This is a genomic window from Nonomuraea sp. NPDC048916, assembly GCF_040649575.1.
Lineage (GTDB): Bacteria > Actinomycetota > Actinomycetes > Streptosporangiales > Streptosporangiaceae > Nonomuraea.
Genome location: NZ_JBEZFS010000015.1, coordinates 113934 through 164860 on the forward strand (window position 1 = coordinate 113934; position 50927 = coordinate 164860).

54 protein-coding genes and 1 pseudogene are annotated in these 50927 nt (G+C 70.1%); 25 read left to right on the plus strand and 30 right to left on the minus strand.

Annotation, left to right across the window (positions count from 1 at the left end; all coding sequences use genetic code 11):
• The first annotated feature begins 315 nt into the window (after positions 1 to 315).
• Both AB0C16_RS18570 and AB0C16_RS18575 read left to right on the plus strand, forming a co-directional pair.
• The gene (locus AB0C16_RS18570; protein WP_357684351.1) at positions 316 to 2103 is read left to right on the plus strand and encodes a trypsin-like peptidase domain-containing protein; all 1788 of its coding nucleotides are present in this window, start codon (positions 316 to 318) and stop codon (positions 2101 to 2103) included.
• A 221-nt stretch (positions 2104 to 2324) separates the two neighbouring features.
• A complete protein-coding gene (locus AB0C16_RS18575) occupies positions 2325 to 2645 on the plus strand; it encodes a hypothetical protein (RefSeq protein ID WP_357684453.1) in 321 nt (106 codons plus the stop codon).
• On the opposite strand, the gene rplK is transcribed toward AB0C16_RS18575, so the two are convergent.
• Entirely contained in the window at positions 2585 to 3010 is a 426-nt protein-coding gene (gene rplK / locus AB0C16_RS18580) for a 50S ribosomal protein L11 (protein ID WP_357684353.1), read from the minus strand. The genes AB0C16_RS18575 and rplK overlap by 61 nt on opposite strands.
• A gap of 45 nt (positions 3011 to 3055) precedes the next feature.
• On the opposite strand from rplK, the gene AB0C16_RS18585 reads away from it, so the two are divergent.
• Positions 3056 to 3946 (plus strand): MerR family transcriptional regulator, encoded by an 891-nt coding sequence (locus tag AB0C16_RS18585; protein WP_357684354.1) that lies wholly within the window; start codon positions 3056 to 3058, stop codon positions 3944 to 3946.
• A 345-nt stretch (positions 3947 to 4291) separates the two neighbouring features.
• Here AB0C16_RS18585 and AB0C16_RS18590 read toward each other — a convergent pair whose 3' ends face one another.
• Both AB0C16_RS18590 and AB0C16_RS18595 read right to left on the minus strand, forming a co-directional pair.
• Entirely contained in the window at positions 4292 to 4693 is a 402-nt protein-coding gene (locus tag AB0C16_RS18590; RefSeq protein ID WP_357684356.1) for a hypothetical protein, read from the minus strand.
• A gap of 83 nt (positions 4694 to 4776) precedes the next feature.
• Complete coding sequence (locus tag AB0C16_RS18595) at positions 4777 to 4989, minus strand: DUF397 domain-containing protein (protein WP_357684455.1); 213 nt, start codon at positions 4987 to 4989, stop codon at positions 4777 to 4779.
• A 185-nt stretch (positions 4990 to 5174) separates the two neighbouring features.
• Here AB0C16_RS18595 and AB0C16_RS18600 point away from each other — a divergent pair, with 185 nt between their 5' ends.
• Entirely contained in the window at positions 5175 to 5438 is a 264-nt protein-coding gene (locus AB0C16_RS18600) for a winged helix-turn-helix domain-containing protein (protein WP_357684457.1), read from the plus strand.
• Positions 5439 to 5530: 92 nt separating this feature from the next.
• On the opposite strand, the gene AB0C16_RS18605 is transcribed toward AB0C16_RS18600, so the two are convergent.
• Together AB0C16_RS18605 and AB0C16_RS18610 are read right to left on the minus strand one after the other, a co-directional pair.
• Positions 5531 to 6190 (minus strand): HNH endonuclease family protein, encoded by a 660-nt coding sequence (locus AB0C16_RS18605; protein WP_357684358.1) that lies wholly within the window; start codon positions 6188 to 6190, stop codon positions 5531 to 5533.
• A gap of 145 nt (positions 6191 to 6335) precedes the next feature.
• Positions 6336 to 6407, minus strand: a pseudogene (locus AB0C16_RS18610) (hypothetical protein); the annotation flags it as partial.
• Positions 6408 to 6943: 536 nt separating this feature from the next.
• Between AB0C16_RS18610 and AB0C16_RS18615 the strand changes: the two are divergent.
• From AB0C16_RS18615 to AB0C16_RS18625, 3 genes are read left to right on the plus strand one after another with little or no spacing between them, the layout of a single operon-like run.
• Positions 6944 to 7393, plus strand: coding sequence for a replication initiator (locus AB0C16_RS18615; protein WP_357684459.1), 450 nt, complete (start codon positions 6944 to 6946; stop codon positions 7391 to 7393).
• Positions 7390 to 7566 (plus strand): helix-turn-helix domain-containing protein, encoded by a 177-nt coding sequence (locus AB0C16_RS18620; RefSeq protein WP_357684360.1) that lies wholly within the window; start codon positions 7390 to 7392, stop codon positions 7564 to 7566. The genes AB0C16_RS18615 and AB0C16_RS18620 overlap by 4 nt, the downstream gene beginning before the upstream one ends.
• Positions 7567 to 7569: 3 nt before the next feature.
• Positions 7570 to 8823, plus strand: a complete 1254-nt coding sequence (locus AB0C16_RS18625) for a site-specific integrase (protein WP_357684362.1) — start codon at positions 7570 to 7572, stop codon at positions 8821 to 8823.
• Here AB0C16_RS18625 and AB0C16_RS18630 read toward each other — a convergent pair.
• Together AB0C16_RS18630 and AB0C16_RS18635 are read right to left on the minus strand one after the other, a co-directional pair.
• Positions 8808 to 9431, minus strand: coding sequence for a DUF4240 domain-containing protein (locus AB0C16_RS18630; protein WP_357684364.1), 624 nt, complete (start codon positions 9429 to 9431; stop codon positions 8808 to 8810). The two genes, AB0C16_RS18625 and AB0C16_RS18630, sit on opposite strands and share 16 nt — an antisense overlap.
• 140 nt (positions 9432 to 9571) lie before the next feature.
• Positions 9572 to 10735, minus strand: a complete 1164-nt coding sequence (locus AB0C16_RS18635; protein ID WP_357684366.1) for an acyl-CoA dehydrogenase family protein — start codon at positions 10733 to 10735, stop codon at positions 9572 to 9574.
• A gap of 125 nt (positions 10736 to 10860) precedes the next feature.
• Here AB0C16_RS18635 and AB0C16_RS18640 point away from each other — a divergent pair, with 125 nt between their 5' ends.
• The gene (locus AB0C16_RS18640; protein WP_357684368.1) at positions 10861 to 12174 is read left to right on the plus strand and encodes a UDP-glucose/GDP-mannose dehydrogenase family protein; all 1314 of its coding nucleotides are present in this window, start codon (positions 10861 to 10863) and stop codon (positions 12172 to 12174) included.
• A gap of 104 nt (positions 12175 to 12278) precedes the next feature.
• Here AB0C16_RS18640 and purE read toward each other — a convergent pair whose 3' ends face one another.
• Together purE and AB0C16_RS18650 are read right to left on the minus strand one after the other, a co-directional pair.
• Complete coding sequence (gene purE, locus AB0C16_RS18645) at positions 12279 to 12758, minus strand: 5-(carboxyamino)imidazole ribonucleotide mutase (RefSeq protein ID WP_357684461.1); 480 nt, start codon at positions 12756 to 12758, stop codon at positions 12279 to 12281.
• 55 nt (positions 12759 to 12813) lie between these two features.
• On the minus strand, positions 12814 to 13998 hold the full coding sequence (locus tag AB0C16_RS18650; RefSeq protein ID WP_357684370.1) for a 5-(carboxyamino)imidazole ribonucleotide synthase: 1185 nt from the start codon (positions 13996 to 13998) through the stop codon (positions 12814 to 12816).
• Positions 13999 to 14141: 143 nt separating this feature from the next.
• Between AB0C16_RS18650 and AB0C16_RS18655 the strand changes: the two genes are divergently transcribed.
• Positions 14142 to 14624 (plus strand): GtrA family protein, encoded by a 483-nt coding sequence (locus AB0C16_RS18655; protein WP_357684372.1) that lies wholly within the window; start codon positions 14142 to 14144, stop codon positions 14622 to 14624.
• Here the strand turns inward: AB0C16_RS18655 and AB0C16_RS18660 are convergent.
• The 4 genes from AB0C16_RS18660 to AB0C16_RS18675 form a co-directional block, all read right to left on the minus strand.
• Positions 14608 to 15885 carry an ATP-binding protein gene (locus AB0C16_RS18660; protein WP_357684373.1) on the minus strand — a complete coding sequence of 426 codons (1278 nt, stop codon included), beginning with the start codon at positions 15883 to 15885 and terminating at the stop codon, positions 14608 to 14610. The genes AB0C16_RS18655 and AB0C16_RS18660 overlap by 17 nt on opposite strands.
• Positions 15886 to 15888: 3 nt before the next feature.
• Positions 15889 to 16557, minus strand: a complete 669-nt coding sequence (locus AB0C16_RS18665; protein ID WP_043620820.1) for a response regulator transcription factor — start codon at positions 16555 to 16557, stop codon at positions 15889 to 15891.
• 278 nt (positions 16558 to 16835) lie between these two features.
• On the minus strand, positions 16836 to 17357 hold the full coding sequence (locus AB0C16_RS18670) for a dihydrofolate reductase family protein (RefSeq protein ID WP_357684375.1): 522 nt from the start codon (positions 17355 to 17357) through the stop codon (positions 16836 to 16838).
• Positions 17358 to 17492: 135 nt separating this feature from the next.
• A complete protein-coding gene (locus AB0C16_RS18675) occupies positions 17493 to 18077 on the minus strand; it encodes an NAD(P)H-dependent oxidoreductase (protein ID WP_357684377.1) in 585 nt (194 codons plus the stop codon).
• Between the two features lie 60 nt (positions 18078 to 18137).
• Here AB0C16_RS18675 and AB0C16_RS18680 point away from each other — a divergent pair, with 60 nt between their 5' ends.
• The 3 genes from AB0C16_RS18680 to AB0C16_RS18690 are packed head-to-tail and all read left to right on the plus strand — an operon-like array spanning position 18138 to position 20337.
• Positions 18138 to 18707 (plus strand): AfsR/SARP family transcriptional regulator, encoded by a 570-nt coding sequence (locus tag AB0C16_RS18680; RefSeq protein ID WP_357684379.1) that lies wholly within the window; start codon positions 18138 to 18140, stop codon positions 18705 to 18707.
• Positions 18653 to 19144 carry a hypothetical protein gene (locus tag AB0C16_RS18685; RefSeq protein ID WP_357684381.1) on the plus strand — a complete coding sequence of 164 codons (492 nt, stop codon included), beginning with the start codon at positions 18653 to 18655 and terminating at the stop codon, positions 19142 to 19144. The genes AB0C16_RS18680 and AB0C16_RS18685 overlap by 55 nt, the downstream gene beginning before the upstream one ends.
• On the plus strand, positions 19033 to 20337 hold the full coding sequence (locus tag AB0C16_RS18690) for a hypothetical protein (protein WP_357684383.1): 1305 nt from the start codon (positions 19033 to 19035) through the stop codon (positions 20335 to 20337). Before AB0C16_RS18685 ends, AB0C16_RS18690 begins: the two co-directional genes overlap by 112 nt.
• Here AB0C16_RS18690 and bfr read toward each other — a convergent pair.
• The 7 genes from bfr to AB0C16_RS18725 all read right to left on the minus strand — a co-directional run bounded on the left by bfr (position 20334) and on the right by AB0C16_RS18725 (position 25238).
• Positions 20334 to 20819, minus strand: coding sequence for a bacterioferritin (gene bfr / locus AB0C16_RS18695; RefSeq protein ID WP_357684385.1), 486 nt, complete (start codon positions 20817 to 20819; stop codon positions 20334 to 20336). The genes AB0C16_RS18690 and bfr overlap by 4 nt on opposite strands.
• A 17-nt stretch (positions 20820 to 20836) precedes the next feature.
• Entirely contained in the window at positions 20837 to 21013 is a 177-nt protein-coding gene (locus tag AB0C16_RS18700; RefSeq protein WP_357684387.1) for a (2Fe-2S)-binding protein, read from the minus strand.
• Between the two features lie 118 nt (positions 21014 to 21131).
• Positions 21132 to 21752: an MBL fold metallo-hydrolase gene (locus tag AB0C16_RS18705; RefSeq protein WP_357684389.1), complete on the minus strand. Its 621-nt coding sequence runs from the start codon at positions 21750 to 21752 to the stop codon at positions 21132 to 21134.
• Positions 21753 to 22838: an S-(hydroxymethyl)mycothiol dehydrogenase gene (locus AB0C16_RS18710; protein ID WP_357684391.1), complete on the minus strand. Its 1086-nt coding sequence runs from the start codon at positions 22836 to 22838 to the stop codon at positions 21753 to 21755.
• 15 nt (positions 22839 to 22853) lie between these two features.
• Positions 22854 to 23837: an adenylate/guanylate cyclase domain-containing protein gene (locus AB0C16_RS18715; RefSeq protein ID WP_357684393.1), complete on the minus strand. Its 984-nt coding sequence runs from the start codon at positions 23835 to 23837 to the stop codon at positions 22854 to 22856.
• Between the two features lie 19 nt (positions 23838 to 23856).
• Complete coding sequence (locus tag AB0C16_RS18720) at positions 23857 to 24369, minus strand: PH domain-containing protein (protein WP_357684395.1); 513 nt, start codon at positions 24367 to 24369, stop codon at positions 23857 to 23859.
• Between the two features lie 32 nt (positions 24370 to 24401).
• On the minus strand, positions 24402 to 25238 hold the full coding sequence (locus AB0C16_RS18725; RefSeq protein ID WP_357684397.1) for a biotin--[acetyl-CoA-carboxylase] ligase: 837 nt from the start codon (positions 25236 to 25238) through the stop codon (positions 24402 to 24404).
• 118 nt (positions 25239 to 25356) lie between these two features.
• Here AB0C16_RS18725 and AB0C16_RS18730 point away from each other — a divergent pair, with 118 nt between their 5' ends.
• The 5 genes from AB0C16_RS18730 to AB0C16_RS18750 all read left to right on the plus strand — a co-directional run bounded on the left by AB0C16_RS18730 (position 25357) and on the right by AB0C16_RS18750 (position 32165).
• The gene (locus tag AB0C16_RS18730) at positions 25357 to 27558 is read left to right on the plus strand and encodes an FdhF/YdeP family oxidoreductase (RefSeq protein ID WP_357684399.1); all 2202 of its coding nucleotides are present in this window, start codon (positions 25357 to 25359) and stop codon (positions 27556 to 27558) included.
• Positions 27555 to 28409, plus strand: a complete 855-nt coding sequence (gene fdhD, locus AB0C16_RS18735) for a formate dehydrogenase accessory sulfurtransferase FdhD (RefSeq protein ID WP_357684401.1) — start codon at positions 27555 to 27557, stop codon at positions 28407 to 28409. The genes AB0C16_RS18730 and fdhD overlap by 4 nt, the downstream gene beginning before the upstream one ends.
• A gap of 85 nt (positions 28410 to 28494) precedes the next feature.
• Positions 28495 to 29613, plus strand: coding sequence for an epoxide hydrolase family protein (locus tag AB0C16_RS18740; protein ID WP_357684403.1), 1119 nt, complete (start codon positions 28495 to 28497; stop codon positions 29611 to 29613).
• A 785-nt stretch (positions 29614 to 30398) separates the two neighbouring features.
• Positions 30399 to 30860, plus strand: coding sequence for a DUF418 domain-containing protein (locus AB0C16_RS18745; RefSeq protein WP_357684463.1), 462 nt, complete (start codon positions 30399 to 30401; stop codon positions 30858 to 30860).
• Positions 30861 to 30971: 111 nt separating this feature from the next.
• The gene (locus tag AB0C16_RS18750) at positions 30972 to 32165 is read left to right on the plus strand and encodes an FAD-dependent monooxygenase (RefSeq protein ID WP_357684405.1); all 1194 of its coding nucleotides are present in this window, start codon (positions 30972 to 30974) and stop codon (positions 32163 to 32165) included.
• A gap of 102 nt (positions 32166 to 32267) precedes the next feature.
• On the opposite strand, the gene AB0C16_RS18755 is transcribed toward AB0C16_RS18750, so the two are convergent.
• A complete protein-coding gene (locus AB0C16_RS18755) occupies positions 32268 to 33080 on the minus strand; it encodes a hypothetical protein (RefSeq protein WP_357684407.1) in 813 nt (270 codons plus the stop codon).
• 10 nt (positions 33081 to 33090) lie between these two features.
• Positions 33091 to 33618: a MarR family winged helix-turn-helix transcriptional regulator gene (locus tag AB0C16_RS18760; RefSeq protein ID WP_357684409.1), complete on the minus strand. Its 528-nt coding sequence runs from the start codon at positions 33616 to 33618 to the stop codon at positions 33091 to 33093.
• Between the two features lie 58 nt (positions 33619 to 33676).
• Here AB0C16_RS18760 and AB0C16_RS18765 point away from each other — a divergent pair, with 58 nt between their 5' ends.
• Positions 33677 to 34453, plus strand: coding sequence for an alpha/beta hydrolase (locus AB0C16_RS18765; protein ID WP_357684411.1), 777 nt, complete (start codon positions 33677 to 33679; stop codon positions 34451 to 34453).
• A gap of 63 nt (positions 34454 to 34516) precedes the next feature.
• On the opposite strand, the gene AB0C16_RS18770 is transcribed toward AB0C16_RS18765, so the two are convergent.
• The 3 genes from AB0C16_RS18770 to AB0C16_RS18780 form a co-directional block, all read right to left on the minus strand.
• Positions 34517 to 37138 (minus strand): phosphoenolpyruvate carboxylase, encoded by a 2622-nt coding sequence (locus tag AB0C16_RS18770; RefSeq protein ID WP_357684413.1) that lies wholly within the window; start codon positions 37136 to 37138, stop codon positions 34517 to 34519.
• A 68-nt stretch (positions 37139 to 37206) separates the two neighbouring features.
• Positions 37207 to 38772, minus strand: coding sequence for a hypothetical protein (locus AB0C16_RS18775; RefSeq protein WP_357684415.1), 1566 nt, complete (start codon positions 38770 to 38772; stop codon positions 37207 to 37209).
• Positions 38769 to 39545, minus strand: a complete 777-nt coding sequence (locus AB0C16_RS18780) for an ABC transporter ATP-binding protein (protein ID WP_357684417.1) — start codon at positions 39543 to 39545, stop codon at positions 38769 to 38771. Before AB0C16_RS18780 ends, AB0C16_RS18775 begins: the two co-directional genes overlap by 4 nt.
• A gap of 36 nt (positions 39546 to 39581) precedes the next feature.
• Here AB0C16_RS18780 and AB0C16_RS18785 point away from each other — a divergent pair, with 36 nt between their 5' ends.
• The 6 genes from AB0C16_RS18785 (at position 39582) to AB0C16_RS18810 (ending at position 44989) form a co-directional block, all read left to right on the plus strand.
• On the plus strand, positions 39582 to 41168 hold the full coding sequence (locus tag AB0C16_RS18785) for an acyl-CoA carboxylase subunit beta (RefSeq protein WP_357684419.1): 1587 nt from the start codon (positions 39582 to 39584) through the stop codon (positions 41166 to 41168).
• On the plus strand, positions 41165 to 41365 hold the full coding sequence (locus AB0C16_RS18790; protein ID WP_357684421.1) for an acyl-CoA carboxylase subunit epsilon: 201 nt from the start codon (positions 41165 to 41167) through the stop codon (positions 41363 to 41365). The genes AB0C16_RS18785 and AB0C16_RS18790 overlap by 4 nt, the downstream gene beginning before the upstream one ends.
• A gap of 106 nt (positions 41366 to 41471) precedes the next feature.
• On the plus strand, positions 41472 to 42413 hold the full coding sequence (locus AB0C16_RS18795; RefSeq protein ID WP_357684423.1) for an NYN domain-containing protein: 942 nt from the start codon (positions 41472 to 41474) through the stop codon (positions 42411 to 42413).
• A 164-nt stretch (positions 42414 to 42577) separates the two neighbouring features.
• Positions 42578 to 44233, plus strand: a complete 1656-nt coding sequence (locus tag AB0C16_RS18800) for a DNA-3-methyladenine glycosylase 2 family protein (protein ID WP_357684425.1) — start codon at positions 42578 to 42580, stop codon at positions 44231 to 44233.
• Positions 44230 to 44742: a methylated-DNA--[protein]-cysteine S-methyltransferase gene (locus AB0C16_RS18805; protein WP_357684427.1), complete on the plus strand. Its 513-nt coding sequence runs from the start codon at positions 44230 to 44232 to the stop codon at positions 44740 to 44742. The genes AB0C16_RS18800 and AB0C16_RS18805 overlap by 4 nt, the downstream gene beginning before the upstream one ends.
• A gap of 22 nt (positions 44743 to 44764) precedes the next feature.
• Positions 44765 to 44989 (plus strand): hypothetical protein, encoded by a 225-nt coding sequence (locus tag AB0C16_RS18810; protein WP_357684429.1) that lies wholly within the window; start codon positions 44765 to 44767, stop codon positions 44987 to 44989.
• A 116-nt stretch (positions 44990 to 45105) separates the two neighbouring features.
• Here AB0C16_RS18810 and AB0C16_RS18815 read toward each other — a convergent pair whose 3' ends face one another.
• From AB0C16_RS18815 to AB0C16_RS18835, 5 genes are all read right to left on the minus strand, one after another.
• Positions 45106 to 46035, minus strand: coding sequence for a hypothetical protein (locus AB0C16_RS18815; protein ID WP_357684431.1), 930 nt, complete (start codon positions 46033 to 46035; stop codon positions 45106 to 45108).
• Positions 46032 to 46736, minus strand: coding sequence for a hypothetical protein (locus AB0C16_RS18820; protein ID WP_357684433.1), 705 nt, complete (start codon positions 46734 to 46736; stop codon positions 46032 to 46034). The genes AB0C16_RS18815 and AB0C16_RS18820 overlap by 4 nt, the downstream gene beginning before the upstream one ends.
• Complete coding sequence (locus AB0C16_RS18825; protein ID WP_357684435.1) at positions 46733 to 49504, minus strand: BTAD domain-containing putative transcriptional regulator; 2772 nt, start codon at positions 49502 to 49504, stop codon at positions 46733 to 46735. Before AB0C16_RS18825 ends, AB0C16_RS18820 begins: the two co-directional genes overlap by 4 nt.
• A 74-nt stretch (positions 49505 to 49578) precedes the next feature.
• Positions 49579 to 49971, minus strand: a complete 393-nt coding sequence (locus tag AB0C16_RS18830; RefSeq protein WP_357684437.1) for a pilus assembly protein TadG-related protein — start codon at positions 49969 to 49971, stop codon at positions 49579 to 49581.
• Positions 49972 to 50000: 29 nt separating this feature from the next.
• Entirely contained in the window at positions 50001 to 50504 is a 504-nt protein-coding gene (locus tag AB0C16_RS18835; protein WP_357684439.1) for a TadE family protein, read from the minus strand.
• Positions 50505 to 50618: 114 nt separating this feature from the next.
• Between AB0C16_RS18835 and AB0C16_RS18840 the strand changes: the two genes are divergently transcribed.
• On the plus strand, positions 50619 to 50927 hold a 309-nt coding region (locus AB0C16_RS18840), incomplete at its 3' end, for a transposase (RefSeq protein ID WP_357684441.1).

The following is a 50927-nucleotide window of genomic DNA, read 5'->3' on the forward strand; positions in this document are numbered from 1 at the left end:
AGTAGTACGACTCCCGCGCCCTCAAGGAATGGGCCAGTCGCCTCGGATCAGTACGTGCCGGCGCGCACACACCGGGAAGCAGACGAGCAGGCGTTGCTGGACGTGCGAACACCGCGTGTGGTGGCGCGGCCGCGCTACCCGGATTCGCACCGGCCGGAACAGACCGCCGGGGTCATCGGCGGCCACGACGGCACGTGGGTAACCTTCGGCGAAGAGCAGCCGCTACGCCGGTGGCGCCTGCCTGATATCAGCGGCTAGACATCGGGAAGTCGGTTCCAAGTCAGACACAAGAGCCGTCCCCCACCATTGCCGGCTGTGAGCGGAAATTTCAGGAAACGGTTTATCAAGATCGCCGCAACCGCGGCGGTCGTCATGGCGGTGGCGCTACCCGCGCCCCCGGCGGCGGCTGACGGCGCCCCCGATGAGCGGCCCGATGTGCCCGTCGGCACCTGGCTGGCCGCGCGGACCCAGCCGGCGGTCCAGCTGACCAGCCTCACGTACACCGCCACGGTCGCCGTGCCGACCAGCACGATCAACGACGCCGCGTTCAACCGGCTCGTCGAGCAGGCCACCGCCACCGTGCTGTCCGGCAAGATCTCCTCGGACGAGCGCAGCATCGCCAAGTGGATCTTCCAGCGGATCGCGGCCGACGTGGACACCTACGTCACCGCGACCACCCCCGAGCGTACGGTCGAGGCCGAGGTCGGCGGCCTGTGCACCGGCTGGTGGGTCACCCCCGACGGGTACATGGTCACCGGAGCGCACTGCGTCCAGGTCGGCGAGACCGAGCTCAGCCAGTTGTTCGCGCAGCAGGCGCTGGCCAAGTTCAACAAGCAGGACGCCAAGGAGATCATCAGCGGCCTGCGGGGCATCGAGGCCGACGAGGAGATCGTCAAGCTCGCGCAGCAGATCTACGTCACGTTCAACACCGGTCACATGAAGCTCCGCAACCTGCAGCAGAGCCTGTCGGTGATCCAGAGCCTGCCCGGCGGTGGCGTGGACAAGACCGCCAAGCCGGTCCCGGCGGAGCTGGTGTCGGTCGGCGAGAGCTACCCCGGCAAGGACTTCGCGCTGCTCAAGGTCAACGGCCAGCAGAACCTGCCGACCGTGCCGCTCGGCGACGACGCCGACGTGCGCACCGGAGACACGCTCTACATCAGCGGCTTCCCGGGCCTGGTCACCAACACGGCGTTCTTCAGCCTGGAGTCCCGGCTGGAACCGGCGTTGACCGAGGGCCCGTACAACGCCAAGCGCACCACGCAGACCGGCGTGCCGTACATCCAGACCCAGGCGCCCTCCTACCACGGCAACTCCGGCGGCCCGGTGTTCAGCAGGGACGGCAAGGTCATCGGCATGCTGATCGCCGGCACGGTGAGCGAGGGCGGCGAGGCCTCGGAGAGCGAGAGCTTCGTCCTGCCGGTGAGCATCATCAAGGAGAAGCTCGGCGAGAAGAACATCAAGCCCGCCCAGGCCGCCACGACGACCAGGTACAACGAGGCGCTCAACGACTTCTTCCGGCACTACTACGCGGACGCGCTGCCGAAGTTCCGCGAGGTCCAGGCGTTGTTCCCGAACCACCCGTACGTGGCCAAGCACATCAGCGACTCGCAGCAGGCGATCTCCGCGGGCAAGGACGAATCACCCAAGCCGATCCTGATGTGGGTGCTGATCGGGGCCGGCGTGCTGCTCGCCGTCGTGATCGTCGTGGTCGTGGTCATGCTCCTCCGCCGTCGCGGGCGTCGCCGCCCCGAGCCGCCCTTCGCCCCGCCCGGCGGCGGGTACGGCGCGGTGCCGCCGCATCCGTGGCAGCAGCTCCCGGCGGGGCAGGCCCAGCTTCCGCCTCCGGGGCAACCGGCGCACCCCGCGCAGGGGCCGTACGGGCAGGGAGGCTCGGATGGGTACGGCCCCGGCGGGTACGGCCCCAACGGGTACGGCGCCCCACCGTATGGATCGGCCCCGCACAACGGCCATGTCCCGTACGGAGCCGGCCCGCACTCACCCCCCTGGAACCCGCAGGGCCAGGCCCAGCCGCCCGGGTGGGACCAGACCCGCGCCGTCCGCTACGGCGAGTTCGCTCCCCCGCCGGAGGACAACTCCCGCTAGATCTCCGAACCCGGAACGGCAGACCACCGAACTCCTGACGCCACGCGAAAATCACGCGATCCCCGCGGAACCCTCCGCATCGAGATCGCGTGCTTTCGCACGCCTGCCCGGGAAGTGCTGGAAGGATGGTTGCCGTGACTCCGGCCGTGGAGCTTCGTCGTGCACTGGCGGATATCGCAGGTTCTCCCGTCGGAACGGGCACCGGCTACTCGACCTCGCTCATGTGCCATCGTCTGGGCGAGAGCTCCGTGACCTCGGTCGAGTACGACTCTGTGATCGCGGCTCGCGCGAAGACGGCCATCAGCCAGGCCGGGTACACGCCCACCCTTGTGAGGGGAGACGGGCTGAACGGATACAAGGCGAACGCCCCTTACGACCGGATCATCGCCACCTGCTCAGTTCGCATCATCCCTTACCCATGGCTGGAGCAAGGCCGTACAGAAGGGACGATCACCGCCCCGATGATGGGCTGGACGGTCCATCAATCACGGACGGTGAGGCCCATGGAGCGGGCCGTGCCGGCGACGATCTTCTCAGCCTGATCCAGGTCGGCGGTGTTGAGGTCGGGGAGCTTGGCCTGGGCGACCTCGCGGAGCTGGGCACGGGTGATCCAACCGCCGCTCTGGTGGCCTGGACGCGGGCTGCCGCCGTCGAGCCCGGCGATGCGGCGGATCAGCGAGGCGGTGGTCGGCTGCTTGGTGACGACCTCGAACGACCTGTCCTCGTAGACCGTGATGACCGCGGGGATCACGAACCCGCGCCGGTCCTGAGTCTGCGCGTTGTACTGCCGGCAGAACTCCATGAGGTTGATACCGAGCGGGCCGAGGTCCTTGCCGACGTTCGCCGGGCCCGCCTCACCGGCCTGAATGTGCAGGGTGACGACCCTGGCTACCTTGTTCTTCGCCATGCCGGATACGCTAAAGTCTCCCGTTACTGGAGACTCAAGGGAATTATGAGCTACACGATCGGCCGCCTGGCGAAGCTGACCGGTCTGCCGGTGAAGACGATCCGCTTCTACTCAGACTCGGGCGTGCTACCCGAGCGCGAGCGCACTCCCTCCGGTTACCGGATCTATGGCGATGAGGATCGGGCGCAGCTGGAGCTGATCCGCACGCTCAGGGAGATCGGGGTCGACCTGGCCACGATCCGCTCGCTCGGCGACCGCCGGCTGAGGAACGTACTCGATCTTCACCTCAGGGCGGTCGAGACGCAGCTCAAGTCACTCCAGCGGACCAGGGCGGTGCTCAGGGCAACGCTGGCCCGCGATGGCGATCCCGCCGAGGAGGATCTGCGCAGACTTCACGCGCTCGGCCGGCTCGGCGCGGCCGAGATGGAGATCCTGCTCGACGAGTTCGTCGACGAGGTCGGCGGCGACATCGAGGCTCGGCACGAGTGGCTGACCCACCTGCGCGATGCCATGCTTCCCGAACTGCCCGAGGAGCCGACCGTCGCACAGCTCGACGCATGGCTGGAACTGGCCGAGCTGCTCGCCGACGAGGACTATCGCGACAGCCTGCGCCGCCAGAGCAGGGACTTCTGGGAGGAGGAAAGGGATTTCGACGCCTGGCACGAGATCAACGCCCAGGTCATGCGGGAGGCGCTGACCGCTACGCAGGCGGGCATCGAACCAGGCTCACCCGAATCCGAGCCGATTCTCGAGCGGATCCTGGCGGTCATGGGGCAGAGCCGCGAGGAGCTGCTGCGCTCGTTCGACGAGCACGACCCGCGGGCGGCCAGGCTGTGGGAGCTGGTGTCGATCATCCAGGACACGCCCTGGCCGTCGGAGCCCACGATCGCGTACGGCTGGATCGAAGACACCTTGCGTCACTTGCCGAGTACGTAAGGCCGCCGGCGTGCGGCACGGCCTCTCGCGCTACCGGGCGCGCCCCGCGAGAAGGCTCTCCCACAGCCGGCTTGCCTCAGCGGCACGAAGCCAAGGGCTCTCGCTGGCCCGGTTGCCGCCGGATGACCTCACCGTCCGGCGAATGTGGACCAGACCCGCCGCAAGCACAGCTCGTACACCGTCACCATGCACTCGTACGTGTGGCTCCGTGGCGGGCCACGTGCGGGGCGTGGAGTTCCCTTCACCAACATGGCGACCTCCAAGGCCGATCGTGTCGTCAAGCTCCCTTGACACGGGACGCCGCCGAACCACGTGAACTCGTGGGCGCGAGCCGCCGCAGGCTGTTCAGCGGGACGGCGTGGCCGGGCAGGGATGCAGGACATGCCGGTTCGGGCAGCAGATCACGCCGATCGTGACGAAACGGCCACCGTGCAGCCATTCGCCCCACTGCACGTCCACGCCACGCGGCAGCAGGTCACGCGCGCCGAGCAGCCGGTCCTCAAGCGGGATCCCCTCGGGCAGGAGCAGCGCCTCGCGCACCTTGCCGTACTCGCCCGCCATCCAGCCCGCCGCCTGCTCCACCTGGTGAAACGTCGCCGCGATGCGCGACGCCGGCTTGACCAGCCAGTCGCCGGTCCGCATCGGCGGCAGCAGCGACGCGGGGAAGTCGGGAGAGGCCGGTCGGCGCTCGGCCTCGTTGCCCCGATCGGCGCCGGCGCCGATCCACTGGTAGGCGTGCCAATGCATGGTGAGGCGCTCCCGTAGAGTGCTGGGGGCGGCGGCCCCTGTCTGCTTCGATCAGGCAGGGACCGCCGTTTCTCGGGTGATGCCTAGATCGTGGTCAACCCGGCGGCGCGAAGCTCGTCACCGGTGAACCGGAGTGTCCCGGCGTCCGGGTTCTTCGAGTCACTCAGGGCGTACGCGTCCTCCACGCCAGGAATCGGAGCGATCAGGACACAACTCTCCATGTCCTCCTCCTGCTGATTACCGCCGCACAACCTCCTGAACGACACCTCGCCAAGGTGGCTGCCGTACAGATCCATCACGCGATCTCCTTTCCTCTGGCCCCTTTTGGACTTCCGATATGGCCTCAGTGATGTCGAGGTAACCGAGTGTCACGATGCAACGTTAGACGAACCTATTCCCACCTGTCTAGGACTAGTCTAGACGCGACCTGTACTATTTGGTCTATGTATGTAAGTCGATGACGGTCTATGGTCCGCCTGTGATGTTGCCTGACAAGCCCTGGACTGCCGACGACTGGAACCCCGAGTTCTACCGCTACGAGCAGATAGCCGACTGGATAACGGAACGCATCCAAGCCAGTGCCTACCCGCCGCGTACCGTGCTGTCTGAAGTGCAACTCCAGGGCTATTTCGGTGTCGGCCGTGACACCATCCGCAAGGCGTTCGCTATTCTCCGCGACCGCGGGCTGATCATCACCAAGCCCGGCAGAGGATCCGTTGTCCGCCGGGGCGACCTCGCGGACTGAGGGTCCCGTTCCAGCTCCGCACGTGCCCCGCTGATCACGGCGGAGCATGGCCGGAACGGTTGGTACGTTCCACGGTGGATCGCCGGGAATTGCTAGCTTCGGCAGGTGCGGAGCATGTTGAGCAGGGCCACCTTCTCCTTGCGGGTCACGAAGAGCCGGTAGTGGTGTTTCACGGTGATCCATGAGGTCGCGTACTGGCACCAGTAGGCGCGGCGTTGCGGGCGCCAGCTCTGCGGGCCCTGGCCGCCCTTGGCGATGTTGGCGGAGTGGCTGACGGTGAGGAGTTCGGGGCGGGTGAGGTCGTTGGCGAAGGCACGCCGCTTGGCCTGGCTCCATCGCTTGGCGCCCGAGCGCCAGGCGTAGGCGAGCGGCACCACGTGGTCGACGTCCACGTGCTTCTCGCTCCTCAGCCACTTGCCGTCGTACGGGCTGTACCAGAGCCCCTTGACCGGGTGGCAGGCCGCGTTGCGGCGGACGCGCCGCCCGTCGCGGGCCAGGACCGTCTCTCGCGCGTCACAGTTGCCCTTGTGGTGCGCCCATCGGGGCTGGAACCGCTTGCGGCTGTAGCCGCGGATGGATAAGGGCCTGGCGACCTTGAGCTGGGCCAGCCTGAGCCGGGCGAGGGCCGCAGCCTCGGCCTGTGATCGCTTGCGCGGTTCGGCCGCCGCCTGCGGGGTGGTGAAGACGGCGGTGATCGGGAGGACCACGAGAGTGAGTACGGCGACGTGGACTGCCCGCCTCAGGAAGATCATGGTTTCGCCTATACCCAGCGACATCCCCGCTCACGACGGCGACATCCAGGCCGCGAAAGCCTCCGGCGGTGGAAGCGGCGCTCGCCTCGGACACGAAACCCGGCGGTGTGAACGATCATCCGCCGGGTTTCCGCACGTCAGCCGGTTACTTGAGGAGCTGGCGGGCCATGACCATGCGCTGGATCTGGTTGGTGCCCTCGTAGATCTGGGTGATCTCCGACCCGCGATGCGATCACCTGGGCAAACAGCTCGATCGTGCGGCTGAGCAGCAGCTGCGCCTGCGGACGTCTCGCATCACTTCTCGCTGGTTCCGGTGCTCCCAAGGAACAGCGACGGAACAAGGGAGGGCACCGAGGCGGTCTGCGCAGATGCTTGGTGAGCTCCTGCTTGCAAACGGGAGCTAGGTATCACCTGAAGTCGGCGTTGCCCAGCTCAGAGAGCAGTTCGCGACTGGCAGGGTGTGATCGTGTAAGACCTCGTTGCCGTACTTCTCTGCTGTACGCGCTGACCACACGGCAGGACGCAGACAACTGATCCGCATCCTGGTCCGCGGGGTGGCGCACCTGCTGTACTCCACTTGAATCGTGATCAATGCGTATGCCTCGCGAGACAGCCGGATCAGAAGCTTACGGTGTGGTTCTTCCCTGAGCTTCGTACCCCACCGTTACCAGCGGCGACGCACGTCAGGGCGGAGACGGGCCATGAGCACAAGCCCGGGGTTACACCTTCGCTATCACGCGAACCTCCTTCGACATAACCCACTCATCGCGTGCGACCTCGTGTCGCACCATCGCCAAATACGCCACCAAAGCCGCCGAATGCGTCGGCACCCTCGACCGCCGCATCAACCCCCTCGACAACCTCGACGCCTTCAACCTGCGCGACCACGCCCGCCGCCTCATCACCACCTGCCTCGAACTGGGCTCAATCCGCGAGATGGCCGAACTCCGTCTCACCGAGTGGGCCCACATGCTCGGCTTCCGCGGCCACTTCTCCACCCGCTCCCGCCACTACGGCCCCACCCTCGGCGACCTTCGCGCCGCCCGCGAACAGCACGCCCGCGACGAGGAGATCACCACCGGCCGCCTGCCCCTCTTCGACGAGGACACCGTCCTGGTGATCAGCGAATGGGAGTACGCAGGCAAGGGCCACTCAGCCGGCGACCTACTCCTCGCCGCCGCCATCAGCGGTGGGTGCCTATGAACACCCTCGCCAAGCTCTGGACCGTGGAGGACGTAGCCACCTTCCTCGGTGTCCCGGTCGCGACGCTCTACCAATGGCGACACCAGCGCACAGGCCCGAGAGGCCACAAGATCGGTCGTCACCTGCGATACCTCCCCGAGGACGTCATGTCCTGGGTCCAGGACCAGGAGTAGGCCATGGCCTTCGTCAAGGACCTGTGGACCAAGAGCATCCGGACGCCAGACGGCAGGTCGCAGAAGGTCAAGACCGCCCGGCACGGCAGGGGCAAACGTTGGCTCGCCGTCTGGGTGGACCCCGACGGCAACGAGCGCTCGACCGCGGACGACCGCAAGGCCGACGCCGAGCGCAAGATCGCCACCATGGGCGCCGACATCGCCCGTGGCGACTACATCGACCCGAACGCCGGCAAGATGCTCTTCGGCGACCTCGCCGAGCGCTGGCTCGCCTCCCGCCTCGTCGACCCATCGACCAAGATCCGATACGAGTACATCCACCGCCTCCACGTAGCGCCGACCTTCGCCAAGCGGCAGGTGAAGAGCATCAAGCCATCACAGATCCAGGCGTGGATCAGTAACCTGAGCAGCCGTTTCGAGACCTCGACCGTACAGACGGCCTTCCTGGTCCTCCAGGGCATCCTCGACCTCGCTGTGGCCGACGAGGCGATCAAGCGCAATCCCGCCAAGTCGCCGATCGTCCAGGTGCCGAAGCGCGCCACTGAAGAGATCACAGCGTGGTCGGACGAACGGGTCCACGCCCTGATCGACGCCCACCCACCGCTCTTTCGCCTCCTCCCGATGCTGGGCGTCGCATGCGGGCTACGGCAGGGTGAGCTGTTCGGCCTGGCCCTCGAAGACATCGACTTCGAGGAGGGTCTCGTTCGCGTACGAAGGCAGATCAAGAAGCTGGGAGCCGACCACGTCTTCGCCCTGCCGAAGAACGACCGTGAGAGGGTCGTGCCACTGCCTGAGTGGGCCACTGAAGCCATCAAGCGCCCACTGACCTGCTCCCTGCCCTGGGAGAAGGTGGACGGCAAGCTACGTACGTACAACCTGCTGTTCCGCTGGACGGACGACCGCTTCATCAAGGCCAGAAGCTACAGCGAAACGGTCTGGAAACCCGCCCTCGTGGCCGTAGGCGTGATCCCGGCACCCAACAAGGACGCCCGCCAGCGGAGCCGCTACGCCACCTCACGCAAGGAAGGGCTACACCAGCTCCGGCACTACTACGCCAGCGTCATGCTTGCCGGTGGCGTCTCGGTCAAAGAACTCGCCGAGTACCTCGGCCACGCCGATCCAGGCTTCACCCTTCGCGTAAACGCCCACATGATGCCCGGATCTCACGACCGCGCCCGCAGAGCGATTGACGACCGCTACCTCCGGCCGTCTGAGGCCGCCACATCAGCGTTGAGGGATCGTCACTGGTCCCGGTAGCGGGCGATCCGCGGAAGCCTGCGAGCCAATTCCTGCCCATCGTCGAAATCCCACCCCTCTCCATGAGGAACGCTGCCGAGCGTCGGAACCAAAGGGAATTCGCCTGAAACGCCGCGAGTGTCTACGGCTTCGTTGAGCCCGTCCGGATTCTGCCCGGTCACCCTTTCATAGGCGTCGTACGCCACGTACGCCAGCGACTCGAACTCGGGTAGCTCTTCCCTCATCTGCTCCGGATCCCTTGGCCGGAGCTTGGTGGAGTCGGCATACGACTCTTCCAACTCCAGCAGGTGGAGCACCTGGGGCAGCTCGATCAGCCGGTCAGGGCAGTCGGAGACAGCCTCAAACGTCTCACGCCCCAGGCCGACCAGCCAGTTCACGAAGTACTCGAAACCATCCAACGAACCCATGCCGAATACGAACCAGTACGCCGCGTACATGTCGATGGTGCAGCCGCGGTTCTGAGTCGTCGTCCACCAGATGTGATAGTCGATGATCTCTTCGACCGGGCGGCGAGAAAGCTCGTCCGCCAACCACGCGACACGCGTTCTCCTCGTGTCCGTCTCGCGTCCGGAACGCTCGATCAGGTCCCAGAACTCATCGACATCCATGCCGCGTGATGCTGGCATCCTTGGGCCGCCATGTAAAGATCACGGAACAGGGACGGAACAGGCGGCGTCCGCTGATCGACTAGCGCTTCGGCGGACCCGGCCCACCCCGCAGGAAGCGCCGGGTTTCCGCATGTCAACGCCTACTTCAGGAGCTGCCGGGCCATCACCATGCGCTGGATCTGGTTGGTGCCCTCGTAGATCTGGGTGATCTTGGCGTCGCGCATCATCCGCTCGACCGGGAAGTCTTGGGTGTAGCCGTAGCCGCCGAGCAGTTGGACGGCGTCGGTCGTGATGTCCATCGCGGCGTCGGAGGCGGCGCACTTGGCCGCGCTGGACAGGAACGTCAGGTCCTTCTGCGGCCGGCCGTGCATGGCCAGCTCGGACTTGGCCGCGGCATGGTAGGTCAGCTGGCGGGCCGCCTCCAGCTTCATCGCCATGTCGGCCAGCATGAACTGCACGCCCTGAAAGTCGGCGACCGGCTTGCCGAACTGCCGGCGCTCCTTCACATAGCCCAGCGCGTAGTCCAGCGCGCCCTGCGCGATGCCCAGCGCCTGCGCGGCGATCGTGACACGCGTGTGGTCCAACGTGGCCAGCGCGGTCTTGAAGCCGGTGCCCGGCTCGCCGATCATCCGCCACGCCGGGATCCGCACATCCTGCAGGATCACCTGACGGGTCGGCGAGCCCTTGATGCCCAGCTTGCGCTCCTTGGGCCCGAACGACACCCCCGCGTCGGCCTTCTCCACCACGAACGCCGAGATCCCCCGGGCGCCGGCGGCCGGGTCGGTCACCGCCATCAGCGTGTAGTAGTCCGACACCCCGGCGTTGGTGATCCACATCTTGACGCCGTTGAGCACGAAATGATCCCCGTCGCGCACCGCGCGGGTCTTCATCGCCGCCGCGTCCGAGCCCGCCTCCGGCTCCGACAGCGCGTAGGAGAACATCGCCTCACCCCGTGCCACCGGCTCCAGGTAGCGCTGCTTGACCTCCTCCGACGCCGACAGCAGCAGCGGCACCGTGCCGAGCTTGTTGACCGCCGGGATCAGCGAGGACGACGCGCACGCCCGCGCCACCTCCTCGATCACGATCACCGCGGCCAGCGCGTCCGCGCCCGCCCCGCCGTAGACCTCCGGCACGTGCACCGCGTGCAGATCGGCCGCCACCAGCGCCTTGTAAACCTCCCAGGGAAACTCCCCGGTCTCATCCGCCTCCGCCGCATGCGGGGCGATCTTCTCATCGGCCAGCGCCCTGACCGTCTCCCGGAGCAGATCATGCTCCTCAGCGGGTGCGTAGAGAGGAAAGTCCATACGCAGATACTAGGACGTCCGAGCATCTTGCTACCACTCGGTACGGTTTGCCCAAAACCCCAGGTGGCACAGAAGGGGGTAACGGGGACCGGTAGCATGCCCTGGCGATCGAAAGGAGCTCACTCGTGCCATATCGCCTCACGGTGATCGGGACCGGATATCTGGGCATCACACACGCGGCATGCATGGCGGATCTCGGATTCGACGTCCTGGGCCTCGACATCGACGCCGACAAGATCCGCCGTCTCAGCAACGGTGAGCTGCCGATCCACGAACCCGGCCTCGAAGCCGTGCTGCGCCGCGGCCTCGCCTCCGGCCGCCTGCGCTTCACCACCTCCTACGAGGAGGTCGCCGCGTTCGGCGACGTGCACTTCGTCTGCGTCGGCACCCCGCAGAAGCGCGACGAGTACGCGGCCGACGTCTCCTACATGGACGCCGCGATCGAGTCGCTGGCCCCCCACCTCGACCGCGAGTGCCTGGTGGTCGGCAAGTCGACCGTGCCCGTCGGCACCGCCGGCCGCCTCGCCGAAAAGCTGACCCGGCTCGCCCCGGCCGGCGCCGAGGCCGAGCTGGCCTGGAACCCCGAGTTCCTCCGCGAGGGCTTCGCCGTGCAGGACACCCTCAACCCCGACCGCATCGTGATCGGCACCCGGTCGGAGCGGGCGGAGAAGGTGCTGCGTGAGGTGTACCAGCCGCTGGGCGAGGTGCCGATCGTGGTCACCGACTTCGCCACCGCCGAGCTGGTCAAGACCGCGGCCAACGCCTTCCTGGCCACCAAGATCTCCTTCATCAACGCCATGGCCGAGGTCTGCGAGGCCGCGCACGCCGACGTCAAGCAGCTGTCGGAGGCCCTGTCCTACGACGACCGCATCGGCGGCCGGTTTCTCAACGCCGGGCTCGGATTCGGCGGCGGCTGCCTGCCCAAGGACATCAGGGCGTTCATGGCACGCGCGGGCGAGTTGGGCGCCGACCAGGCGCTGACGTTCCTGCGCGAGGTGGACGCGATCAACATGCGCCGCCGTGCCCGCATGGTCGACCTGGCGCGTGAGCTGGCCGGCGGGTCGTTCCAGGGCTGCACGGTGGGGGTGCTCGGAGCGGCGTTCAAGCCCAACTCCGACGACATCCGCGACTCTCCCGCGCTCGACGTGGCGGTCACCATAGGGCACCAGGGCGGGCAGGTCACGGTCTACGACCCGATCGCGCTGGACAACGCCCGCAAGGCGCACCCCGAGCTCCACTACGGCGGCTCGGCGCTGGAGGCCGTCCGCGGGGCGCACGTCGTGCTGCTGCTCACGGAGTGGCCCGAGTTCGTCGAGCTCGACCCCGAGGAGCTGGGCCAGGCCGTCGCCACGCGCAAGATCGTCGACGGCCGCAACGCGCTCAACGCCGAAACCTGGCGCTCCGCCGGCTGGCACTACCGCGCCCTCGGCCGCCCGTAGTCACGCCCGAACACGGCCGTGGTCACGCGCGAACGGCCGTGGTCAGGCCGGGCCGCGGCTCCGCGCGGAAAGCGGCCGGCGGCCGTAAGCCCGCGTGCCGCGCTTCAGTCCAGGCCCGCCGCCTCGGCGCGGAGCCGCTCGCCCTTGGCGTGGGCCTGGGCTTTCAGGTCCTGCTGGAAGTCCGCCATGCGCTCACGCAGCCCCGTGTCGGAGACCCCCAGGATCCGTACGGCCAGCAGTCCCGCGTTGCGAGCCCCGCCCACCGCCACGGTCGCCACTGGCACCCCGGCCGGCATCTGGACGATCGACAGCAGGGAGTCCATCCCGTCGAGGTACTTGAGCGGCACCGGCACCCCGATGACCGGCAGCGGAGTCACCGAGGCCAGCATTCCGGGCAGGTGCGCCGCGCCCCCCGCCCCGGCGATGATGACCTTGATGCCCCGGGACGCGGCCTGCCGGCCGTACTCGATCATCTCTAGGGGCATCCGGTGCGCCGAGACCACGTCGGCCTCGAACGGCACGCCGAACTCGGCCACGGCCTCGGCCGCCGCCTTCATCACGGGCCAGTCGGAGTCGCTGCCCATCACGATGCCGATGGTCACGCCGCCTCCTCCGCCGCCGGGGCGAAGATCGAGATTGTCACGAGTATTCTCCGGTGGTCAGGTAGACGGCGGCGTGCCGGGCACGGGCGCGTACGGTCTCGAGGTCGTCGCCGACGGCGGTCACGTGGCCGATCTTGCGGCCGGGCCGCACCTCCTTGCCGTAGAAGTGCAGCTTGACGCCCGGGTCGTGGGCCATCACGTGTTCGTAGCGCTTGAACAGGTCGGGGTCGTCGCCGCCGAGCAGGTTGGCCATCACGACGACGGGCGCGGTCATCGCCGGTGAGCCGAGCGGCAGGTCGAGCACGGCTCGCAGGTGCTGCTCGAACTGCGAGGTGTTGGCGCCCTCGATCGTCCAGTGGCCGCTGTTGTGCGGCCGCATGGCCAGCTCGTTGACCACCATCCCACCGGTCGTCTGGAACATCTCCACCGCCAGCAGTCCTGTGACGCCGAGCTCGTGGGCGATCTGCAGCGCGATGCGCTGGGCCTGTGCGGCGTCCTCCGGGTCGAGGCCGGGCGCCGGCGCGAGCACCTCGACGCAGATGCCGTCGCGCTGCACGGTCTCCACGACCGGATAGCTGACGCCCTGCCCGTGGGGCGAGCGCGCGACCAGCACGGCCAGCTCCCGTTCGAACGGCACGAACGCCTCGGCCAGCAGCGGCATCCCGGACTCGAAGGCGGCCTCGGCGTCGGCGGCCGAGTGGCAGACCCACACGCCGCGGCCGTCGTAGCCGCCCCTGATCGCCTTCAGCACCACCGGCCACCCGTGTTCGGCGGCGAAGCGCGTGACGTCCTCGGCTCCGGACACCCGCGCCCAGGCGGGGCAGGGGGCGCCGAAGGAGGTCAGCCGCTCGCGCATGACCGCCTTGTCCTGGGCGTGGACCAGCGCGTCGGCTCCGGGACGCACCATGATGCCGGCGGCGGCCAGCGCCCTGATGTGCTCGGTCGGCACGTGCTCGTGGTCGAACGTGATCGCGTCGCATCCTTGGGCGAACTCGCGCAGGTCGGCCAGGTCGCGGTAGTCGCCGAGCCGGGTGTCGACGATCACCCTGGCGGCGCTCTCGCCGGCGGCGCCGGCCAGCACCCGCAGCTCGACGCCGAGCGCGATGGCCGGCTGCTGCGTCATCCTGGCCAGCTGACCGGCGCCGACGATGCCCACGACCGGCCCGATGGGGCTGTATGAACTCACGTCAGGCGAGCTTACCGGGGCGGAACGGCGTCTCATCCGTCGCGCCCCTGTTCAGCGGCCCGGCGCCCTCTGCCGAGGGGCCGATCTCACCGGCCTTGCCCCCGTGCTGGATGACGGCCAGTACCCTGGGTAGGTCATGCCCCATATGCACCATGGACAGGAAGGACCGACCAGGAGACGTGGACTTCATAAGGCCCCTCTACCAGCGGTTCTCGGCCCTGCTGCATGAGCTGACCAAGTTCGGCGCCATCGGCGCCCTGGCCTTCGTCGTCGACACGGGCATGTACAACGTGTTCCTTCTGGGGCTCGACATGGGCCCGCTGACGTCGAAAGTCCTGGCCACGATCATCGCGGCCACGTTCGCCTACCTGGGCAACCGGTTCTGGACGTTCAGGCATCGCGAGCAGAGCGGCCTGGGCCGCGAATACTTCCTGTTCTTCCTGCTCAACGGCATCGCCCTGCTGTTCGGGCTGCTGGTGATCGGTTTCACCAAGTACACCCTGCACCTGGACGACCCGCTCAGCCTCAACATCGCCAACATCGTGGGCGTCGGCCTCGGCACGTTGTTCCGCTTCTGGTCGTACAAGAAGTGGGTGTTCCTGGAGGCGACCACGCCCATCCCGGCCGAGCTGCCCGAGGCTGAGATCAGGCAGGACCGCTGACGACGCGGGTCCGCTCGTTCTGCTCGGCGGGACGCAGGAAGATCGCGAACGTGGCGGGGCGGCGGCGGACGAGTTCGAGACGGCCGCCGTCGGCGGCGGCCAGCGCGCGGGCGAGCGTCAGCCCCAGCCCGGTGCCGCCGCCACCGCTGACGTTGCGCTCGAAGACCTTGGGCGCGATCTCGTCGGAGATGCCGGGACCCTCGTCGGCCACCTCGATCACGATGTAGTTGTCGCCGCTCGTCGTCGTGATGGTGACCGTGCCGCCGCCGTGGCGGACGGAGTTTTCCAGCAGTGTGGCGATGACCTGGCCGAATCCGCCCGTGGTGGCCAGTGCTTTCAGCCCTCGGGCGCCCTGGAGCACCAGGCGGCGGCCCACTCCCCGGAAGACCGGCTCCCATTCGATGATCTGCTGGTCGATGACCTCGTCGATGCAGACCGGCTCGGCCTGGGCGTGGCGCTGCCGGCGGGCCGCGGCGAGCAACTCGTCGATCACCGCGGTGAGCCGTTCGGCCTGCACGATGGCGGCCTCGCCCTCCTCGCGGACGACCTCGGGCTCCTCCGAGGCCGCGACGATCTCCTCCAGGCGCATGGTCAACCCGGTCAGCGGGGTGCGCAGCTGGTGGGAGGCGTCGGTGGCGAACTCCCGCTCGCGGGTGAGCAGGTCGGAGATGCGGGTGGCGCTGCGGTCGAGCACCTCTGCCACCCGGTCGAGCTCGGGGATCCCGTAGCGGTGGCGGCTCGGCCGGGCGTCGCCGGAGCCGAGCCGTTCGGCGATCTTCGCCAGGTCCAGCAAGGGCAGCGTGAGGCGGCGTGACTGCACGATGGCCAGCCCCACCGCCACGGCGAGCGCCGCGCCGGCCAGGGCCACGATCAGCAGCAGACGCGCGCGGACGTCCCGCTCGATCTGGGCCCTGTCACGACTGACCCGGACGTAGATGCCGTTCTCGGACTGGGCGTCCTCGGCCATCTGCCGGCCGGACGGCGGCGACGTGCCGACGATGGTCGCCTTGGGAGGGTTTGCGCGTTCGTAGATCTGGATGTAGCGGCCGGGATATTTCTGTTCGAGCTGCTGGGGGTCTAGCGGCGTCTCCTGGATGCGGGCATATTCGACTTCTCCCACCAGACGCGTCGCCTCCGCCCTGAGCTCCTGGGCCGCCTCGTCGACGATCAGGCGGCTGACCACGATGCCCAGGGGGACCCCCAGCAACAGGACCGCGATGACCGCGACGACCAGGGTTGAGGAGAGCAGGCGGCGGCGCATCTCCTACTCGCGTTCGAACCGGAAGCCGACTCCCCGGACGGTGGTGATGTAGCGCGGTTTGGCGGCGTCATCGCCGAGTTTGCGGCGCAACCAGGAGATGTGCATGTCGAGTGTCTTGGTGGAACCCCACCAGTTGGTGTCCCACACCTCGCGCATGATCTGCTCGCGGGTCACCACCTTGCCCGCGTCGCGGACCAGCACCCGGAGCAGGTCGAACTCCTTGGTCGTGAGATGCAACTCCTTCTCTCCCATCCAGGCGCGCCGGGAGTCGGCGTCGATGCGGACGCCCTGCACGACCGGAGTCTCCGACGTGCCGCGCCGCAGCAGCGCGCGTACGCGGGCGAGCAGCTCGGCCAGCCGGAAGGGTTTGGTGACGTAGTCGTCCGCGCCGGCGTCGAGGCCGACGACCGTGTCGACCTCGTCGACGCGGGCGGTGAGTATGAGGACCGGAGTGCCGTGCCCTTCGGCACGGATCCGGCGAGCGACCTCCAAGCCGTCCATTTCTGGCAGGCCGAGGTCGAGAACGATGAGGTCGATGCCCCCCGACAGAGCCCTTTCGAGGGCCTGCGGGCCGTCGGGGCTCACCTCAACCTGATAGCCCTCACGGCGCAGCGCACGCGCGAGTGGCTCGGAAATCGAGGTGTCATCCTCGGCGAGAAGTACGCAGGTCATGAAGCGATCGTAGGACCTTAGGCGATCGTTTCCCGGGTACAGCGCACGGTTTGACTCGTCGTTGACCTATCCATTGACCTGGGCAAACGATGATAAACATCAGTTAGTCCGGCTTAAATTAGCGTGGCCGCCGGGGCGAAAGGCGAAATGCGATCCTGTCGGGACCCGAGAAACTCACGTGCCTTCCGGCGTGTCGTGCCGGGTAACGTCTCGCGCCGGGAAACGGCCGCCCCCGGGGTTTCCGGTGGACCGGGCGGCCGCGCTCGCCCCCGCCTCTGTTACGGCCGCTGGCTCCCGTCTCTGTCCCCGCCCGTGTCCCCGCCCGCGCTCGCCGGCCGGTAGGTGAGGACGACGACGCCGGAGTCGAACGCGGTCGAGTCCGTGAGCTCCAGGGTCGTTTCGGTGCCGTCGCGGAACAGGCGCTGCCCCTCGCCACGGATGACGGGGTAGATCCAGATCCGGTACTCATCCAGGAGGCCGTGCTCCATCAGCGCGTCCGTGAGCCGGCCACACCCCCAGATCAGGATGTCCTTGCCGTCCTGCTCCTTGATTTTGGCGACCTGTGCGGCCAGGTCGTCTCCGGGGATGACGACGGTGGGGTCCCAGGCGCCGGTGTCGACCGGCTGGGAGGCCACCACGTACTTGGTGATGGCGTTGACGTGGTCGGAGTAGGGGTTGCCGCCCATGTTCGGCCAGGCCTGAGCCATGCCCTCGTAAGTGACGCGGCCCAGCATCAGCGCGTCGCACCCGGTGGTCATGGTGAACGCGTAGGCCATGGCGTCTTCGCTGTTGTACTGCATGGACCACAGGTGGGGTTGTCGATGAAGCCGTCGAGCGTGCTGTAGGTCGAGGCGATGATCTTCCGCATGGTTCTCTCCGTATCGTGGTCGTGTTGTCGATCAAGTCGTGCACAGGTGTCGTGGAGCGAGACGAGCTCACAGGGTGTACGGGCACCTGGCCCGCGCATCCCGCAGCGCGCGGGCCCACCAGACCAGCCGGTCCAGCGTGGCCGTGGCCGCGGCGTTGCACTCCGCGGTGGCCTTGGGCCAGGTGCCGTCGGCGGCGAACAGGTCCCAGTAGCAGGGCAGGCTGATCACGTCGCGGATGGCCACGGCGTGCAACTCGGTGAAGACCTGGCGGAGCTGCTCGATGGCGTGCAGGCCACCCGACTCCCTGCCGTACGCGACGAAGGTGACGGGCTTGGCCTGCCACTCCTCGTGGTACCAGTCGATCGCCGTCTTGAGCGGAGCGGGGAAGCTCCGGTTGTACTCCGGGGTGACCACCGCGAAGGCGTCGGCGGCCGTCAGCCGTGGCGCCAGCGCCCGAACCCGCTCGGGGAGGGGCTCCTCGTGGTCGGTGAGGGTCTGCGGCAGGTCGGCCTCGGCCAGGTCGACCAGGTCGATGTCGAGGTCGCCGCGCCTGCGGGCTCTGGCGGCGAACCAGCCGGCCACAGTGGGTCCGAACCGGCCCCTTCGGGTGCTGCCGATGATGATCGCCACCCGCAGCCGCCGCTGGTTCATCCCGATCCTCCTCTCGCCGACTTCGCGGACGAGCCGTTCGTCCGGGCCGCCGCCGCCCACGTGACGGAGCTGCGGCTGACCGCGCACGAGGACCTCGCGGAGGTACGGCTAGCACTGGGCGAGCACGCCCTGCTGGCCGGGGAGCTCGGTCATCTGGTGGCCGAGCATCCGCTGCGGGAGAGGCTGCGCGCCGTGCACATGCGCGCCCTCTACCGCGCCGGACGGCAGAGCGAGGCGCTGAGCAGCTACGAGACGCTGCGCGTGCTGCTGGCCGACGAGCTGGGGCTGGATCCGGGCGCCGACCTGGTCGCCCTGCACCGGGCGATCCTGACCCAGGATCCGGCGCTGGCCGGGGCGGCCGTACCAGACTCCCCCTCGGCACGGCCGGTCACGAACCTGCCCGCGCCGCTCACCGGCCTGATCGGCAGGGACGACGCGGTCGCCGAGATCCGCGCACGGCTGGCTACGGACCGACTGGTGACGCTCGCCGGACCCGGCTGGCGGTGGAGGCCGCCGGGCGTCTGGCCGAGTACGACTCCGACACGTCTCCCGCCTCGGACGCATTCCCCGACGGCGTGTGGTGGGTGGAACTGGCCGCGCTGGACAGGCCGGCCGACCAGGACGCGCTGACCAGGCTGGCCGAGACGATCATAGGAGCGCTGGACATCAGGGACGGCGCGGCTTCCGGGCAGCCGGCCGAGCCGGTGACCGCGGTGGATCGGCTCGCCGACGCGCTTCGCCCCCGCCGGCTGCTGCTCGTGCTGGACAACTGCGAACACGTCGTCGAGCCGCTCTCCGAGCTGGCCGAACGGCTGCTGCGGTCGGCTCCGGGGATACGCCTCCTCGCGACCAGCCAGGAGCCGCTCGGGCTCGCCGGCGAGGTGGTCTGGGGTGTTCCTCCGTTGGAGGTTCCCGGCCACGCCGCCGACCTCGCGGCGAACTGGCCGCGACGAGGGTGCGCGCCCTGGGCGTGCACGGCCTGGTCGACCGCCTGGACGACCGCTTCCGGCTGCTGTCCACCGGACACCGCGGCGCCCCGCCGCGCCAGCAGACCCTGGCGGCGATGATCGGGTGGAGCTGGGATCTGCTGACCGAACCGGAGCGCGTCGTGCTGCGCCGGCTGGCCGTACACGCTGACGGCTGCACCCTGGAGGCGGCCGAGGCCGTTTGCGCCGAGGACGGTCTGGACGTGCTCGACCTGCTGGCGCGCCTCGTGGACCGGTCGCTGGTGATGATGGCGGACGGGCCCGACGGGCCCCGGTACCGGCTGCTGGAGTCGGTGGCGGCGTACTGCGTCGAGCGTCTCCGGGAGGCGGGGGAGTTCGACCGGATCCGGCGGCGGCACCACCGCTTCCACATCGCCTTCGCCGAGCGGGCCGTACCACACCTGCACGGGCCCGGCCAGCGGCGCTGGCTGCGGCGCCTCGACGCCGAGGCGGCCAACCTGCGGACCGCGCTGAACGCCGCCGTCAGGGACGGCGACGCAGACGACGCGCTGCGCCTCGTCAACGCGATGGCCTGGTACTGGTTCCTGCGCGGGCGGCTGGCCGAGGCCCGGCGGTCCCTGACGGCGGCGCTGGCCGTCACCGTCAAGGACGGGAAGGACGGGAAGGACGGGAACGCGGCTTCCGCGCACCGGGCCGAGGCGCTGGCCTGGAACGCCGGCATCGGGTTCCTCCAGGGTGACGTGGCAGACCGGGAGGACCGTCGCCGGGCGGCCCTGCGGATGTACGGGGAAGCCGGCGAGCCGGGCGGGCTGGCCCGGGCCCAGTGGTTCCTGGCCTACGCCGGGATCGATCTGGGTGACCTCGCCGTCGCCGGTGAGCTGCTGAACCTGGCGCTCCCCGTGTTCCGGTCACGCGGCGACCTGTGGGGGACGGCGGCGACCCTCGCCACGCGGGCCAAGCTCGCGCACATACGGGGCGACCTCGACTCGCTGCGCCGCGACGGTGAGCGGAGCCGCGAGCTTTTCGACGAACTCGGCGACCGCTGGGGCCAGCCAGAGGCCACCGGCTGGCTCGGCGCCGGACACCACGAGCGCGCCGCCCGGATCCTGGGCGCGGCGGCCGCGGCCCGCGCGTCAGGCTCCCTCTCCCCGGCCCCCGCGGAGCGCGTGGACATCGACCGGATCACCGGGCGGGTCCGTCTGGCGCTGGGCGAGGAGCGCTTCGCCGCCGAGGCCGGACATGGTGCCACCCTCACCCCCGACGAGGTGCGGTCGCTGATGGTCGCCCCCGACGCCCGAACGACCGGCGCTTAGGAGTCCTTGGAGGACGTGTCGGCGTAGCGGGCGAGGTAGAGCGGCTCACCCAGCGCCCGGATGAGCTCGAGCTCGGTCTCCAGGTAGTCGATGTGCTCTTCCTCGTCGGCCAGGATCTCCTCGAAGATCCGGGCGGAGGTGATGTCGCCCTTCTCTCGCATCAGCGCGATGGCCGGTCGCAGCCGCTGCACCACCGAAAGCTCGACGTCGAGATCGGCTCTCAACTGCTCCTCGACCGTCTGCCCGATGTGCAGCGTGCCGAGCCGCTGATAGTTGGGCAGCGCCTCGAGGAAGAGGATGCGATCGGTGAGGCGCTCGGCGTGGCGCATCTCGTCGAACGACTCTTCGCGGGTGCGCTTGGCCAGTTTGGTGTAGCCCCAGTTTTCCTGCATCTTGGAATGCAGGAAATACTGGTTGATCGCGGTCAGCTCGGCGGTCAACTGCTCGTTGAGCAGCTCGATGATCTGCTTGTCGCCCTGCATGAAACGGGCCCCCTGCGCTAAGCGGTCGTCAGTTCCTCAGACCGCTTCAGGATCGCACAGATCTTCCGGACACATGTGGCACAGTCGCCCCCGGCGCCGGTGGTGTCGCGAACCTGGCGAGCGCTCCGGGCCCCGGCCGCGATGCAGTCGTGCACCTCGTTCTCGGTCACGGCACGACACACGCAGACGTACATCCCGGGGGGCCTCTCAGGAAAGGAGCCAATAGAAGGTAAGGCATGCCTAAGATAGCTCACTTTGGTAAGGCTTGCCTATGTGGGCTCCGCCACAGCGGCCGAATCCCCCGGGAAGACGTCAGTGACCTCGGGCGATCCACTCCTCGAGATGCGGAGCCTCGGCCCTGATCGTGGTGGAGTCGCCATGGCCGGTGTGCACCACGGTCTCGCCGGGCAACACCAGCAGCCGGTGCCGGATCGACTCGATGATCTGCTCGAACGACGAGTAGGACCGCCCGGTCGCGCCGGGGCCGCCCTTGAACAGCGTGTCGCCGCTGAACACCGCGCCGGGCTCGGGCGCGTGCAGGCAGACCGCGCCCGGCGAGTGGCCCGGGGTGTGCAGCACCTCCAGCACGATCCCGCCGGCCTCGATCTTCTCGCCGTCGGCCAGCGGTTCGTACGGAACCGCGTCGTCGTACACCTGCTCCCACAGCACCTGATCGGCAGGGTGCAGCCGGATCGGCGCGCCGGTGAGGTCGGCGAGCTCGGCGGCGGCGTTGATGTGGTCGTTGTGCGCGTGGGTGCAGACGATGGCCTTGACCCTGCGCTCGCCCACCCGGTCGGCGATCGCCCGCGCGTCGTGCGCGGCGTCGACCACGATGACCTCGCGGGCGTCGCCGACCAGCCAGACGTTGTTGTCGACCTCCCACGTGCCGCCGTCGAGCGAGAACGTCCCCGAGGTGATGACTCTGTCGAGCATCTAGAGGACCACCACCGAGCGCAGGACGTCGCCGCGGTGCATCTTGGCGAACGCCTCCTCGACCTGGCCGAGCTCGATCGTCTCGGTGACGAACTTGTCGAGCGGGAGCCGGCCCTGCAGGAACAGGTCGATCAGCATCGGGAAGTCACGGGAGGGCAGGCAGTCGCCGTACCAGGAGGACTTGAGCGAGCCGCCGCGGCCGAAGACGTCGAGCAGGGGCAGCTCCAGCGTCATGTCCGGAGTCGGCACGCCGACCAGGACGACCGTGCCCGCCAGGTCGCGGGCGTAGAAGGCCTGCTTGTAGGTCTCGGGCCGGCCCACGGCGTCGATCACCACGTCGGCGCCGAACCCGCCGGTGAGGTCGCGGATGGCCTCGACGGGGTCGTTCTCGCGGGAGTTGACGGTGTCGGTGGCGCCGAAGTCGCGCGACCAGGCGAGCTTGCGGTCGTCCACGTCGACAGCGATGATCTTCGACGCGCCGGCCAGCGAGGCGCCGAGGATGGCGGCGTCGCCGACCCCGCCGCAGCCGATGACGGCCACGGTGTCGCCTCTGGCGACGTTGCCGGTGTTGAGCGCGGCGCCGAGGCCGGCCATGACACCGCAGCCGAGCAGCCCGGCCACCGTGGCGGGGGCCTCGGCCGACACCTTCGTGCACTGGCCGGCGGCGACCAGCGTCTTGCTCTGGAACGCGCCGATGCCCAGCGCCGGCGAGAGCTCGGTGCCGTCGCCCAGCGTCATCTTCTGGGCGGCGTTGTGGGTGTTGAAGCAGTACCAGGGCCGGCCGCGCAGGCAGGCGCGGCACTGGCCGCACACGGCCCGCCAGTTGAGGATCACGAAGTCGCCCGGCTCGACCTCGGTGACGCCCTCGCCGACCGCCTCGACCACGCCCGCCGCCTCGTGCCCGAGCAGGAACGGGAAGTCGTCGCTGATGCCGCCCTCCCGATAGTGGAGGTCGGTGTGGCAGACCCCGCAGGCCTGCACGGTCACGACCGCCTCGCCCGGACCCGGATCCGGCACGATCACCGTCTCGACTGACACTTCCTGGCCCTTACCTCGGGCGATGACGCCCTGCACTTCGTACGGCATGGCAGCCATCTTGTGTCAGTGGGGTGATCTCCGCAAGACATGGGGCTGCACCACGCCGAGGCCGCGTGCGGGCCGGCGCCTGATGCGGCGCACCTCGAACTCCGGCCGGTCGCCGAGATCCTCGGCCATCCCGGAGTCGACGATGATCGTGCCGGGCCGGGCGATCGAGGTGAGCCGGGCGGCCAGGTTGACCGTGGTGCCGAAGACGTCGCCCAGGATGGGCAGCACCGGTCCGTAGGCGAGGCCGATGCGCAGCTCGTCGCTCTCCATCAGGTCGACCGCGATCGCCGCGGCCTGGGCCGGGGTCGGCGCGGTGAACAGCACCTCGTCGCCGAGCGTCTTGACCAGCCGGGCGCCGTGGGCGGCCACCGCGTCGGCCGCGCGGGCCTCGAAGCCCTCGACGAGCTCGGCCAGCTCCCGCTCGGCCAGCTCGCTGGCGCGCCGGGTGAACGAGACGAGGTCGGCGAAGCCCACCGCCAGCGACACGCGGGTCGGCAACGGCTCGGAGTGGGATTCGGCCACCGTGAGCAGGCGGGTGCCGGCGGCGGCCAGCTGGGCGCGCCACACGTGGACCAGCACGCGCTCGAAGTCGGGCAGCAGCCGCCCCGCCGTGTCGAGGACGCGGGTCAGGTCCTCGTCGGAGGGTTCCTCGTCCGGCGGCAGCATCGCGCCGATCATGATCTCGGCCTGCCACTGCGCCAGCCGGGCCGTGGTCCGGCCGAGCGCGCGGGACATCCGGATGACCGTGCGCTCGTCGAGCAGCCCGCTGTCGAGCATCGTGCGCACCCGCCGCAGCGCGGCCACGTCGCCGTCGGAGAACACGACGGCGTCGTCCGCCAGCGAGGCGAAACCGAGGGCCCGCCAGATGCGCTCGCTCAGCTCGGCCGGGACGCCGGCCGCGGCGGCGACCTCACCGCGCGTGTAGCGGGCGGGCATGCCGAGGAGCAGGCGGTCGATCTCCTCGGCGGTCGGCCTGCCTCTGGCCTCTGGCGCGTCCACGTGTGGAGGCTACGCGATGTCAGCGACCGTCGATGCTGCCGTCGGAGGCGTCTTCGAGCAGGCGGAACAGGTCGGTGCGGACGTCCTGGATCTTGGGGATGTCGCGGAGCACGATCTGGCCCCTGTCGCCGGCGGACTCCACGGACAGGGTGCCGCAGCCGAGGAGGCGCTCGGCGAACGTCTGGTCGGAGCTGACCGTGTTGACCTTGGCCATCGGGATCTCGTCGGTCGACTTGTTGAGCACGCCCGTGCTGATGGTGAACCGATGGGTGGTGAGCACGTAGGCGGTGTTCTTCCACTGCAGGTAGGGGACGAACGACCAGACGGTCAGCAGGATCAGCGCGACGACGCCGACGGCGACCCTGGCGAAGAAGGCGTACTCCCAGTCACCTGGGATGAAGTACAGTCCCGCGCCCGAGGCCGCGGCGATGAGCACGAGCGCGACGACGGGGACGACGAGCCGCTTCCAGTGGGGATGGAAGGACCTGATGCGCCGCTCGCCCTGCGTCAGGTGGTGGTCCGGGATGGTCATGGGCAAATCGTGCCACCTCAGCGCGCCCGCGGCTATGCCGACGGGCGAACGTGCACCACGTCTCCGGCGCTCAGCGCGTGGCGGTCGCCGCCGGCCGTGACCTGGAGGTGGCCGGCGTGGTCGATGCCGGTGGCGGTGCCGGTCAGGATGCGCTCACCGGGCAGCTCGACCCTGATCTCGCGGCCGATCGTCGCGCTCGACGCCTGGTAGGCCGCGCGCAGCCCGCACGCGTCGGCGTCGCCGGCCGCCTCGCTCCAGTCGCGGTAGTGCGTCTCGACCTCCCTGAGCACCGCCCGCAGCAGTGGATCGCGGTCCACGAACGGCGCGGCGTCCGCCGAACCGGACTCGATGGCCAGCGACGTGGCGGTCTGCACGGGCAGCTCGTCGGACCTGATCGAGACGTTCAGCCCCATCCCGATGACCACCGCGTCGCCGGCGCGCTCGGCCAGCACCCCGGCCAGCTTACGCTCGCCGATCAGCAGATCGTTGGGCCACTTGAGGCGCACGTCCACCTCGGCCAGCCGGCGGACGGCCGACGCGGCGGCCACGCCGAACAGCAGCGGGAGCCAGCCGAGGGTGCCGACCGGCGGGGCCGGCCTGAGCAGGACGGAGACCATCAGGCCCGAACGCGGCGGCGCGCTCCACACGCGGCCGAGCCTGCCGCGACCGGCGAACTGCGTCTCGGCCACCAGCACCGCTCCCTCGGCCGTGCCCTGACGAGCGGCCTGGGCGAGGTCGGCGTTGGTCGAGCCGGTGCGTTCGACCACGGTCACGCCGGTCCACAGGCTGCCTGGGCGGACCAGGGCGCGGTTGAGCGCCGCCTCCGAGAGCGGAGGGCGGTCGAGATCGGAATAGCGCGAGTCGGGCACCCCTCCATCTTCGCCGACTTATCGGGTGCCCTTCACCGACGCCGCTGTCGGGATGCTCGCGCGCCAAGGGCAAGATGGGAGCGAAAGACCTGAGCAAGCGGAATGTGGTGAGCGATTCATGGCACGTCTGGATCCGCGCAACTGGGCGTCGTGGCGGCCGTTCGGCATCGGCCTGCGCAAGCCGAACAACTACCTGGAGCTGGTGAAGGCGTTCCGGTCGGTCAAAGGCAACCGGCGTTACGCCTGGCGGATCCTCAACCAGGGCACCTGCGACGGTTGCGCCCTGGGCACGCAGGGCATGCGCGACTGGACGATGGATGAGATTCACCTGTGCAACATCAGGCTCCGGCTGCTCCCGCTGAACACGATGCCGGCGCTCGACGTCTCGCTCCTGGAGGACGTCTCGGGGCTCACCGGCAGGAAGAGCGCGGAGCTTCGCGACCTGGGGCGGCTGCCGTATCCGATGCTGAGGCGAGCGGGCGAGCCGGGCTTCACCCGCGTGTCGTGGGACGAGGCGCTGCGGGTGGCGGCCGGCGGGCTGCGTGACGCGCGCTTCGGCGCCTACCTGACCAGCAGGGGCGTGCCCAACGAGAACTACTACGCGGCGCAGAAGGCGGTGCGCGCGCTCGGCACCAACAGCGTCGACAACGCGGCCCGCATCTGCCACTCACCCTCGACCGTGGCGCTCAAGGAGACGATCGGCGCGGCGGCCACGACCTGCTCCTACACCGACTGGATCGGCTCCGACCTGATCGTCTTCATCGGGTCCAACCCGTCGAACAACCAGCCCGTGGCGATGAAGTACCTCTTCCACGCCAAGAAGGCCGGCACCCGGGTGGCCATGGTCAACGCCTATCGCGAGCCGGGCATGGACAAGTACTGGGTGCCGTCCAACGCGGAGTCGGCGCTGTTCGGCACGAAGATCACCGATGAGTTCTTCGGCGTCAACGTGGGCGGTGACATCGGCTTCCTCAACGGCGTGCTCAAGCACCTGATCGAGCACGACTGGGTGGACAAGACGTTCGTCGACGAGCACACCACCGGCTTCGAGGCGCTGCGGCGCACGGTGTCGGAGCAGTCGTGGGAGGAGCTGGAGGCGCTGTCCGGGGCCTCGCGTGAGGAGATGTTCCGGCTGGCCCGGCTGCTGGGCGAGGCGAAGTCGGCGGTGCTCGTCTGGTCGATGGGCATCACGCAGCACACCTTCGGCGAGGACAACGTACGGGCGATCGTCAACCTGGCGCTGGCGCGCGGCTTCGTGGGGCGCGAGCACTGCGGGCTGATGCCGATCCGCGGGCACAGCGGGGTGCAGGGCGGCGCCGAGATGGGCGCGTACGCCACGGGCCTGCCGGGCGGGCTGCCCATCACCGCCGAGAACACCGCGAAGTTCTCCGAGCTGTGGGGCTTCGAGGTGCCCGGCACGCCCGGCCTGACCGTCGGCGACATGATCGACGCGGCTCACTCGGGCGAGCTCGACGCGCTGGTCTCCAGCGGCGGCAACTTCCTGGAGGTGCTGCCCGACCCGGCCTACTGCCGGGAGGCGCTGTCGCGGCTCAGGCTGCGCGTGCACATCGACATCGTGCTGTCGTCGCAGATGCTCGTGCCGTCCGACGGCGATGTGCTGCTGCTGCCCGCGCAGACCCGCTACGAGATGGTCGGCGGGGTGACCGAGACCTCGACCGAGCGGCGGATCATCTTCTCCCCGGAGGTCGAGGGGCCGCGCATCGGCGAGGCGTGGCCGGAGTGGAAGATCTTCACCGAGCTGGCCGCCCGTGCCCGTCCCGAGATCGCCACCGCCGTGCGCTTCACCGGCACGCCCCAGATCCGCGCGGAGATCGAGCGGGCCGTGCCGTTCTACCAGGGGATCGCCGGCCTGCGCTCCTTCGGCGACAACGTGCAGTACGGCGGGCGCCACCTGTTCTCCGGCGGCCGGTTCCAGACGCCCGACGGGCTGGGCAGGTTCTCGGCCGTCCGGCTGCCCGCCCTGGAACGTTCTGACGGCACGTTCACCGTGGCCACCCGGCGCGGCAAGCAGTTCAACAGCATGGTCCACGAGCGTCGCGACGGCTTCAACGGCGCGGCGCGCGAGGCGGTGCTGATGAGCCCGTACGACGCCGACCGGCTCGGCCTGCCCGACGGCACCGAGGTCGAGCTGCGCTCCGGCGAGCGCGTCTACCTGGGCAGGGTGCTGCGGGCGCCGCTGATGCCCGGCAACCTGCAGGTCCACTGGCCGGAGGGCAACGTACTGCTCGACGAGACGCGCCGCTCCCCCGACGCGAAGATCCCCGACTACAACGCCTCCGTGACCGTGCGGCGGACATGACGGGGCGTCCGGGGCCCACGAGGCCGATCCGCGTCCTGGAGCTCTCCGGCTCCGTCTCCCGCGAGCGCCGCGACGACCTGGCCACCGAGGAGCCGCTGGAGATCCGCCTCACCGCCCCCGGCGGCGCCCGCAAGACGGTGGCGATCACCATGCGGACCCCTGGTCACGACTTCGAGTTGGCCGCCGGATTCCTGCACGGCGAGGGCCTGGTCGAGCCGGGCGGCATCGCGGCCATCGGCTACTGCGTGGACGAGGACCTGCCGTCCGAGGCCCGCTACAACACGGTCACGGTGCGGCTGCACGGCCCGATCCCCGACCTGCCCGCGCTCGATCGCCACTTCCTGACCTCCAGCGCCTGCGGCGTCTGCGGCGCGGCCAGCCTCGACACGCTCCGCGACCGCTGCCACCCGCTGCCGCGCGGCGCCGTCGAGCTCAGCCCCGACATCCTGTACGGCCTGCCGGAGAGCCTGCGCAAGGCGCAGGGCGTGTTCGGCAAGACCGGCGGGCTGCACGCGGCGGGCCTGTTCACCGCAGAGGGTGAGCTGGTGGCGGTCAGGGAGGACGTGGGCCGGCACAACGCGCTGGACAAGCTGGTCGGCTGGTCGGCCCTGAACGAGGCGCTGCCGCTGGACCGGCACGTGCTCATGGTCAGCGGCCGGGCGAGCTACGAGATCATGCAGAAGGCGCTGGCCGCGGGCATCGCGGTGGTGTGCGCGGTGTCGGCCCCCTCGTCGCTCGCGGTCGACGTGGCCAGGGACTTCGGGATGACGCTCGTCGGGTTCCTGCGCGGGGAGCGGTGCAACGTCTACGCGGGACACGATCGGATCGTCGTCGATGCGGATCGCCTTTGACTGGATCGCTCTAGATAAGGAATGAAGCGTTCCGTTCTGCTATAGTTGGAACAGAACACGCCGTTCCGCATGAGAGGGTCATCCCATGACCGAGATCCGCCCCTTCCGCATCGAGATCCCCCAGGCCGACCTCGACGACCTGCGCGACCGGCTCCGCCGCACCCGGTGGACCGGCGAGCTCCCCGGCCAGGGCTGGACCCGCGGCGTGCCGGTCGGCTACCTGCGCGAGCTGGCCGCATACTGGGCCGACGGTTACGACTGGCGCGCGGCCGAAGCCCGGCTGAACACGTTCCCCCAGTTCCTCACCGAGGTCGACGGCCAGGACATCCACTTCGCGCACGTCCGTTCGGCCAACCCCGACGCCACGCCGCTGCTCCTCCTGCACGACTGGCCCGCCTCGTTCGCCGTGTTCACCGAGGTCGTCGAGGAGCTGTCCCGCGACTTCCACGTGGTGGCCGCCGACCTGCCGGGCTTCGGCTTCTCCGGCCCGCTCAACGCCCCCGGCTGGACCATCGGCAAGATGGCCGGCGCGCTCACCGAGGTGATGGCCCGGCTCGGCTACGAGCGCTACGGCGTCCAGGGTCAGGGCGGGGGCGCCTGGACCGCCGTCGAGATAGGCCGCCAGGCCCCGGGCAACGTCGTCGGCGTCCACGTCAACGGCCTGGTCACCTTCCCGTCGGACGACCCCGCCGACTTCGCCGGGCTGACCGAGGCCGAGCAGGAGCGTCTCGCCCGGCTGCAGAACTTCCGCGACGACATGATGGGCTTCAACGTCATCCAGTCCACCCGCCCGCAGACCCTGGCGTACGGGCTGCACGACTCGCCCGTCGGGCAGCTGGCCTGGATCGTGGAGAAGTTCAAGGAGTGGACGGACGCCGAGAGGGAGCTGCCGGAGGACGCGGTCGACCGCGACCACCTGCTGACCAACGTGAGCCTCTACTGGTTCACCGGGACGGCCGGGTCGTCGGCGAACTTCTACTACGAGTCGAGCCACGACGCCGGCGCCTGGGGCCCCAAGGAGCGGGGCACCGTGCCCACCGGCGTCGCGGTGGCGCTGAGCACCGACGTCACCATCCGCCGCTTCGCCGAGCGCGACAGCGACGTCACCTACTGGAGCGAGCTGGAGCGGGGCGGCAACTTCCTGCCGCTGGAGCAGCCGGCGGCCTTCGTGGCGGACGTGCGCCGCTTCTTCGACGGCCTGTGACCGGCTCCCCCGGGGCCGCAAAGCCCCAGGGGCCGACTTTGGTCGGACGCGTGGCTGCCAAGGTCTGATGTGGCCGGAGTCATCGCTCTCTAGCGTCGTGGGAATGACGCAGACCGATTCGCCGATCTCCGCCCGCATCCGCGAAGTCGACGCCATGAGAGGGTTCGCGCTGGCGGGCATCCTCGTGGCGAACATCGGCTTCCTCGCCGACCCCGGCTACGCCATGGCGGGCGCCATGACCATCTCCGAAGGACCGGTCGCGTACGTGATCAACACGCTGGTCCTGACGAAGTTCTACGTCATCTTCTCGTTCCTGTTCGGCTACTCCTTCACCCTGCAGCTGAGGGCCGCCGAACGGGCGGGGGCGAGCGTGAAGGCGCGGACCCTGCGGCGGTGCCTGGGCCTGTTCGTGATCGGCCTGCTGCACGGCGTCCTGTTCTGGATCGGCGACATCCTCACCCTGTACGCCGTCCTCGGGCTGGCCCTGCTGGCCCTGCGCGGCATCAGGCCCCGGACCGCCGTCGTCATCGGCTCGTCGATCATCGGCTTCCTGACCGTGTGCTATCTGCTGCTCGCCTGGCTGACCACCCTCGATCCCGCGGCGCCGGCCCCCGCCGACCCGGCCGAGGCCGCCCGCGTGCTGGCCCTGGCCACCGGGGGCCCGCTGGACTTCCTCTCGTTACAGCTGGAGCTCTACCCGTCGCTCGCGCTGACCGTCTGGGGCTTCCAGGGCCCGACCGCCCTGGCGCTGTTCCTGTTCGGACTGGCGGCCCGGCAAGTCGAAGCTGCTGGAGGAGCCCGAGCGGTGGGCCCACCTGCTCCCCCGGATCCAGTGGATCGGGTACGGCGCCGGCCTGCCCTCGGCCGCCTTCTTCGCCTGGAAGTCCGTCAACGAGGACGCCCTCGCCCTGGTCGCACTGGCCCAGAACCAGGTGACGTCGCTGCTGCTCGCCGCCGCCTACCTGGCCACCCTGCTCAGCCTGATGAGGAGACGCCCGGCCATCGCCGGCCTGCTCGCCCCGGCCGGACGGATGGCCGCCTCCAACTACATCGGCCAGTCGGTGCTCATCTGCCTGGTGTTCACCGGTTACGGCCTCGCGCTCGCGGGCCGCCTCTCACCCCTCGCCGTCATGGGCGTCGCGGCCGTGATCTACGCGATCCTGCTCGTGCTCAGCGCCTGGTGGCTCCGCTCCCACCGCTACGGGCCCGTGGAGTACGGCCTGCGCCGCCTCACCCACTGGACCTGATCAATTGGACATCTCGTGGCCGAAGGCTCAGAAGGACGAAACCGTCACGTCGCACACCAACTGCTACCCTATGGCACTACTTGATTACACTGCGTCACAACGGGAGCTCTTGTGAAGGTCGCCTGCGTCGGTGGTGGACCCGCCAGCCTGTACTTCTCGATCCTGATGAAGCGGGTGGATCCGTCCCATGAGATCGCCGTCTACGAGCGGAACCCAGCCGGGTCGACGTACGGCTGGGGGGTGACCTACTGGGAGGAACTGCTCAACAATCTCCACGGCGCCGATCCCGAGTCCGCGCGCGCCATCAGCGAGAGCTCGGTCCACTGGGACAGCTGGGTCGCGCACATCGACGACCGCACGACGGTGACGGTCGAGAACGGGGACGAGGGCTTCGGCATCGGCCGTCACCAGCTGCTCGGCATCCTCACCGACCGGGCCCGCTCCCTCGGCGTGCACGTCGAGTTCGAGCACGAGATCGCCGGCGAGGACGAGCTGGCCGACGCCGACCTCGTCGTGGCCGGCGACGGGGTCAACAGCGTGCTGCGCGAGCGCCACGCCGGCCATTTCGGCACCGAGGTCGCGGTCGGGCGAAACACCTACATGTGGCTCGGCACCACCAAGGTCTTCGACTGCTTCACCTTCGCCTTCGTGGAGACCGCGCACGGCTGGATCTGGTGCTACGGCTACGGATTCGGCAAGGAGCACAGCACCTGCGTCGTCGAATGCTCCCCCGCGACCTGGAGGGGGCTCGGGCTCGACCAGACGAACGAGGCCGACAGCCTGGCCCTGCTGGAGAAGCTGTTCGCCGACATGCTGGACGGGCACCCGCTGATCGGCCGGGCGCACCCTGACGGCAGCGCGCACTGGCTGAACTTCCGCACCCTGACCAACCGCAGGTGGTATCACGACAACCTCGTGCTGCTCGGCGACGCCGCGCACACCACGCACTACTCCATCGGCGCGGGCACCGCCCTCGCGCTGGAGGACGCCGCCGTCCTGGTCAACGCGCTGCACACGGACACACGACTCCAGCCCGCCCTCGCCCGCTACGAGCGGCAACGCCAATCCGCGATCCGGCCCGCCCAGAAGGGGGCCCGCAACAGCGCCCAGTGGTACGAGAACCTGCCGCGCTACATCAACCTCCCGCCGCAGCAGTTGATCACGCTGCTCGGCCGGCGGCACTCCCCGCTGCTCCCGCACGTCCCGCCGCGGCTGTACTACCGGATCGTCCAGGTGACCGCGCGGTTCGAGTCGCTGCGCAGGTTCGGGCGAGGCTCGCACGAAGCGTGCGCGCCGGAACGTTGAGGCTATGCCCGGTAAGCGGTCAAACCGGGACCGCCGGGCGATCCGCCGCCCGGAGCGACGGCCGATCACGCCCGCGAGACACCCTTCGTAGTGTCCGCGGCGTCAGCCGTTCTCCTCGATCCACCGGTCGAGTTCCGAACGCGCGCCCCGGAACCGGGGAAACCAGAGGTCCGCCTCCCTGGGATCGAACTCCCGCAGTTCGGCAATCTGCTTGTTCCAGTCTTCGGCGGTCTCGGCGATCAACTCCCGGAACTTGGCCTCCAGCGTGCGCCGCACGAACGGCAGGACGATCGCCGCGAGCGGGCGGACCCAGCCACGTCCCCGCGCGTCCAGTGTGAGAACCAGCCGCCACTTCCCGCCGTCCGTGGCCGCCGGCCTGACCAGCAGCCGGCCCTGCCCGAACGGATGGCGGAGCAGAACCATCACCGGGGCGCGCCCGCGGGCCGGCGCTCCGCCCTCCACCTGCCGCCACCACCGTCGGCAGTCGAATTCCATGGCCCAGGACAGACGCTGAGAGCGCTTCGCGGCATGGTGCGTGCCGCCGGCCACGACCGACTCCAGCGCGTCGGGATCGCGCAGTTTCACCGTCCAGGTGGTCCTGTCGTCGCCGGGATGCCAGGTCGTGATGGTCGCGCTCACCTCACCCCTGCGCTCCCACGAGGTGAGCGCCAGCTCGCTGGTCGTGCCGTCCCCGGCCTCGCCGTCCACCGGGCCGACATGGCGCTGATAACGCGCGCCGGGGGTCAGGTGCTCGCCTTCGACGAGGGTGACGTCGGCAAGGTCCTCATCGCCCTGGATCCAGCCGTCGTCATCCAGGGTCAGGTCTTCGGCGCGGTCGAGCAGGGCGCGTACGTACCCCTCGAACCAGTGCTGCGCCAGCGCCTCGACGACGACCTCACCGCGCAATCGGGCCATACAGCCATGATCAAGGCAAAGCCGGGCCGATGTCCAGATTTGTCGCCCGCCGACCGTCCGTGCCGGCATCCACGTCGACGTCGTCGAGGTGGCGGAGGAGGCGTGAGAGCACCCGGATGCAGGCGGTGACCTCGGCCTCGGTCAGGTCGCCGCCCACCTGGCGCAGCACCGCGCGCTCGCGGTCGATCACGGCGGTGATGGCGGCCCGGCCCTCCCCGGTCAGCCGGATGAGCGAGGACCTCTTGTGCGCCGGGTTGGGGACGAACTCGACCAGGCGGCGCGCGGCCGCGTCGTTGATCATGCGCTGTACGAACTGGCGGCTCAACGCCTGGGCCCGACCCATCTGGGGGACGGTCATGGGCCCGTGCTCGCGGAGCAGATTGAGCACGGCCCGCACCCCCACCGACAGCCCCTCGATGGGCGCGTCCTGCTCCACCTTGCGCTGGGCGCGCCGGTACAGCGGCCCCACCAGGTCGAACACCTCGATGAGCCGGTCACTCGACGCTTCGGACGCCGGGCCGCGGCCTGTCTCGCTCACCACACCATGATGACACCTGAGTTGCCATCTTCGGGCCGATAGTGACACCTTGGTTGTCATGAATGATTTGTTCTGGCTCGACACCGGCATCGGCCGGCCCCTCGTCCTGCTGCACGGCGGCTTCGTGGACCACCACATGTGGGACGACCAGCTCCCGGTCCTCGCCTCGCGGTATCGCGTCATCGCGCCCGACGCCCGCGGCCACGGCCGGTCCGCCAACGCCACCGAGCCGTTCCGGCTCGCCGACGACCTCGCCGCGCTGCTGCGCCACCTGGACACCGGCCCCGCGATCCTGGCGGGAGTCTCCATGGGGGCGAGCATCGCGGTCGACACCGCGCTGGAGCACCCGGAACTGGTCAGCGCCGTCGTCGTCAGCGGCGCCGGGACCAGCGAGCCGTACTTCACCGACCCCTGGACCACCCGGGCACTGGCCACGTGGCACTCGGCGATGGCCGCCGGTGACCTGGACGCCTCGATCGAGGGGTTCATGCTCTTCGCCGCGGGCCCCCGCCGCGGCCTCGATGATCTCGATCCCGAGGTCGCGAACCGGCTGCGCCGGATGGCCAGGGACACCATGTCCAAGCACACCGCCGGCGAACCCAACCTGCTCGTCCCGGTGCGCGACACCTGGGACCGGGCCGCCAAGATCGAGGTTCCGGTGCTGGCGATCAACGGCGCCATCGACTCGCCCGACCACATCGGCATGGCCGAACGCCTCGCCGGCACGGTCGCCAACGGCCGCGCGATCTCGATCGACCGGACCGCCCACTACCCCAACATGGAGCGCCCGGACGTCTACAACGAGATCCTCGAAGACTTCCTGCGCACCTTGTGACCACACCGTCGGCGGCCGGACGGGGCCCCTGACCGGCCGCCTTAGGCTCGATTCCCGGCGGCGTCAGCCGGTGTTCTGCAGGCCCGCCGCCACCCCGTTGACCGACAGCAGGAGGAGCGTGGACAGGCGCTCGCGCTCGTGGTCGGACGGGTTGCCGGTGCGCAGGGCTCGCAGCGCCCGCAGTTGCAGGTGCGAGAGGGCGTCCACGTACGGGTCGCGGAGCTGGACGGCCCGCGACAGGACCTTGCGGTTGGCCAGCAGCCGCGAGTGCCCGGTGACCTCCAGCACGAGGGAGCGGGTGCGGTCGTACTCCTCCAGCACCTGCTGGGCGAAGTCGTCCCGGCCGCCCAGCGCCAGGTAGCGCTCGGCGATCGAGCGATCGGTCTTGGCCAGCGACATCTCGGCGTTGTCGAGCAGGGCGTTGAACAACGGCCACTCCCGGTAGGCCGCCCGCAGCTCGTCCATGGCGCCGACCGAGGCCAGGCCGGTGCCGAGGCCGTACCAGCCGGGCAGGTTGACCCGGGTCTGGGCCCAGGCGAAGACCCAGGGGATGGCGCGCAGGTCGTCGAGGGAGCGCGGCGCGCCGAGGCCGCGGCGGGCCGGGCGGGAGCCGAGGCGCAGCGAGCCGATCTCCTCCAGCGGGCTGACCAGGGCGAACCACTCGGGGAAGCCGGGCGCCTCGGTGAGGGAGCGGTAGGCCCGCTCGGAGGCGTTGGCCACCTGTTCGGCGAGGGGGCGGAAGCGGCCCGCGGCGGCGGCCGTGGTGGCGCCGACCGACGGGGAGGAGGCCATCAGCACGGCGTTGGCGACCTGCTCCATGTGCCGGCGGGCGATCGCCATGTGACCGTAGCGGGCGAAGATGACCTCGCCCTGCTCCGTGACCTTGAACCGGCCGGCGACGGAGCCGGGCGCCTGGGCGAGCACCGCGCGGTTGGCGGGCCCGCCGCCCCGGCCGAGGGCGCCGCCCCGGCCGTGGAACATGAGCAGCCGTACGTCGTGCTCGGCGGCCCAGGCGGTGAGCCGCTCCTGGGCCTCGTACAGGCGGAGTGTGGCGGCGGCGGGGCCGAGCTCCTTGGCCGAGTCGGAGTAGCCGAGCATGATCTCCAGGCTCCGCCCGGTGGCGGCGAGCCGCTCGCGGACCTCCGGGATCTCCAGCATGCCGGAAAGCACCCGCGGGGAGTTGGCGAGGTCCTGGCCCGACTCGAACAGCGGCACCACGTCCAGCACCGGGGCCCGGCTGCCCAGCGCGTGCCGGGCCAGCTCGTAGACGGCGGCGACGTCGGCCGCGTCGCGGGTGAACGAGACCACGTAGCGGGAGCAGGCCCGGACGCCGAACCGTTCCTGGATCCAGGCGATCACCCGGATCGTGGCCAGCACCTCCTCGGTGCGTTCGGACAGCTCACCGCCGGCCCGGAGCTCCTCCAGCGCCGCCGCGTGCACCTCGGAGTGCTGGCGTACCTCCAGCTCGGCCAGGTGGAAGCCGAACGTCTCGACCTGCCAGATCAGGTGCTGCAGCTCGCCGTACGCCTGGCGGACGGCGTGGTGGGCGAGTGAGTCCTGGACCAGGCGCAGGTCGGCGAGCAGGTCGCCGGGTGAGAGGTAGGCGAGGTCGAGGTCGCGGCGGCGCGTGGCCGCGAGGCGGGCGGCCACGAACAGCAGCCACTGCCGGTGTGGTTCCTTCGGCGAGCGGGTGGCGAGCTCGGAGACCAGCTCGGGGTGGGCGTCCCCGGCCGCGGCGAGCGCCGCCTTGAGGTCGAGGGAGGCCGGGGCGAACTGGGCGGAGGCGGTGAGCGTGCGGGCGATGCGCGTGGTGGCGGTCTCGAGCGCGGTCAGCACGTGCTCGGACTGGATCTGCACGGCCTCGCGGGTGACCCTGGCGGTCACGTTGGGGTTGCCGTCGCGGTCGCCGCCGATCCAGCTGCCGTAGCGGATGAACGGCCTGGCCAGCGGGGGGCGGGTGCCGCTGTCCTCGCCGAGCGCGGTGTCGAGCGAGCGGTAGACCTGCGGCACCACCCGGAACAGCGTCTCGTCGAAGGCGGCCATGGCCGTGCGGACCTCGTCGAGCGGGTCGAGCTTGGTGGAGCGGAGCTGGGCGGTGCGCCACAGGATGTCGATCTCCTCCAGCAGCCGCCGCTGGTTCTCGGCGCGCTCGGAGGCCCCCCGGCCTGGCGTGTTGTATTCGGTGAGCTGGGTGCTGACCCGCTGGATCGCGGTGACGACCGCGCGCCTGCGCGCCTCCGTCGGGTGCGCGGTGAGCACGGGCCGCAGCTCCATGCCCTCGACCAGCTCGGCGACGCGCTCGCCGCCCAGCTCCTGCACGGCCTGCGCCAGCGACTCGCGCTGCACCGCGTCCCCGGTGTCGCGCTCGCGCAGGATGCGGATGCGGTAGTGCTCCTCGGCCAGGTTGGCCAGGTGGAAGTAGCAGGTGAACGCGCGGGCGATCTGCACCGCCCGGTCGATCTCCCACTCGGCCACCATGGCGGTGATCTCGTCGGCGGAGACCTCCCCCCTGCGGGCGGCGATGACGGCCTTGCGCAGCCGTTCGACGTCGGCCAACAGGTCTTCGCCGCCCTGCTCGGCGATCACCTGGCCGAGCAGTTTGCCGAGCAGCCGCACATCGCGACGGAGCTCGTCGGGCATCTCTGTGACGGCCGCGCTGCGACGCTCGATCCGCTGGTCAATCATGTTTCGCAGATTACAGAGTCGCCCGGAGCGGGCGTAGACCGGTCTCGCCAAATGGACTAGACCACTGGTCAGGTGGGCCGCGAGACCGCCGCCACCAGCTCGGGGAGCCGGGCGAACCCGATCTTGGTGCCGAGCCGCCTGCCGAGCGCCTCGGCCAGCAGCCCGTAGAACGGCGCCAGCACGCACACCCAGATCCAGCCGAGCGCGATCGGCACCACGAACGGCAGTGAGAGGACGACGATGCCGAGCAGCGCGCCCATGGAGGAGGCGAACGCCTGGCCGCCCTGGCCGGGGGCGGCCCCGCTGAAGGCGTTGAGCCGTTCGGGCACCGTGTAGGGGATGGTCACGCTGGTCACCGAGCCGACGCCGAGCCCGATGCCGAGGGCGCCCCAGCCGGTCAGCAGCGCGGGCACGATCGCCGCCGGGTTGCCGGTGAACAGGCCCACGGCGACCGCGATCAGCAGGAGCACGGGCGTCGCGAGCGCGGCGTTGGCCAGGTGGCGCCCGGCCAGGTCGGTGCGGAACGTCTGCTCGGAGCCGCAGGCCACGACGTTCATCCAGAGGGAGGGGCCGTCGATGCCGTAGGCGTTGCCCGACTGCAGCGCGATCATCAGCGCGCCCGACGAGGTCAGCAGGATCGCGAGCCACGGACCGACCTCGCCTTCGGCGCCGTTGCCGAGCGAGAAGGCCAGCACGACGGTGACCACGATCGCGGAGAACCAGCCCACCCGGAAGCGCGGCTCCCGGCGGATGTACTTGAGCTCCTTGGTCACCACGGCGGCCAGCGGCCCGTCGGGCAGGAAGCGGTCGACCAGGCCGCTCTCCTGGCGTACGGAGGCCGCCTGGGTGGAGGAGTCGGGTGTGACGAGCGCCCGGCTGAGCGCCTTGATCCACAGCCAGCCGATCAGGAGCACGAGCAGCGCCACGACGGCCAGCTCGGCCAGGCCGGTGAGCCCGCCGTCGGAGATCGCGTGCGCGGCCAGGCCGGAGGGCGCCCATCTGAAGGCGTCGGCGGTGCCGCGCAGGATCGCCAAGGGGTCGCCGAGGTCGCTGTTGACGAGCAGGTTGGGCAGCTGGGCGAGCAGCACCACGAAGATCGCCGCCACGGCGAGCACGTCGCGCCCGCGCCGGGTGCGCAGCGCCCCGGACAGCGCGGTGGTGATCAGCCGGGAGGTGACCAGGCAGAGCGCGAACTGCAGGAGCACGGCCACCAGCCCGACCAGCAGCCCGCCGACGCCGGTGGCCAGCCCGGCCAGCGCGCCGGCCGTGACGATGAGGGTCGCCGCGGGCCACACCCCGGTGGCGGAGGCGGTGAACATGCCGAGCGCGAGCCGCCCGGTGGTCAGCGGGAACAGCGACAGCCGCGCGGGGTCGATCGTGTCGTCCAGACCGAACGCGAGCAACGGCACGATCATCCAGCCGATGAGGCAGAACGTGAAGACGATGATCACGATGTCGGTCGCGATGTCGTGCGGCGCCAGCCGGACCAGGCTCATCAGGAAGAAGCCCAGCGCCGCCAGCAGCACGGCCATGACCAGCGTGAAGACGAAGCCGAGCTTGCGGGACAGGTCGCCGCGCAGGTTACCGGCGAGCAGGCGGAGCTTCAGCTGGGCGAAGAGCGCGACCGTGCTCACCTCGGCTCCCCGTCTCTGGCCCCGAGCCAGGTCAGGCCGGCGTCGCCGGCGTCACGCGAACCGCCCACCAGTGCCAGGAAGGTGTCGTTGAGGCTGCGGTCGCCGCGCACGTCGTCGAGCGGGCCCTGCGCCACGATGTGCCCGCCGTTCATCACCGACACCCAGTCGCACAGCCGCTCGACGAGGTCCATGACGTGGCTGGAGAAGATGACGGTGGACCCCGACGCGGTGAAGCGCTGGAGCACCTCGGTGAGGGTGTTGGCGCTGACCGGGTCGACGCCCTCGAACGGCTCGTCGAGGAAGAGCACCGAGGGGTTGTGCAGCAGCGCCGCCGCGAGGCCGATCTTCTTGCGCATGCCGGTGGAGTAGTCGACGACCAGCTTGTCGGCGGCGCCGGCCAGGCCCATCACCTGCAGCAGATCCTCGGCGCGCTGCTGGACGTCGGCCTTGGGGATGCCGCGCAGCCGGCCGTTGTAGTGGAGCAATTCTCGGCCCGACAGCCGCTCGAACAGCCGGAGCCCTTCGGGCAGCACGCCGATGCGGGCCTTGACCCGGACCTGGTCGCGCCAGACGTTGAGCCCGTCGACCTCGGCCTGGCCGCCGTCGGGCCGGAGCAGGCCGGTGATCATGCTGAGCGTGGTCGTCTTCCCGGCGCCGTTGGGGCCGACGAGACCGGCGAAACTGCCCGCCGGGACGACGAGGTCGACACCCGCTACCGCGATCTGCGGGCCGTAGCGTTTGAACAGGCCTTGCGTGCGAACGGCGTCCGTCATGCGACCACTCTAAGAGGAGGGGTTACCCTTGCGCGCATGAGTGCTGTTGCCCCAACGCCGGATATACCGGACATCCACACCACTGCTGGCAAGATTGCTGATCTCGAGCGACGGCTCGACCAGGCCGTGCACGCTGGGTCGGCGGCGGCCGTGGAGAAGCAACACGCCAAAGGCAAGATGACGGCCCGCGAGCGCGTGCTGACCCTGCTGGACGAGGGCTCGTTCGTGGAGTTCGACGAGTTCGCCAGGCATCGGTCCACGATGTTCGGGCTGGAGAACAAGCGGCCGTACGGCGACGGCGTGATCACCGGCTACGGCACCGTGGACGGGCGGCAGGTCTGCGTGTTCTCGCAGGACGTGACCGTGTTCGGCGGCTCGCTCGGCGAGGTCTACGGCGAGAAGATCGTCAAGGTGCTGGACATGGCGCTGAAGACCGGCTGCCCGATCATCGGCATCAACGAGGGCGGCGGCGCGCGCATCCAGGAGGGCGTGGTCGCGCTCGGGCTCTACGCGGAGATCTTCAAGCGGAACGTGCACGCCTCGGGCGTGATCCCGCAGATCTCGCTGATCATGGGCGCCGCGGCCGGCGGCCACGTCTACTCCCCCGCGCTGACCGACTTCATCGTCATGGTCGACCAGACCTCGCAGATGTTCATCACCGGGCCCGACGTGATCAAGACCGTGACGGGCGAGGAGGTCTCGTTCGAGGAGCTCGGCGGGGCCCACACGCACAACACCAAGTCGGGGGTGGCCCACTACCAGGCGTCCGACGAGGAGGACGCGCTGGAGTACGTCAAGGCGCTGCTGTCCTACCTGCCGTCCAACAACCTGGACGAGGCGCCCGTGTTCGAGGCGGCCGACGACCTGGAGCCCGACACCGAGCTCGACTTGGTGATCCCCGACTCCGCCAACCAGCCGTACGACATGCGCCAGGTCATCGAGCACGTGCTGGACGACGGGGAGTTCCTGGAGGTCCACGCGCTGTTCGCGCCGAACCTGGTGGTGGGCTACGGCCGGATCGACGGTCAGTCGGTGGGCGTGGTGGCCAACCAGCCGATGCATTTCGCCGGTTGCCTGGATATCAACGCTTCCGAGAAGGCAGCACGATTTATTCGAACATGTGATGCTTTCAATATCCCGATCCTGACTTTTGTTGATGTTCCGGGTTTCCTGCCAGGAACCGATCAGGAATGGAACGGAATCATCCGCCGCGGCGCCAAGCTGCTCTATGCCTACGCCGAGGCCACCGTCCCGCTGATCACGGTCATCACCCGCAAGGCGTACGGCGGGGCGTACGACGTCATGGGGTCCAAGCACCTCGGCGCGGACGTCAACCTGGCCTGGCCGACGGCCCAGATCGCGGTGATGGGCGCGCAGGGCGCGGTCAACATCCTCTACCGGCGCGAGCTGGCCGCGGGCGGCGACGCCGACACCGAACGGGCCCGGCTGGTGACCGAGTACGAAGACACGCTGGCCAATCCGTACATCGCCGCCGAGCGCGGCTACGTCGACTCGGTGATCAAGCCGTCCGAGACCCGGGCGCACGTCGTGCGGGCCCTGCGGGCGCTACGGAACAAGCGGGCCACGCTGCCCCCGAAGAAGCATGGGAACATCCCGCTATGAGCGGACATCTGCGCATTGTTCGGGGTGACGCGACCCCCGAGGAGATCGCCGCGCTCGTGGCCGTCCTCGCCGCGCGCCGCACCGCCCCGGAGCCGCCCGCCGCACCCAGAACACAAACGTGGCGAAACCCATCTAGAGCGATGCGTAAGCACCTCTCGCCGGGGAAGGCGGCTTGGCGGATGAGCGCCCTACCCTAGATAGATCCCGGGAAACGGGTGTCAAGTTCTCCGGGAGTTGGGACTATCTAGAAAAGTGGGCGTATATAGTCGGCCGATCAACTAACGCCGCGGCCTGGAGGACGACATGGCCATCCCAGACCTCATGCCGCATCCTGTGGCAGCTAAGTACGCCGTCCTGGTGGACGTCGGTTATCTCTACGCTGCAGCAGGCGAAGTGCTGCTTGGCGCGAAGGAACGCAAGGAATATCGGGTGGCCGCGGATGAGCTGATCCAGAGCCTCCAGAAACATGCATTGGAACGTATTTCCGGCGAACTCCTGCGGATCTATTGGTATGACGCAGCCCGCGACCGTGTGCCCACCGTCGATCAGCGGGTCATCGCCCAGCTTCCCTGGGTCAAGGTGCGGCTTGGCAACCTCAACGCCCGAGGCCAGCAGAAGGGGGTGGACGCGCAGATCAGGAGTGACCTGGAGGCGCTGGCCAGGCATCACGCCGTGACCGACACGATCCTGCTGGCGGGCGATGAGGACATGGTGCCCGCGGTCGAGGCGGCCCAGGCGTACGGCGTTCGCATCCATCTGTGGGGAGTCGAGCCGCCATACGGCACCAACCAGGCCGAACGGCTCGTTTGGGAGTCCGACACCGTCGAAGTGATCACCGCTGAGTTCCTGAGGCCCTTTTTCAGTCGTGCTCCGCAACCCGTTCCGGTCGCCCCGCCGACCACCGCTCCCTCGCCCGCCCAGGTGTTCGCCGGACGAGCCCCCGCCAAGCCGCACGTCAAGCCGGGACAGGTGGCCAAGCTCGGGCCCAGCCGCCCCCGGGTGGAGGACGTCGGCGAGCACGTGGCACAGAAGTGGATCCTCACGCGAGGCCGCGACAACATCCGCGACCTGCTGCCGGGCCCCATCCTGCCGACCGTCATCGACACGGAGTTGCTGATCGAGGCGGAGAAGGAGCTCGGCCACTCGCTGCGGCCGTTCCCCGAGGCCCGGGTCTGGCTGCGCGACGGGTTCTGGGCCCGCGTCTACCGGGAGTTCGACCTGGGGGTCGGGGTCTCGTCCAAGTGACCTCACCGGGCCTCCGCCACGGTGGCGGCGGCCCGGCCCGAACCGGCTCCGACCAGGTGTCCGATTCCCGCCAGTCGTCGGGCGCGACCTGCTGACCTGCGATTTCACGGTAAGGTCCGAATTCCGCCGGTCCACGGGTGCCACCAGCGCATATCGTCGAAGACATGTCACCACTCGAGCTCGACTTCGACTCCTGCTACCGGGCGGTCTCCGCGCGGGATGCCCGGTTCGACGGACGCTTCTACACCGCGGTGACGACCACGCGCATCTACTGCCGCCCGATCTGCCCGGCCCGCACCCCGGCCTCGCGCAACGTGCGGTTCTACCGCCACGCGGCCTCGGCCGAGGCGGCCGGGTTCCGCCCGTGCAAGCGCTGCCGTCCCGAGCTCTCCCCCGGTGACCCGGGCTGGGACCTGCGAGGCGACCTCGTCGGCCGGGCGCTGCGGCTGATCGACGACGGCGACGCCGACGACAGCGGCGTGGCGGGCCTGGCCAGGCGGCTGCACATCACCGAGCGGCATCTGCACCGGTTGTTCGTCGCCGAACTGGGTGTGGGCCCGCTGGCCGTCGCCAGGACGAAACGGTTGCTCCTGGCCAAACAGCTGCTGACGGAGACGGCCCTGCCGGTGACGGAGGTGGCGTTCGCGGCCGGCTTCGGGAGCGTGCGGCAGTTCAACGCGGTCATGCGCGAGACGTACGGCTTCACGCCGAGCGAGCTGCGGGCCACGGCTCGCGGCCCCGCAGCGGCCCGCGCCCTCACCGGCGACGGCCCCGTCCCGGACAGCCCCGTCCCGGGCGGTTCCGTCCCGGGCGGTTCCGTCCCGGGCGGTTCCGTCCCGGGCGGTTCCGTCCTCGGCGGTTCCGTCCCCGGCGACGGGGCGGCCGAAGCCGGCCTGGCCGGTGGGGTGGTCGGCGGCGTCCTGGCCGGCGGGCCGACCGGCGGCGGTCTCGCTGGCGGCGGCGTGAGCGGAGGCGGCGGGCAGGCTGTGGTGGCCGCGCCGGCGGCGTTCCGGCTGCGACTGCACCGGCGGGAGCCGTACGACGTGGAAGGGATCTTCGGGTTCCTGGCCTCCCGGGCCATCCCAGGACTGGAGACGGCGGACACGGCCTCCTACAGCCGGGCCGTCCCCGGCGGCACGATCACCCTCACCCCGAAGCCCGGCCACCTGGCCCTGGACGTCGAGGTGGACGACATCCGGCAACTGGCCCGCATCGTGGCCCGCTGCCGCCGCCTGCTCGACCTCGACGCCGACCCGCACGCGATCGCCGCGGCGCTGGGGCAGACGTCGCTGGCCCCGCTGGTCGAGGCCCGTCCGGGGCTGCGGGTGCCGGGCACGTTCGACGGCTTCGAGCTGGCCGTACGCGCCGTGGTCGGCCAGCAGATCTCGGTCGCCGGAGCGCGCACCCTGCTGGGCCGCATCGTGGCCAGAACCGGGCGCGACACCGGGAGCCCCACGTTCACCCATCTCTTCCCCACCCCCGCCGAGCTGGCCGAAGCCGATCTCCAGGGTCTGGGCCTGACGAACCGCCGGATCGCCACCCTCAAGGAGCTGGCCTCCCGTACGGGCGACGGCCGGATCGACCTCGACGGCGGCCAGGATCCCGCCGAGGCGGTGACCGAACTGCTCCAGGTCCCCGGCATCGGCCCCTGGACCGCGAGCTACATCGCGCTGCGCGCGCTGCGCGACCCCGACGCCTGGCCCGTCGGCGACCTGGTGCTCACCAAGCGCCTGGCCTGCCTGGGCATTCCCGACGACCACATCGAGCGGTGGCGACCCTGGCGGGCCTACGCCGCCCTGCATCTCTGGAGTTCATCATGATCGAAGCACAGGTCCTGCCGACCCCGATCGGCCCGCTGTCCCTGCTCGTGCGCGAGGGCGTGCTCGTCGCGGGAGGCTTCACCGCCGATCCCGCGGAAATGTACGACCGGCTCCCGCCCGCCCTGCGAGCCGAGGGCCTAGACGTGGTCGACGACCTCGGCCCCGCGGCCCAGGCGGTCCGCGACTACTTCGACGGTGACCTCACGGCCCTCGACGCCATCCCGGTCGAGCAGCCGGGCAGCGCCACCCGCAAGCGCCTGCACCAGGCCCTGCGCGAGGTGAAGCCGGGCACCACCGTGTCCTACGCGCAGCTCGCCGAGCGTGCCGGGCTGCCCAGGACGGCCGCCCGCGCGGCGGGTTCGGCCTGCGCCCAGAACCTGATCGCCCCGTTCGTTCCCTGCCACCGCGTCCTGCCCAGCACGGGCGGTTTCGGCGGCTACTACTACGGTGTTCCGGTAAAGGAATGGCTGCTGGCCCACGAAGCGGGCAAACTTTCGGTCACATCCTGACAGCGGTCGGTAACATCCCCGGGTGACCGGATCTTACGAGCACAAGAGCGAGTTCATCATCAGATGGCTGCGCAAGGAACGAGCCAGATCGGCGCCTCGGTCCGTGATCGGTTTCCTCGACGCTCGCGGCATCCCCGTGACCGACGAGGCCCGGGCCCGCATCTCCGGATGCACGGACGAGGCACTGCTCGACGAGTGGACATTCAAGGCGCTCAGCGTGCGGAGCGTTGACGAGTTGTTCGACTGACCAGAGCCTGGCGAGGGCCGGTACGGCAAAGGCCGTACCGGCCCTTCGGCGTCTGAGCGGGCCGCCGTGAGGCCCCAGGCGGCTTCGGCGCACGGCGCGGCCCAGCCCCGTGAGCCCTACGGGTTGCGCACGTTGCTCTGCACCTCGCCGACCGGCACGTCGCGCGTGGCGCTCACCTCGACCGGGGCGAACTGGAACGGCACCACCCGTTCGGCCACCTGGACCGGCCACGTGCTCGACACGGTCAGCTCGTAGACCTCGCGCGGCTGGTCGATCGAGGCCCGCAGATACTGCACGCCACAGGTGAACTGGGCGCCCTTGACGTAGGGGGTGCCGACCTGGCCGCAACCGTCCTGGACCACCTTCGCCCGGTCCTCGGTGGTGCCCGGGGAGATCGTGATGTTCTCGCGCGTCGCGATCACGGTCGCGCTCATGACGCCCGGAAGCGTCGCCGTGACCGAGCGCTGGGAGTCGCCGGGATTGTCGAGCCAGACGAAGGTGGGCAGGTTGACGTAGCTCTTGACGTCGGGATTGAGCTTGATGACGGGCTCGGGCACGGTCAGCGCGGCCCGGGCGATCTCCGCGAGCTGCTCGAACGTGATCCCGGACGGTGGCGTCGTGTCGGGCGGCACGAAGATGAACTGCTCCAGGTCGGCCCAGCAGGCCGCGCCCTGGGGATCGTTCGTGTCATAGGCGGGGGTCCACCAGCGGCCCGGCTGCCCCTTCTTGTCCTTGAACTGCTGGACGAACCGGTCGAAGCTCTTGTCGTCGGCCTTGATCCTGGCGAACTGGGTGCGGGGGTCGGTCTGGAACTTCAGCATCTCGTCGGCGTCGAGGCCCGGCTCGTACCAGCAGGGTCGCTTGACGCGGTAGCCGTCGCTCTTGCCGCCCTTGACGTCGCCCTTGAGGACGATGCCGGAGTTGACCAGCGTGATGCCCCGCTCGTTGCCGCGCTCGGTGCCCTCGATCGTGGTGTTGCCACCCGGCTTGGGGGTGGGGGCGAGGACCAGCAGCCCGGCGACCAGTGCCGGGACCAGGGGATTCATCGTTCGCACCTTTCGTCGTCGGACACGAGTGCCCTGATGCGCCACACACCGTCGTCGCCGCGGTGCGCGAGCGCGGCCTGGTGGTAGGGCTTGCGCGTCCATTCGGGCTGGGACGTCACCGCCTTACCGGTGCGCGTGGAGATCAGGCGCAGCCGTGACTCGTCCACGCACATGTCGATCTGGGCCCCCTTGCTCCGGGCGGCGCTGACGTGCAGGTCGTAGAGCCGTGCGACACCGCGCAGCGACTGGTCGGTGTCGGTGAACGCCCGCACCCACTCGGTCGCCTGGACCTCCGCGTCGATCTCCATGTTCCGGGCGTAGCGGTCGGCGCCGGTGACCACCGCCCTGCGGCTGCCGACGTAGTAGTCGGTCAGCACCTTCAGCAGCGGGTCGGGATCCGCCGGCCACTCGATGCGCACCCTCATCCCGTCGCCGACCGCGACCGTCTGGGGCCCGGTCGTGGGCGCGGCCCGTGCCACGCTCTTCGCCGGGGAGGACGCCTCACGCGGCGTGTAGGGCTGCTCGGCCTGGGCGGCGCACCCGGCCGCCAGCAGCGCCAACGACACGGCCCCTGACAGGGCCAGCCGCATCACGCCGGCGTCTTTCCCGCCCGTACACGGGCGTTCGGTCGCGCACGAGTGCTCGGCCGTGCGCGACCGCCCGGGCGCGTGCCTTTCCGGTGAACTCTGCTCGCGTCTCATGCGGAGGACTCCCTCACCACGTGCAGGCGCCACGACGGCAGCAGCTCGTCGATGAGCGCCTCGGTCTCCGGGGCCAGGCCGCCGTACGGCTGCGACCCGGCTCTTCTGGTCAGCCCTTCGACGACCGCGCGCAGCCGTACGAGATCGCCGGTGGCGTGGGTGGCGCGGAGCAGGTCGCGCCAGAGCCCCTCGTCGTCGGCGGCGAGCAGCAGACCCGCGCGGACGGCCGCGACCGCGGCGTCCGGCTCCCCGTGCGCCAGCCTGATCTCGCACAGGCGGTGCGCGGCGTCGGCGACGCCGGCCGTGACGTCGTACTCCAGCTCGTCGGCGGCCAGCCAGGAGTATCTGCCGGATGGCCGCCCGCTCAGCAGCGGACCTCTGACCAGGCCGAGCGCCCTCTCCAGAAGCACGGTCCGGGCGGTGGGGTCGCCGTGGGACCGGCGGACCATCTCGCGGAACAGCGCCCAGTCGGTGCGGACCTCGGGCCCCAGCCTGAGCCTGCCCGCCTCGTCGATGCGAAGGTGTCGCTTGCCCAGCCAGGCGGCGACCCTGGCGATCGTCGCGTCTCTGACCATGGGCTGCACGCCCCGCGGCCACAGCACGCCGCCCAGCACGACCGGGTGCACGCCTCCGGGATGGGTGGCCAGGTAGACCAGCAGCTCGGCGGCGAGCGCCATCCGGCCTTCCTCCAGCGGATCGAGGCCGACGATCTCGATGGGACCGAGCATCCGCACCTCCACGGCGGGCAGGCCGTAGTCGGCCAGCGGCTCGGGCTCGGGAACGGCCTCGCCGTCGAGCTGCTCGGCGGTGCGGAAGAGGTCGACCAGCGCCTGATAGTGGCGGCGCGGCAAGAGCTGCGCGGTCACCTCGAAGCCAAGCTCGGCGATCTTCGCCTTGCCGTCGTCGGTGATCTCCAGGGTCCAGGTGGCGTGCGGCACCTCGCCGGTCACCACGTATCCGGCGGTGTCCTTGCGGGCCAGCAGGGCCAGCCGCCTCGCCTCGTCGTGGTTGGGGGTCACGGCCGACAGCAGGTAGTGGGCGTCGCGCGGGCGGCCGGTGATCCGGCCGGTCAGCACCTCCTGGCGGGGGGCGGCGGTCGCCTCCAGCTCCGGCAGCACCTCGGCCAGGCCGCCCACCGCCCGGATCCGGTCGGGGGCTATCGCGGTCAGCTCCTCACCGAAGCCGACCAGTGTGATGCGCATCCGGTCGGACCAGCGGTTGGTGGCCAGCTCCACGGCCAGAGCGGCCAGAGCGGCCGTGGTCTGCCGGCCGCGGATGTTGATCAGGCCCTGCGCCGCCTCCAGGTCGATCAGCACCCGCCCGCTCGCGTCGGTGCCCAGAGACACCAGCCCGGGGTAGGGGGCGCCGCCCACCGGGCTCCCTCCCGAATCGGGCAGCAGGCGGCCCTCGTGCGCGGACAACCGCCACACCTGGCCGCCGTCCTGGGCCGTCCAGGGAGCGGGCGCGTCGCCGTCAGGCGGATGGATCCACAGGTCCAGATTGCGCGGGGACAGATGGGCGGCGTAGACGGTGGGCGGGGTGCGGCCGGCCGCGGCCAGCTCGGCGCCGAGCAGCCTCAGGCCGAGGTCGAGGATGCGGGTGCCCGGGGCGTCGGCGCCCAGCCGGAGCGCGACCTCGGCCTCGGCGGCGTCGTCGTGGGGGCGCACGATGCGGTGGCCGAACGCGCGCCGCCACAGCTGCTCGCGGCGCCGCCTGCCGAGCACGACCAGCAGGCCCGCGGCGGCCAGCGACGCCCCGGCGAGATAGTCGACCAGCTCCAGCCCAGGTCGCAGCTCCTCGTCCGGGCGCAGCTCCCCGGCCTGGCGTCTCTCCTCGGCCTGGCGCCGCGTGTCGGCCGGACTCTGCCGGGTCTCGGGGGTCTGCCTGGCCTCGTGTTTGCCGTGCGGCTTCGTGACCGTCTGCCTCTGCTCCTCGCCGACCCGGGCCGGGCTGGTCGAGGCCCTGCCGGGGTGTTCGCGCAGCGTCTCGGCACGCGGCTGCTTGGCGGGCACGACGTGCACGTTGCGTGCGTCGTCCGGCATGTCGAGCACCCATCCCGGCCTGATCAGGTCGGCCATCCGCAGGCGGGTGCCGTCGGGTTGTTCCTTGTGCTGGTTGAGCCGGAAGATCTCCGGATATCTGCGCCCATCGCCCAGGCACTTCTCGGCGATCTCCCACAGGCTCTCGTGGTGGCGCCCGTGGGGCGGCTGCACCACGTACACCTTCTTGCTCCGCTGGGTCTCAAGCGGCTGCTCCACGACAGGAGAGGAGAACGCGACCGTCGTCATGGCCGGCGGGGCGGGCGGCGGCGTGCCGAGCCGGGCGATGGGCACGGCCGCCGCCCCCACGGTGAACAGCAGCAGCACCGCCGAGACCAGCCGGTTGGCCAGCAGCTGGGTGCCGCCGGACAACGGCACCCTGGCCGGCATGCCGACCCGGCGCACCCCGGCGTACACCTCGACGACCACGCACGCGAACAGCTGCAGCCAGGCCAGCCAGACGAGCAGGACCAGCACGGCGGTGATCGTGGACGGCCCGACGCGGCTGGTGAGCAGGTCGAGGTCGAGCAGTTGCGGCCCGATCGGCGGCCCGACGAAGGTGAGCAGGGCGTAAGGGACGCCGCCGACGAGCGCCACCAGCACGACGAGCGCCGCGAGCCCGGCGAGCACGTCGCCGGCGGACCGCTTCGCCGGGATGCGCGCGGGCGGCTGCGCGGGCACGCGTGGCCGCGCCTGCCCTTGGGGACGCACCGGCTCTCGCGTGGGCATCGCCCCTCCTTTCTCGCGTCCAGCGTCCTTCCTCACCGATCTCCGGGCCACCAAGCGGTCGGAATCGGTCTGGCTCATCTGGCCTCGGGTCCGGCCGTCGCCGTGCCCTCCATCTCGGTGCCCTGGAATCCGAGGGCGCCGAGGAAGAACGCGGTCCAGCTCACCTTCACGGTGACGGTCACCGCGGTCTGCCCCTGCTCCACGGCGCAGGTGCCGGCGCCCACGTCGTCGCCGCCGTGGGCCGCGATCACCTCGTCGGCCCTGGCGCACACCTGGCCCTCGTCCAGCAGCCGGGTCTGGCCGGTGGCGCGGAGGTGGTCGACGTCGATCGTGTCGGCGCCCGCGCGGGCGGCCTGCTCGGCGATGTCGGCGGCCCGCAGCCGGGCGTTGATCGCCGCCCCGCCGTCGACCAGCAGCCCGGCGAGCAGGAAGACGACCACGGAGAAGAGCACGGTGAACACCGACATGGACCCGCGCTCCCCGGCGGCCCCGGGGTTCACTCGATCCTCCGGAACTGTTCGAGCGGCACCACGGCCGTGCCGGTCATCCGCTTGGTGCCGTCGAAGCCCAGGAAGCTCAGGTCCAGCTCGCACGTCACCTCGGCCCGCACCTGGCCGCCCGCCTCCCAGTCGGATCCGGCCAGAGAGACGGCGGGTTGCGCGCACTGCCCCTGGAGCGCGGCCGTGGTGGTCGCCTCGGCGGCGGTGCCGGCGGCGTCGAACGCGCGCTGCACCGAGGCGGCCCGGGCGGCGTCCCGGGCGGCCCCGTTGACCTGGCCCTGGGCTTCGACCAGCCGACCGGCTCCGGCCAGGAACATCAGGAAGATCAGGAAGACCGGCGCGAGCATGACCGTCTCCACGGCCATCGACCCCCGCTCGCCAGACCGGCCCGCCCGGCGCACGGCTGTCAACCCCCTGGCACCGGACCAGCGCTCCTGGCGTACGGCCATCGGCCCCAGCTCGCCGGGACGGCCTGCCCGGCTCGTCGCGTCGCGGCTCATCGCATCTCCTTGAGGCTGGAAACCCCGTCCATGGGCGGGGACGAAAGCCAGAACAATGCGGCAGAATCGAACACCCATTCGATATTTGGCTGATCTTGCCGTACGGTGCGAGGCGTGGTCCAGATCGCGAAGCGGGCCTACAAGTACCGCTTCTACCCGACTCCCGAGCAGGCTTTCGAGCTTGCCAGGACGTTCGGCTGCGTCCGCTTGGTCTACAACAAGGCGCTGGAGGAACGCACCCGCGCCTACCGGCTGGAGGGCCGCGGCGTCTCCTATGCGGAGTCCTCGGCGGCGCTCACGCAGTGGAAGCGCACCGAGGAGTTGAGCTTTCTGGGTGAGGTGTCCTGCGTCCCGTTGCAGCAGGCGCTTCGCCACCTCCAGGCGGCGTTCGCCTGCTTCTTCGCCAAACGGGCCAGATACCCG

Bases quoted from the DNA above. Each gene is read 5' to 3' on its own strand.
- AB0C16_RS18600 (WP_357684457.1), top strand. From the start codon at position 5,175: ATGTTGCCTGACAAGCCCTGGACTGCCGACGACTGGAACCCCGAGTTC.
- AB0C16_RS18815 (WP_357684431.1), bottom strand. From the start codon at position 46,035: ATGAATCCCCTGGTCCCGGCACTGGTCGCCGGGCTGCTGGTCCTCGCC.
- AB0C16_RS18805 (WP_357684427.1), top strand. From the start codon at position 44,230: ATGATCGAAGCACAGGTCCTGCCGACCCCGATCGGCCCGCTGTCCCTG.
- AB0C16_RS18630 (WP_357684364.1), bottom strand. From the start codon at position 9,431: ATGGATGTCGATGAGTTCTGGGACCTGATCGAGCGTTCCGGACGCGAG.
- AB0C16_RS18710 (WP_357684391.1), bottom strand. From the start codon at position 22,838: ATGCCGTACGAAGTGCAGGGCGTCATCGCCCGAGGTAAGGGCCAGGAA.
- AB0C16_RS18765 (WP_357684411.1), top strand. From the start codon at position 33,677: ATGAATGATTTGTTCTGGCTCGACACCGGCATCGGCCGGCCCCTCGTC.
- AB0C16_RS18755 (WP_357684407.1), bottom strand. From the start codon at position 33,080: ATGGCCCGATTGCGCGGTGAGGTCGTCGTCGAGGCGCTGGCGCAGCAC.
- AB0C16_RS18660 (WP_357684373.1), bottom strand. From the start codon at position 15,885: ATGCGCCGCCGCCTGCTCTCCTCAACCCTGGTCGTCGCGGTCATCGCG.
- AB0C16_RS18770 (WP_357684413.1), bottom strand. From the start codon at position 37,138: ATGATTGACCAGCGGATCGAGCGTCGCAGCGCGGCCGTCACAGAGATG.
- AB0C16_RS18785 (WP_357684419.1), top strand. From the start codon at position 39,582: ATGAGTGCTGTTGCCCCAACGCCGGATATACCGGACATCCACACCACT.
- AB0C16_RS18670 (WP_357684375.1), bottom strand. From the start codon at position 17,357: ATGCAGTACAACAGCGAAGACGCCATGGCCTACGCGTTCACCATGACC.
- AB0C16_RS18730 (WP_357684399.1), top strand. From the start codon at position 25,357: ATGGCACGTCTGGATCCGCGCAACTGGGCGTCGTGGCGGCCGTTCGGC.
- AB0C16_RS18595 (WP_357684455.1), bottom strand. From the start codon at position 4,989: ATGGATCTGTACGGCAGCCACCTTGGCGAGGTGTCGTTCAGGAGGTTG.
- AB0C16_RS18720 (WP_357684395.1), bottom strand. From the start codon at position 24,369: ATGACCATCCCGGACCACCACCTGACGCAGGGCGAGCGGCGCATCAGG.
- AB0C16_RS18635 (WP_357684366.1), bottom strand. From the start codon at position 10,735: ATGGACTTTCCTCTCTACGCACCCGCTGAGGAGCATGATCTGCTCCGG.
- fdhD (WP_357684401.1), top strand. From the start codon at position 27,555: ATGACGGGGCGTCCGGGGCCCACGAGGCCGATCCGCGTCCTGGAGCTC.
- AB0C16_RS18620 (WP_357684360.1), top strand. From the start codon at position 7,390: ATGAACACCCTCGCCAAGCTCTGGACCGTGGAGGACGTAGCCACCTTC.
- purE (WP_357684461.1), bottom strand. From the start codon at position 12,758: ATGGGCAGCGACTCCGACTGGCCCGTGATGAAGGCGGCGGCCGAGGCC.
- AB0C16_RS18835 (WP_357684439.1), bottom strand. From the start codon at position 50,504: ATGAGCCGCGACGCGACGAGCCGGGCAGGCCGTCCCGGCGAGCTGGGG.
- AB0C16_RS18625 (WP_357684362.1), top strand. From the start codon at position 7,570: ATGGCCTTCGTCAAGGACCTGTGGACCAAGAGCATCCGGACGCCAGAC.
- AB0C16_RS18585 (WP_357684354.1), top strand. From the start codon at position 3,056: ATGAGCTACACGATCGGCCGCCTGGCGAAGCTGACCGGTCTGCCGGTG.
- AB0C16_RS18575 (WP_357684453.1), top strand. From the start codon at position 2,325: ATGTGCCATCGTCTGGGCGAGAGCTCCGTGACCTCGGTCGAGTACGAC.
- AB0C16_RS18605 (WP_357684358.1), bottom strand. From the start codon at position 6,190: ATGATCTTCCTGAGGCGGGCAGTCCACGTCGCCGTACTCACTCTCGTG.
- AB0C16_RS18795 (WP_357684423.1), top strand. From the start codon at position 41,472: ATGGCCATCCCAGACCTCATGCCGCATCCTGTGGCAGCTAAGTACGCC.
- AB0C16_RS18825 (WP_357684435.1), bottom strand. From the start codon at position 49,504: ATGCCCACGCGAGAGCCGGTGCGTCCCCAAGGGCAGGCGCGGCCACGC.
- AB0C16_RS18700 (WP_357684387.1), bottom strand. From the start codon at position 21,013: ATGTACGTCTGCGTGTGTCGTGCCGTGACCGAGAACGAGGTGCACGAC.
- AB0C16_RS18665 (WP_043620820.1), bottom strand. From the start codon at position 16,557: ATGACCTGCGTACTTCTCGCCGAGGATGACACCTCGATTTCCGAGCCA.
- AB0C16_RS18830 (WP_357684437.1), bottom strand. From the start codon at position 49,971: ATGTCGGTGTTCACCGTGCTCTTCTCCGTGGTCGTCTTCCTGCTCGCC.
- AB0C16_RS18790 (WP_357684421.1), top strand. From the start codon at position 41,165: ATGAGCGGACATCTGCGCATTGTTCGGGGTGACGCGACCCCCGAGGAG.
- AB0C16_RS18650 (WP_357684370.1), bottom strand. From the start codon at position 13,998: ATGAGACGCCGTTCCGCCCCGGTAAGCTCGCCTGACGTGAGTTCATAC.
- AB0C16_RS18820 (WP_357684433.1), bottom strand. From the start codon at position 46,736: ATGAGACGCGAGCAGAGTTCACCGGAAAGGCACGCGCCCGGGCGGTCG.
- rplK (WP_357684353.1), bottom strand. From the start codon at position 3,010: ATGGCGAAGAACAAGGTAGCCAGGGTCGTCACCCTGCACATTCAGGCC.
- AB0C16_RS18705 (WP_357684389.1), bottom strand. From the start codon at position 21,752: ATGCTCGACAGAGTCATCACCTCGGGGACGTTCTCGCTCGACGGCGGC.
- AB0C16_RS18780 (WP_357684417.1), bottom strand. From the start codon at position 39,545: ATGACGGACGCCGTTCGCACGCAAGGCCTGTTCAAACGCTACGGCCCG.
- AB0C16_RS18590 (WP_357684356.1), bottom strand. From the start codon at position 4,693: ATGCATTGGCACGCCTACCAGTGGATCGGCGCCGGCGCCGATCGGGGC.
- AB0C16_RS18740 (WP_357684403.1), top strand. From the start codon at position 28,495: ATGACCGAGATCCGCCCCTTCCGCATCGAGATCCCCCAGGCCGACCTC.
- AB0C16_RS18675 (WP_357684377.1), bottom strand. From the start codon at position 18,077: ATGAACCAGCGGCGGCTGCGGGTGGCGATCATCATCGGCAGCACCCGA.
- bfr (WP_357684385.1), bottom strand. From the start codon at position 20,819: ATGCAGGGCGACAAGCAGATCATCGAGCTGCTCAACGAGCAGTTGACC.
- AB0C16_RS18800 (WP_357684425.1), top strand. From the start codon at position 42,578: ATGTCACCACTCGAGCTCGACTTCGACTCCTGCTACCGGGCGGTCTCC.